The sequence below is a fragment of the Kitasatospora sp. Root107 genome, from assembly GCF_001424875.1.
GTDB lineage: Bacteria > Actinomycetota > Actinomycetes > Streptomycetales > Streptomycetaceae > Kitasatospora.
This window is the reverse complement of record NZ_LMCT01000034.1, coordinates 2,533-60,203: the sequence shown is the minus strand read 5'-3', so window position 1 is coordinate 60,203 and position 57,671 is coordinate 2,533. Positions and strand designations below refer to the sequence as shown.

Here is a 57,671-nt window from a genome sequence, read left to right as displayed (position 1 = left end):
GGGGCCGGTCTCCGACGACCAGTTCTTCTTCGCCTACATCTTCCCGCCCGCGCGGCTCTTCGACTTCCTGCTCGGTGTCCTGGTGGCCCGCGCCGTGCAGGCCGGACGCTGGCGGAACGCCGGGATGGCCTGGTCCGCCCTGCTGCTCGCGGCCGGCTACGCGCTCTCGTTCCAGGTGCCGTTCCTCTACGGCCAGCGCTTCGTGTGCATCATCCCGATCGCGATGCTGATCGCCGCCGCCGCGACCGCCGACGTCCAGGGCCGGGCGAGCCTGTTCCGCAGCCGGGCGATGGTCTGGCTGGGCAACATCTCGTTCGCCTTCTACCTGCTGCACTTCGTGGTGCTGGTGACGGTCCGCAAGGCGCTCGGCCATGAGCTGTACCCGACGCCCACCACCCTCGCCATCCTGGCTGCCGACCTGGTGATCTCGATCGCCGTCTCCGGGCTGGTGTACACCCTGGTCGAACGGCCGGTCGTGCGCCGCTGGTCGAGCCCGCGGCGCACTGCCGCCTGATCTCGCGTCAGTCGTCCAGCTGCTCCGGCAGCCCGAAGCGGCGGAAGAGTTCGGCGTCCTGGAACACCACGTTGTGGCTGACCAGACCGTCCGCGACGGTGAAGACCTGGACCGTGTGGGCCCGGTAGACGCCGTCCTCCTCCCGGACGTACGCGGCCACGCCCGGCTGGCTGTTCGCCTCGATCGGCAGCATCCGCCAGTCGGTGCCGCGCATCGCCAGGATCCGCGCGATGAACGCGCCGTAGTCGTCCCGGCCCCGGTACCAGTTGAGCACAGGCGGCATCTCCAGCACGGCCTTGTCGGTCAGCAGCAGCTTGAGCGCGTCGATGTCGGCCTTCTCGAAGGCCGCGATGTACGACTCGATCACCGCCCGGTCGTCCGGGTCGGCCGGCTCGGCGAGCTGCTCCTCGCTGACCCCGACCTCGGCCAGCCGGGCGCGTGCTCGCTGCAGACCACTGTTGACCGCCGCCGCACTGGTCTCCAGCGCCTCGGCGACCTCCACCGCCGACCACTGCAGCACCTCACGCAGGATCAGGATGGCGCGCTGACGCGGCGGCAGGTGCTGCATCGCGGCGACCAGCGCCAGCCGCATGCTGCCGCGCAGCAGCAGCACCTCGGCCGGGTCGGAGCGCTCGGCGCGCAGCGCCGCGTCCGGGAAGGGCTGCAGCCAGGGGGTCTCCAGCGCGCGCTGGAGCGGCTGCTCCGGGTCGTCGCTCGGCGCGCCGAGGCCGGACGGCAGCGGCCGGCGCCGGGAGCCCTCCAGCGCGTTCAGGCAGGCGTTGGTCGCGATCCGGTAGAGCCAGGTGCGGAGCGAGGCGCGGGTGGCGTCGTACTGCTCCCGGGCCCGCCAGGCGCGCAGCAGGGTCTCCTGGACGAGGTCCTCGGCGTCGTGCAGCGAGCCGAGCATGTGGTAGCAGTGCGCCAGCAGTTCGCCGCGGAAGGTCTCCGTCCGCTGCGTGAAGTCCGTGGTGGGCATCGTCATTCTCGGTGTGTCTCCCGTGACCGAGCGGAACCGGCTGCCAGGAACGCTACCGCACCTTTCCCGGCGACCGATGAATAGTGGCCGCCCCGCCGGTATGTATCCCCGACGACACGTGCTTGCGTGCTTGAACGGAGAACATCCCATGACCGGTACCGCTCCGGCGCCCGCCCCCGGCGAGGCCCCTCCCGACCAGAACGGCCGCCCCTGGCTGATGCTCGCGGTCCTGCTGCTGGGTCAGTTCATGGGCCTGGTGGACGTGTTGGTGGTCAACGTCGCGATGCCGGCCATCTCGGCCGACCTGCACGCCTCGGGCGCCGCCCTGCAGTTGGTGGTGGGCGGCTACACCGTGGCCTACGCGATGCTGCTGATCACCGGCGCCCGGCTGGGCCAGATGTACGGGCGCCGCCGGATGTACCAGCTCGGCGTCATCGGCTTCACGATCGCCTCGCTGGCCTGCGGGTTCGCCCCGAACACCGGCTCGCTGATCCTGTTCCGCTTCGTCCAGGGCGCGGCGGCCGCGGTGATGGTGCCGCAGATCATGAGCGTGATCCAGATGCGCTTCACCGGGCCGGCCCGCGCCAAGGCGCTGTCGGCGTACGGTGCGGTGCTGTCGATCGGCGCGGTGGTCGGCCTGGTGCTGGGCGGCGTGATCGTCAGCGCCGACCTGTTCGGCGCGACCTGGCGGCCGGTCTTCCTGGTCAACGTGCCGCTGGGCATCCTGCTGGTGCTGCTGGTGCCCCGCCTGGTGCCCGCCGACCAGCCGGGCGGCGCCCGTCGGCTGGACTTCGCCGGCCTCGCGGTGGCCGTCCCCGCCGTGGTGCTGGTCGTGCTGCCGCTGGTGCTCGGCCACGAGCTGGGCTGGCCGGTGTGGACGTACGTCTGCGTGGCGGCCGGCCTGGCGCTGGCCGCGTTCTTCCTCCCGCTGGAGCGGCGGATCGCCGACCGCGGCGGTGACCCGCTGCTGCACCCGGCGGTGCTCAGCACACCCGGTGTCACAGTCGGCATGGCCACCCTGTCCTGCGTCCAGATCGCGTACGGCGGCTTCCTGTTCGTCTTCACCCTGCACCTGCAGTCCGGGCTCGGCGACAGCGCGCTGCGGGCCGGTCTCACCTACATCCCGATGTCGGCCGGTTTCGGCCTGATGGGCTTCTACTGGCGGCGGCTGCCCGCCCGGCTGCACCCACTGATGGCGCCGCTCGGCCTCGGGGTCTGCGCGGTGGCGTACGCCGTGACGGCCCTGGGTGTCCGGGACGGAGCCGCGAACAGCCCGCTGATGTGGATCGGGCTGACGGTCGAGGGCCTCGGCCTAGGCATGGCGGTCAGCCCGCTGCTCACCCAGTCGCTGCTGCACGTGCCGATGACCCGGGTGGCGGACGCCTCCGGGCTGCTCACCACCACCGTCCAGCTCGGCCAGGTGCTGGGCGTGGCGGTGTTCGGCACCGTCTATCTGTCCCTGCGCGACGGCGGCGCGGCCGTCACCGCGCAGACCTCCGGCTCCGCGCTGGCCGGCACCGGAGTCTGGCTGGCCCTGCTGTCCGTCCTCGGGCTGATCCCGGCGGTCGCGGTGACCCGTGGCGTGCTGCGGGCCCGCCAGGACGTCCCCCAGTCGCAGCCGGCACCGGGCGCACCCGTGCCCGTACCCGGCCGCTGAACCTCGGCCCCCGTCGGGGGCCGGTTACCACCACCCTTACCGAGAAAGCGAGTTCCACCATGACCGAGACCACCATCGCCCCCGTCGCGGCCGTCCGGCAGCTGCTGCAGGAGGTCGTCGCGGCCTGGGCCGCCAACGACGCGGACGCGTTCGCGGACCTCTACACCGAGGACGCCGCGGTGATCCTCCCCGGCGGCGTGTACCACCGGGACCGCGAGCAGATCCGCGGCTTCATGCGGGCGGCTTTCGACGGCCCGTTCAAGGGCTCGAAGTCCGTCGACACCCAGGAGTCCGTCCGGCTGATCGGCGACGACGTCGCCGTGGTGGTCAGCCTGAGCGGGATCAGGCTGGCCGGCGAGGAGGAGGTGCCCGCCGAGCGGATGCGCCGGGCCAGCTGGGTGCTGGCCAGGAAGGCCGACGGCTGGCTGGTGGAGTCGTACCACAACTGCGCGCTCAACGCCTGACACGCCGAAATGGACGGGTCCGCCGGTGAATTCACCGGCGGACCCGTTCGCATCTGGTGAATCCCCGGCACGCTGGAAGAACTTCGCCGTCGACGGTCTCCGTAGAATCGGGCGGCAGCCTCGACGGAGGCCCCAATTCGGTTATTTATCAGGAGAATTGACGCCTATTCAGAGAGGGTCAGCAATGGACGACGGAGCGCTCCGGCCGAGCCTGCCACAGCGGCGGCCGACGACGGAGGAGCAGGAGTGGGTGGCCAGGGTCGAGAAGATCGCCCCGGTGATACTGGCCCACCGGGAACGTGCCGAGCAGGAGCGCGCCGCCCCGGTCGAGGTGTACGAGGCGCTGCGGGACACCGGGTTGACCCGGATGTGGGTGTCCAGGGAGTTCGGCGGCGAGCAGGCCGGGCTGCTCGCCGGACTGGCCGCGATCACCGCGCTGGCCCGGCTGGACGCCTCGGCGGCGTGGCTGATCGGCGTCCAGGGCGCGATCGGGCGGCTGTCCGACTACCTGCCGGAGGAGTCCGCCCGGCGGCTGTTCCAGCAGAACGACCGGCTGGTGATCGGCGGGGTCAAGCCTGCGGGCCGGGCCGAACAGGTGGACGGCGGCTTCCTGTTGGAGGGCGAGTGGTCGCTGGCCAGCGGCAGCGCCCACGCGGGCTGGCTGGTCTGCACCGCGTACGTCACCGAGAACGGCCGTCCGGTCGTCACCGGGACCGGGCCCGAGCTGCGCGCGCTGTTCATACCGCGTGAGCTGGCCGAGATCCGGGACACCTGGCACCCGGTCGGCCTGCGCGGCACCGGCAGCAACCACTACACCGTCGCCCAGACCTTCGTACCGACCGAACTCACCGTCAGCCGCGCGGTGATGGGCTCTCCCCCGCCCGACCGGGCGGCGCGTGCGTACGGGCTGAGCTACTACGACTTCGGCCCGTTCTCCACCGCACCGGTGGCCCTCGGACTGGCCGAGGCGGCGCTCGACGCCTTCAAGGAGCTGGCGCTCGAGAAGACCCCGACCAGCGCCCGGACCAGGCTGGGCGACAACCCGACCACCCAGGAGAAGCTGGCCAGGGCCGAAGTGCTGGTCCACTCCGCCCGGTTGCTCTTCGACGACGCGGCCCGGCAGGCGGTCGAGGCGGGCACCAGCGGCGACGAGACGCTGAGCGCGCTGATCCGGCTGACCGCCGCGACCCTCGCCGAGCACACGGTCGCCGCCGTCGACAGCGTCTTCACGCTGGCCGGGTCCAGCTCGGTGTACGCGACCAGCCGGCTGGAGCGCTGCTTCCGCGACATCCACGCCGCCACCAAACACATCTCGCTCTCCTCCTCGCACTTCGAGACGGTCGGGCAGTACTTGCTCGGCGGCGGGCTGCAGATGCGGCGCTGACCGCGCGCGGCAGGCCCCCCGTCCGGCTGGACGGGGGGCCGTGGTCGGACCGGTCCTAACGCAGGACGGCGGCGCCGCACCACATCGGCATCGGCCGCCCGGCCGGCGCGCCCGCCTCGGGCCGCCAGTCCGGCAGCTCGGTGACGCCGGGGGCGATAGGCTCCAGGCCGGTGAAGAACAGCCGGGCGGCCTCGGCACTGGTGCGGCGCACCACCGACTCGCCCCACTGCCGGTTCAGTTGCTCGAAGGTCTCGTCCATCGCGTCGTCGCCCTCGATCCGGGCGAAGTGCGAGAACCCGACGGCGCTGCCCGGGGCGAGTGCGTCCACCACGGCCTTCATCAGCGCCTCCGGCTGCTGCTCGTCCGGGACGAAGTGCAGCAGGCCGAACATGATCACGCCGATCGGCCGGTCGAAGTCCAGCACGGCGGCCGCGTCCTTCAGGATCCGGCCGGGATCGTGGATGTCACCGGAGATGAACGCGGTGGTCTCCGGCGGGCAGTCGCGCAGCAGCGCCCGGCCGTGGGCGATCACCAGCGGGTCCGGGTCGACGTAGACCACCTTGGCGTCCGGCGCGACGGACCGGGCGACCTGGTGGGTGTTGTCGGCGGTCGGCAGACCGGAGCCGATGTCCAGGAACTGACGGATGCCCAGGTCACCGGCCAGGTGGCGGACGATCCGGCCGAGCGCGGCACGCGCCGAGCAGATGTCCAGCCGGACGTCGCCGCCGGGCCAGGCCGCGAAGGCCTGCTCGGCCGCCGCCCGGTCGGCCGGGAAGTTGGCGTCGCCGCCGAGCAGGTAGTCCAGCACCCGGGCGACGTGCGGGATGTCGGGGTCGATCTCGGGGACGGCGACGCCGCCCACCTCAGCGGTCATGACGGGTTCTCCTTCGGGAGACAAGGACGGGGGTCAGGACGACCGCAGCCAGTCGGCGATCCGCTCGCCGATCACGATCGCGGTGAGGTTGGTGTTGGCCCGCACCATGGCCGGGATCACCGAGGCGTCCGCCACGTGCAGACCGGTCGTGCCGTGCACGGCGCCGAACTGGTCGACCACCGACTCGGGGTCCGTGGCGGCCCCCATCCGTGCGGTGCCGCCGGCGGTGTAGCTGCTGTCGACGCTGAGCCGGACGTAGTCGCGCAGCGCCTCCTCGTCGTCCAGGTCACGCTCGGTCAGGACCGCCACCTGCTTGCCATGCCGGCGGATGGCCGGTGCCTGGACCAGCTGCCAGCAGGCCCGTACGGCGTCGCAGAGCAGCTGCAGGTCGCGGGCGTCCGACAGGTAGTTGAGGTCGATCAGCGGCATCTCCCGCGGATCGGCCGAGGCCAGCGTGACCCGGCCGCGGGAGTGCGGCCTGCGCGCGACGGCCATCACGCCGAACACCTCGGTGACACTGGAGCGGTCGCGCAACTGCGGGAACTGCTGGGCGAGGGGGAAGTTGTTGACCATCGCGTAGTACATGTCGTTGCGCTCGGCCGAACCGGGCGCCTCGGTGCGCAGCACGATCTGCCCGGTCGAGAAGCCGTGGTTCTCGGCGCCCGGAACGGGCTCCAGGAAGACCCCGGTACGCGGCTGGTCGATCATGCCGGCGCCCACACCGGGGCGGTCGAGCCGTACGTCGATCCCCAGCCGCCGGAGGTCCTCGGCCGGCCCGATCCCCGAACGCAGCAGGATCGCGGGCGAGTTGACCGCCCCGGCCGCCAGGATCACCCGACGGGCGGTCACCCGCTCCGGCTGACCGTCCCCGCTGGACAGCTCGACACCGACCGCGCGGTCGCCCTCGAACAGCACCCGGTGGACGTGCGCGCCCGCCCTGATGGTGAGGTTCCCCCGGGAGCGCACCTCGGCGGTGAGGTAGCCCATCGCGGTGGAGGCCCGGATCCTGGTGTCCCGGCGGTTGGACGGGATCGGCCCGACGCCGGTGGCGTACGGATCGTTGTGGTCGGCCGCCTCGGCGAAGCCCGCCTCCAGGCAGCCGTCCCGGAAGTACCGCTGGACGGGCGACAGTTCGTCGTCCCGCCAGCGCCGGATCGGCGTCGGGCCGCTGTTGCCATGCAGCTTCTCGTCGGTGCCGAAGTCCAGGTCGTCCTCGATCGCCCGGAACCAGGGCAGCAGTTCGGACCAGGACCAGGCCGGGTTTCCCGCGGCGGCCCACTCGTCGTAGTCCTCGGGCAGCCCGCGCAGCGCGACGGTGTTACCGGTGGCGGACGAGCCGCCGGTGACCCGGCCCTGCGGAAAGCGGACCCGCCGGTCGCCCGACAACCGGGCGGTGAACCGCCAGTCGTGGTCGAACAGCGACATCCGGTTCCCGTCCAGCAGGTCCGCCGCAGTCACCCCGACGGTCGGGTAGTCCGGGCCCGCCTCCAGCAGCAGCACCCGGCGGCCCGGGTCCTCACTGAGCCGGGACGCGAGCGGCGCACCGGCACTGCCCCCGCCGACCACGATCTCGTCGAAATCCGCTCCGGGTGTGTTCAGCATGACCGCCGCCGCCGATCTGCGAGACCGTTCACCAATTCCGGGAAATACGACGGAATCCACCCTTGGGTCAATTCTGAATTGCACGCGATGTCGTCGGGCTCCTGCAGCATGGAACATCCTCGATGTCGTGGAATCGGATGTGTACGCTTCTGCCAGAGAGCTTCACAGGAGCCCGACGAGACTGTCTTCTTCGAACGTGCCTTTCGCCCACCTGCAGTTGGCACGATGAGAGAAGTGACCGACCGGCTCTTGATTAGGCCGGAGTCGGCCGGGAGAATTGGGCCGACCATATATCACGCTGTTATTTCGGGCGACAGCGACCGATCGGGCCGGGCCGGGCCGAAGAGCGGGCCCGGACGGGCGGCAGGGTCCGGGGAAGGCCTGCCACCCGTCCGGGAGTCGGTGGGTGTCGCGCCATCAGGAGCGACGCAGGGCCGGGCGGGCGGTGGACACGGGGGAGCCCACCGTCCACCCGGCTCATCTCCTTCAGCGCCCGAGCCGCCACCGGTGTCACACCGGTACCGGAATCTTTTTTCACGAGCAGTCCGATCGACACCGACGCCGCCTGCGTGCCGGTCACCGACTACGGTGTCCGAGCAGCTCGGCCCGGCCCGGCCCGGCGACCGCGCCGTCCGGCCTCGCCCGCACCTCCGTTGACTCCGAACCATGGACGACCTCGTGAACACCATCGACACCTCGGCCGCCGACCTGACGGGTCTTCGGGTCGCCATCACCGGCGCCTCCCGGGACTTCGGCCGGACCCTCGCCATCCACTTCGCCGAGCGAGGGGCCGAGGTCTTCCTCTCCGCCCGCTCACCGGCCGCCGCCGCCAAGGTCGCGGAGGAGATCCGCGGCCTGGGCCATCCCCAGGTCCACTCCTTTGCCTGCGACCTCTCCGCCCCGGCGTCGATCCGCGCCTTCGCGGCTGCCGTCGGCGAACTGACCGACCGGATCGACGTCCTGGTCAACAACGGGTCCCGCTGGCTGGAGGGCACCGACCTGCTCGCCTGCACCGACGAGGACGTGGCCGACACCATCGCGTCCGGGGCCACCGGCACCGTGCTGACCGTACGGGCGTTCCTCCCCCTGCTGCTCGCCTCGGACCGGCCCGACATCGTGAACATGGTCTCCACGGCCGGGGTGCCCGGGGTGCACCGTTCCGAGGCGCACGGCGCGTTCTACGCGGCCAAGAGCGCCCAGGCCGGATTCGCCGGTGTGCTGTCGAAGCGGCTTCGCCCGCAGGGCGTGCGGGTCATCTCGCTCTACCCGCCGGACTTCGCCAATCCCGACCCGCTGTCCCCGCAGTGGGAGACCACCCCGCGCGGCGCCGGTGACCAGCTCACCGCCCACTCCCTGGTCGAGTGCGTCATGTTCGCGATCCGGCAGCCCCGGGACTGCTTCATCAGCGCCTTCCACTTCGAACAGGCCCGCTGACCGGTCGCCCCCGGCCGGCCGACAGGTTCAGTAGTCGGCCGGCCGGGTGGCTGCGCAGCCAGCGCTGGTAGGCCGGGCGGCGGCGTGCCGATCACCCTGCGGTCAGTGGCCGACCGAGAAGGTGGCGTCGGCGCGCTCGGTGGCGGTGGAGATGGGGTCGATCCGCAGCTCGTAGGCGTAGTGCCTGATGTAGCGGGTCGGGTACTTGTAGGACCGGTAGGACGTCCAACTCGCGTCGGCCAGACCGGCAGTGGCGTAGAAAGTGGCGTCCTGGGCGAAGGCCGTGCTGCCGTCGTTGACCTGCAGGAGCAGCTGGTAGTTGTCCGGCCGCAGGTACCGGGTCGGGAAGTTGACGGACTGGAAGGAGACAGCTGCCGGGTCGGCGAGGCCGGGGACCAGCTTCCACTGCGAGTCGGTGTACGGGTCGAACGGGTACGGGTCGATCCGGCCGGCGTAGTTGGCGTGGCGGACGTATCGGTCGGGGAAGTTGTAGGACTTGAGCCGGTTCCAGCCGGGCCTGCCGTAGTGGGCGAGGAGGTTGTCGTACTCGGTGCCGGAGATCGCCGCGATGGTGCCGTGCTTGGAGTTCAGCGGCTGGGTGTAGGTACGTTGGTCGACCGGCGTCCAGGTTCCGGCGGCCAGGTCGGTGGTCTGCCAGGCGTAGAAGACACCGTTGGGGGTGTAGGTGTCACCCCACAGGTACCAGGTGTTCGAGCTCTGGGACTTGACCAGGATCGGGGCCTCGGTACCGCCGTGGGCGACGCCCGTGGTGAAGATGCCGAAACTGCCCGGGGTCAGCGAGGCGGACTTCGCACCCACCAGGGCCTGCTTCGAACTGTCCTTGTAGTAGAGGTAGTTCACTCCACCGACGCCCACGGCCAGGTCGCCGTCGATCACGTCGTAGCCAGGGTCGAAGAAGACCTGCGGCTCCGAGGCCGACCGGAAGTCGGTGGTGTAGTTCACCATCAGCACGTTGTGGCCGCTGCTGTTCACCGACGAGTAGAGCACCCCGTACTGGCCCCGGGCGGCGTCCCAGTACGCCTCGGGCGCCCAGCTGTGGGTGGCCATCGTGTGCAGCTTGAGCCGGTGGTAGTTGGTGAGGGAGCGCAGGTCGGTGGACTCCCAGATGTGGATGTACTGGCTCTGCTGGGTCCAGTCGGTGCCCTTGAGGTCGGTCGCCATCACGATGAAGGTGCCGTCCTGCTTGCGCAGGATGAAGGGGTCGCGCAGGCCGCCGGTGCCCTCCACCGGGGTGGCGACGGGGTTGTTCTGGTTGAGCGGCGTCCACTGCAGGCCGTTGGTGCTGACGGCCAGGTGCAGGCCGTAGTCCGAGCCCAGCCCCTGCGGGGATTCGGTGAAGTAGCCCATCACGTAGGCGGGTCCGGTCGCGGCACGGGCCGGCTGGATCGCGGCCGTGAGGGAGCAGGCCAGGGCCAACAGCAGCGCCATGGCCACGGTCAGCAGCGGGTGGATTCTGTGACGGATCATCGGGCCGGGTCCTTCGGTCGGCATCAGCGGATCTGCCAGACCTGGTTGGTGGCGCCGTTGCAGGACCACAGGTCCAGCGCCGTGCCGTTAGCCGTCGCGGCGGCCGCGACGTCGAGGCAGAGCCCGGAGTTCACGTTGGTGAGGGTGCCGTCGGCGTTCACGTTCCACTGCTGGTTGCTGCCGCCGTTGCAGTCCCAGACGACCACCTTGGTGCCGTTGGTCCTGCCGCCTTGGAACGCGTCCAGGCACTTGGTGCCGTAGAGCACGAACTCCTTGCGCGCGGTGTGCGTCCAGACCTGGTTGGCACCGGCGTTGCAGTCCCACAGCGCGGCCTGGGTGCCGTCAGCGATGGTGCTGTCGAAGACGTCGGCGCAGCGGCCGGACTGCTGCCCGACCAGCTCCTGGCCGTTGGCGCCGGGCAGGTCGCTCACCCGGACGGCGTCCAGGTCCGGTGCCCAGGCGGTGGAGTTGGCGAAGGTCAGCGTGTTGGCGGAGCCCTTGGCCAGCGTCACCTGGACCGAGACGGTACGGGGCGTGGTCCACGAACCGGTCGGCGGGAAGGAGACCGTGGTGGGGGTCTGCCCGTTGACCTGGAGCACGGCTGTCCGGGGCTTGCTGTCACCGTTGGTGTAGGCGATGTCGATCACCTTGACGCCTGCACTGCCCGCCGAAATGCCGTTGAACCGGAGGGTGTTGGCGGCGCCGTTGCCGATCTGGCCCACCTTGCCGGCGCCCGAACAGTTCGCGCAGGCCCCGTTGGCCGCCGCACCGCCCTTGGCGTTGCCGGCGGACTCCGCCTCGTAGTCGGCGCCCGCCGCCTCGGTGCCGCCGACGGTGAGCAGCACCGCGTCGTTGGCGGGGACGGTGGCGGTGTACCCGGTACCGAAGCTGCCGAGATCGTTGCCCGACCAGACGTTGCGGACGCTCGCGGAGCCGCCCGTCAGGCCAAGGTCGGACCAACGCGCGGTGATCGCCTGGGAGTTGGCAGTGCGGTTGAGCAGGAGGACGGCGCGCTTGCCGGTACCGGAGAGCACCTTCCCGTACACCTGGAGGCCGGTGGTGTCCTCGGCGACCTTGACGCCCTGGAGGCCGCGCGGGTCCTGGTCGATCGCGATGAGTTCGGGGTTCTTCAGGAGCGTGGCGGTCTCGGCGGTCATCGTGGTCAGGTCGTTGCCCGCCAGCAGGGGCGCGCCCGCGATCGCCCACAGGCTGAGGTGGCCGCGGTTCTGCGCGGCGGTGAAGCCGGGCATGCCGACCATCAGCATGTCCGGGTCGTTGTAGTAACCCGTGTGCTGGGCCGAGGGGTGCAGGGTCTGGTCGAAGTTGGCCAGCATGCTCGACCAGGACGGGGCGTTGCCGTAGAAGATGATGTCGGAACTGGTCCGCCAGAGCGGGGCCATGCCCGCGCCCCAGTTCCACGGGTTCTGCCTGCCCCAGTTGCAGAGCGACAGGGTCAGCGGGCGTCCGGTGGTGGCCGTCGCCTGGGTGACGGCGTCACTGATGGCCTGGTACGTGGTCTTGGCGTCGAGGCTCTCCACGTCGCCGCCGCACCAGTCGACCTTGACGAAGTCGAAGCCCCAGCGGGAGAACTGGAGCATGTCCTGCGCGTAGTGACCCTCGCTGCCGGAGTTCGGGGCGGCGGGACGGCCGGTCGGGTAGTAGTAGCCGCAGCCGTCCTTGCCCGCGTCGGTGTAGATCCCCGCCTTGAGGCCCTTGCTGTGGATGTAGTCCGCGATGGCGGCCATACCGCCGGGCCACTCGGCGGTGTCGACCGTGATGTTGCCCCCGCCGTCCCGCGAGCCCTGCCACCAGCCTTCGTCGATGTTGACGTACTGGTACCCGGCCGCCGGGAGGCCGGCCGCCACGAAGGCGTCGACCTGTGCCTTGATCACGTTGTAGTCGATCTTGGCAGCGAAGGTGTTCCAGGACGCCCAGCCCATCGGTGGCGGTGGCACCGCGGCCTGACTGGACGTCACCGCAGCCGGCTCCGTACGGCCGAGGTCGCCTGCCGGCGCGGTCTGCACGCCGAGCAGCGCGCCGACCGCGACCGTGGCGAGCACCACGACCCGGACCAGGGCGTTACGACACAGGCGCTTGGGGTTGGCGGTGCGAGGGTGGAGTCGCATGGGGGACCTTCCGAGCTGTCCGGCACTGGCGATGACCGATTGTTAGCGCTAACAATTCACTTCGCGACCACCGACGGATGCCATCGGGGAAGTGGCGCACGCAGCGAGCGGCGCAGTGGCCATCACTATGGAGTCAGCCGCCGGATCACGTCAAGGTTTCTGACACGTGACCGTCAGAGTTCACAGAAGGACCCACCGAGCGCCGGTCGGCCGGAGCCGACCGGCCCGGTCAGCAGCGGGTGAGGCGGACGGCGAGGCCGTGGTGGGTGTGCAGCGGCGTGGCCCGGTAGCCCTCCGCCTCGACCACCACGGCGGCGAACTCGCCACGGAGAGACCGGCTTTCGAGGACCGGCACCGTCCACTCGTCCCGCTCCGGGGCCCAACCGCCGAGCCGCAGGACGAGCGTGCTGCCGGTCTCCAGGACCGCCCGCCCGGCCACCCGCAGGGCCGGGTCACGGTCCTGACGGAGCGTCACCGAAAGCGTGCCGCCGGCCGCCTGCAGGTAGTCGCCCCGCACCCGCACCGAACCCCTCGCCTGGTCCAACCTCAGGGTGCCGCCGCGCAGTTGCATGTCACCCCGGCCGAGCGCGTCACGCGAGGCCGCCGTCAGCAGACCCTCCCGGACGACCGTCGCGCCCGTGTACCGGTTGGTGCCGGTGAGGGTGAGCGAGCCGGTGCCCAGCTTGGTCAGGCCGCCGGGGCCGTCGATGTCGTTGCGCCAGCTGTCGGCCGCCGCGAACCCGCCCTTGCCCGCGTCGAGTTGGACGCTCACATCGCTGTCGAAGGCACCGTAACCATCGGCGGCGGCGAACAGGTTCAGCCGCCCCCACGACTCGGGGCCGTCCAGCAGGACGTAGCCCGACGGCAGCGCCGTAGTGCGCAGCACCTCGCGGCGCTGGGCAGCGTCGAGATACGGCAGCCGGGTCTCCAACAGCACCTCGGCGCCCTTCGGCACGGTCATCGGCACCGCGCGTCCCCGGCGCGGCAGCACGTACGTGAGCCGGGACCGGACCGCCTCGCCGTTGGCCTCCCGGTCGGCGTACGGGTCGCGGTCAGGGGCGGCCGAGTGGGCGTAGGCGTACAGGGTGTCGGCGGTGCAGCCGGTCCGGGCCTGGAACCAGGCCGCCGCCTGGGCGCGGGCGGCCGTCTTGAGCGCGGCGTTGGCCGGATCGGCGAGCGCGGCGGCGGCCAGCGCGGTGGCCAGCACCCGGCCGCCGATCACGTCCACCGGGGAGTGCATGCCCGAGACGATCCGGGTGTGGCTCGACTCGAAGGCCCGGGTGACCAGCTCCTGGAAGCGCTCCGGCACCGCGTAGGCGAGCGCGAGCGCGGCCAGGTGGAGCGCGTTGGTGTGACCGCTCGGGTAGCCGCCGTCGTCCGTCGGCGAGAGGTTGCGCTGGCGGAGCAGCTGCGGGGCGACGATCACCTCGGAGCGGTACACGGGGAAGCCGAAGCCGTCCGTGGCACCCGTCTCCACGACGGCGCTGTCCTCGGTCATCCGCCAGGGGCGCGGGTACTGGTAGGCGTACTTGCCGGGGTTGCCCGAGGCGGATGGGCCGCGCACCGCGTTCACCAGCCGGACCACCTGGCCGAGTTCGGAGTCGACCGAGCCCGCGCCGAGTGCGGAACCGGGCGGTGCCCCGGCCGGGAGGGTGTCACTGACGGTGCCCGCCGGGGTCCCGTCGGGTGCTTCGGTGATGCCGGTGACGGCCTTGGCGCCGCTCCGGTACAACTCCGCGAGCGGGCCGAGCCCGGCGATGACGGAGTAGCTCTGGTGCTGACGGTCGATCAGGAACGCCTCGCGCGCCTGGGCGTCGGTACGCTCCGCGGTGACCCGGGCGCAGTACCGCAGGTTGGCCCGCAGCAGGTCGGGCATCAGCGGGGTGCCGGTGTTCCAGGCCTTCCCGGTCTGCCAGACCTGGCTCATCCCGCCGAGGATGCGGACGGCCGCGTTGCCGGACGGGGTGAGGTCGGCCATCGTGTTCGTCGTGTACGCGTCCACGAACGCGGGCGCCGTAGCGGCGGACGCCTTCTGCGGGTTGGCCAGCCAGCCGAAGGCGGTGGGAGCGGCGAGCAGGGCGGCGGAGGTGCCCGCCGAGGTGCGCAGGAAGCCGCGCCGGTCCATGGTGTTCAGATTCGTCATGGTCGTTTCTCGTGGTGTGGCAGGAAGTTGAGGGAGCGTCAGCGCTGGGTGTAGATCAGCCCGAGCTTGTCCACCTCGCCACCGGCCCGGCCGGTGAATCCGGCGATCTGCCAGCCGGCGGGTGCCGTACGGGTGACACAGTCGGAGGTCGAGCTCCCTGAGGCGAGCGTCCGGCCCAGGTTGGTGGTGAACTTCGCGCGGAAGATCCGGGTGTGCCCGCTGTACGAGCCCTGGCAGAACTCGACGGAGCTCAGGAACTCACCGCTGCCGAGGGTGAGTTCAGTACCCGTACCCCCGGTACCGCCGTGCGTGAGCGTGCTGCCGCCGACGAGCGTGAGGCCGACCTGGTCAAGGCGGGAGCCGCCACGCAGGCGGAGGGTGCTGACCCGGGCGGCGGGCGCGATGCTCACCACGTCGTTGAAGTAGTCGCCGTGCGGGCCGCCGAACTGCTCGGAGCCGCGGTAGTCCGGGTTCTCGCTCCAGCTCAGGCCAACCGCGATCGGGAAGTGGTCGGAGAGCATCGCGCCCTCGGCGTTCACGAAGTCGGCGTGCTTGTTGGTGTACGAGGTCGCGGCGAGCGAGACCTGCCTGCTGCCCCGGTAGAGCACCTTGTCGACCACCTCGCAGGTGTCGGTGACCGCCTTCTCGTCGCACAGCAGCGCCGGGGCGCCGGGTGCGGGAGCGATCCCGCCACGCTCCAACTGGACCCAGGAATCGGTGAGTTGATTCTCTGCGACGAAGGCGCCGATGGTGTCGTCGGCCCGGGTGTATCGGGTGTTGGTGTCGCCCATCACCAGGACGGCGTTCCCGGCCGAGTGACTCCGCACGAAGGAGGAGAGTTGGGCCAGGTTGGCGGCCCGGGCGGCGAGGTCGCCGCTGTCGGTACCGGCGTCGGTGTGCAGGTTGTAGACGTCCAGGTAGGCACCCTCGGCAAGGCGGGCCCGGAGGAAGCTGAAGCCCTTGGGGGTGAGGCAGTCGCCTGAGCCGATGTAGCAGTTGTCCCACTTCACCCGCTCGAAGTCATCGGTGTCATACGGGAGTTGGGATAGCGTGTTGAGGCCGCTGCCGATGCCCGCCCCGCCGCTGGTCGGGGTCCGGTAGGGGTGGCTGGTGTCGGCGGCGTACAGCGCGGCGTGGTAGTTGAAGTCCTCCTGCACGTTCACGATCGCGTACGGGCCGAGGCGTTGGCCGATCGCGGTGGTGCTGCCGGCCCGGTCACTGGACGCACTGGACAGCACCTCGGGCAGCCCGGCGACGTTGTAGGTCAGCACCGAGAAGGACCCGGAGGCAGGAGCGGGAGCGGTCTCGGCACGTGCGGCCGGGGCGGCGGCGAGGCCGAGTGTGGCAGCGAGCAGGGTGCAGGCGAGCGTGCGGCGGGGCGATGACATCGGTGCTCCGATCGGAGGCGCGGGGCGGGCGGGGAACCGGCCACCGGGAGGCTATGGGCGCCAACTGAGCACGTCAACACCGCCCTTGAGCTGCCATCAGGCCTCTGACCTGCGCATTCATCGTCGATCGCGAGCCGATCGGGCAAAGATTATGTGAGCGTTAACAGAGTGTTCTCCTACCCAACGGAGCGAGCAGGCGGCTCGGCCCGGTGGCTGCGCAGCCAGCGCTGGTAGGCCGGGCTGCGGGCGGCGGCGGTCCGCTGGGCCTCGGCGACGTGGTGAATCAGCTCCGGGCCCAGATGGGCCAGCGGGCCGGCTGAGTGCCAGGCGAGCAGGTGCCGGTACCAGAGCGGGTCACCGGCGATGGGGCGGACCGCGATGCCCGGCAGTTCCTCGAAGGTGGCCTGACACAGGCTCACCGCGTGGCCGCCGCGGACCAGTTCGAGCAGCAGCCGCCCCTCCACCTCGTGGACGGTGCGCATCCGGTGCCCGGTCGCCAGCAGGGTGGTGGACCAGTACTCACGGATCCGGTCGTCGTCGGGGCGCGGGGAGGCCCAGTCCTCGTCGGAGAGCTCGCCCAGTGTGACCTCCGCCTGCTCGGCCAGCCGGTGGTCGGCGGGCAGGGCGACGAAGAGCGGCTCGGTGGCGATCGGGTGGAGGTTGACGGCGGAGCAGGGGGCCAGTTCGTAGCCAGGGCTGTCGCCGACCACGGCGGCATCGAGGCGGCCGTTGGCGATGTCGTCGACCAGCGGCGGGGACGAGCCGTGGCCCCGGGAGACGATCCGGGCGGCGGGGTGATGGATCTTCAGGGCGGTGATCAGCCCGCCCAGCAGCGGGGCATTGACGGAGCCGAGCCTGAGCTGCGGCACGGGCGCGCCGGCACGGGCGGCGAGCGCGGAGGCGCTGACCAGGTCGTCGATGGTGGGCAGCACAGCGCGAGCCCGGGCCAGTACCACCTCGCCGAAGGCCGTCGGCACGGCCCCCGAGGGCCGGCGGTCGAAGAGCGGGCCGCCGAGCATGGTCTCGATCCGGCGCAGCTGGGCGCTGAGCCCCGGCTGGCTGAGGCGCAGGGCGGCGGCGGCCCGGCTGAGACTCCCGGACTCGGCGATGGCGCAGATGATCCGCAGGTGGCGTAGTTCGAGCTCCATAACGAGATGTTATGGAGCGGTGAGAGCTCCCGGAAGGGTCTGCCAGCCCCCAATCTTGTCCCACATGTGAAATGTCATATGACATAGGAGTGGCGACAATGAGAACAAAAAGGGCTCGCCTGGCCTTGGGTGCGGCACTCGGGCTGCTGTCGACGGCGGCCTGTACGGCCTCGAACGGCACCGGCCCCGCCGGGGATACCGCAGCGGTGCGCGGCGGCACGCTGCACGTGCTGTCGAGCATCGACCTGGAGCACCTCGACCCGGCCCGCGCGTACGTGACGTCCAGTCAGGACGTCGGCCGGCTGATCTACCGGACGCTGACGACCTTCGCGCCCGCCCCCGGCCAGGCCGGCGGCAAGATCGTGCCGGACCTGGCGACCGACACCGGCCGCCCCAGCGACGGGGCGAAGACCTGGACCTTCACCCTCAAGGAGGGTGTGAAGTACGAGGACGGACGGCCCGTCACCAGCAAGGACGTCAAGTACGGGGTCGAGCGGACCTTCGCCGCCGAGCTGCCCGAGGGCCCGCCGTACGCCCGGCTCTGGCTGGCCGGCGGCGAGGCGTACAAGGGCCCGTACCAGAACCCGGCCGGGCTGGCCTCGATCGAGGCGCCGGACGACCGGACCATTGTCTTCAAGCTCAACCGCCCGGTGTCCGACTTCGGTTCGGCCGTGTCGCTGCCGATGTTCGCCCCGGTACCGCAGGACAAGGACACCGGCGTCGGCTACGACAACCGCCCGTTCTCCTCCGGCCCGTACAAGATCGACAAGTTCGAACCCAAGAAGCAGCTCACCCTGGTCCGCAACACCTCCTGGGATCCGGCCACCGACACCGTCCGCAAGGGCCTGCCCGACCAGGTGGTGATCGACCTCAACCTCGACCCGGCCGTGCTGGACCAGCGGCTGATCGCCGGTCAGGGCCCGGACGCGGACGCGGTCGGGCTGGAGCCGATCGGTCCGGCCTCGGTCGGCCGGGTGCTGAACGACCCTCAGCTCAAGCAGCGGCTGGTCACCGGGGAGTCGATCAACACCCGGTTCCTCAGCATGAACACCAAGCACCAGCCGCTGGACGACCTCCGGGTCCGGCAGGCCATCGCGTACGCGCTGGACAGGGACGCCCTGCGCACCACCCGGGGTGGCCCGATCGCGGGCGACCTGGCCACCACCCTGCTGCCGCCCAACCTGCCCGGTCACGCCGCCGAGGACCCGTACCCGAGCCAGGACGGCAAGGGCGATCCGGCGAAGGCCAAGGCACTGCTGGCCGAGGCCGGGCACGCCTCCGGAGTGGTGCTCACCCTCGACACCCCGGCCACGGCGGGCGGCAAGGCGCAGGGCGAGGCGGTGCAGGCCTCGCTGGCCCGGGCCGGGATCACCGTGAAGATCAACGAGATCAGCTCCTCGGCGTTCTACTCCACCGTGGGCAGCCCGGCCCGCCAGCACGACCTGGTGATCGACGGCTGGACCCCGGACTGGCCGGGTGCCTCGACCTACCTGCCGATCCTGTTCGACGGCCGGCAGATCACCAGTGAGGGCAACAACAACCGCGCCCAGTACGACTCCGCCGAGGTCAACAAGCGCCTGGACGAGATCAGCGCGATGGGCGACCCCGCCGCCGCGCAGGCGGCGTACGGCGAACTGGCCAAGCGGATCATGAAGGACGCACCCGTGGTGCCCTTCCTCTGGGACAAGGCCGCCATCCTGATCGGGCCGAACGTCACCGGGGCGTACGGGCACACCGCCTTCGTCGGCCGGCTCGACCTGGTCTCCTTGGGGTTGCGCAAGTGACCGTCCTGCGAAGGCTGTTGGCCCAGCGCTCGGCGGCGCTCGCGCTGGCCGTGGTGGCCCTGCTGGTGCTGGCCGCACTCGCCGCCCCGCTGGTCGGCTGGCTCACCGGCAACTCACCCACCGAGTTCCACGGCGAGGCGGTGGACTCCGCGCTCGGCGGCCTGCCGCGCGGCGCGGCGGGCGGGATCAGCGCCGAGCACTGGCTCGGCGTGGAGCCGGTGAACGGCCGGGACGTGCTCACCCGGGTGGTGTACGGCGCGCGGGTCTCGCTGCTGATCGCCGTACTCGCCACCGCGCTGTCGGTGCTGCTGGGGACCACGCTCGGCCTGCTGGCCGGCTTCCTCGGCGGCTGGGCCGACACCGTGATCGGCCGTCTGATGGACCTGCTGATGTCCTTCCCCGGCCTGATCTTCATGATCGCGCTGATCTCGGCCGCGCCCGGCGCGGACCGCCGGTTGCTGCTGGTGGTGGTGCTCGGGTTCTTCGGCTGGCCGTACGTCGGCCGGATCGTGCGCGGGCAGGCGATGGTGCTCGCCCGGGGCGAGTTCGTGGCGGCGGCCCGGGTGCTCGGCGCCTCCCGGCAGGCCCTGCTGCTGCGCGAGGTGCTGCCCAACCTGACCGGCCCGGTGCTGGTGGTGGCGACCATGTCGATCCCGGCCTGCGTCGCCACCGAGGCCGGACTGTCCTTCCTCGGCGTGGGCGTGCAACCGCCGACGCCGAGTTGGGGGCAGATGATCGCCGCCGCCGTGCCCTGGTACGCCGCCGACCCCGTCTACTTCCTCATCCCCGGCGCCTTCCTGTTCGCCACCGTGCTCGCCTTCAACGTGCTGGGCGACGCGGTGCGCGATGCGCTCGACCCCCGGAGCCAGCGACGATGATCCTCTACCTGCTGCGCAGACTGGCCGTCACCGCGGCCATCCTGGTGGTGATCTGCGCCATCACCTTCTCGATCTTCTACCTGATGCCCGCCGATCCGGCCCAGGGCGCCTGCGGCAAGGCGTGCAGCCCGGAGCGGATCGCCGAGATCCGCACCACCCTGGGGCTGGACCGCTCCCCGCCGGTCCAGTTCTGGGACTACCTGGGCGGCATCGTCTCCGGCCGGACGTACGGCACGGGCGAGCACGCCGTGCAGTGCCCGTTTCCCTGTCTGGGGTTCAGCTTCCAGACCAGTCAGCCGGTCTGGCACCTGCTCACCAACCGACTGCCCGTCAGCATCTCGATCGCGCTCGGCGCGGCCGTGCTCTGGCTGGCGGTCGGCGTGGCGGCAGGCGTGGTGTCCGCGCTGCGGCGCGGTAGCGTGTGGGACCGCGCCGCGATGACCGCCGCACTCGGCGGGATCTCGCTGCCGATCTACTTCACCGCCCTGGTGCTGCAGTACCTGCTGGTCGTCCAACTCCGGCTGCTGCCCTACCCCCAGGCGGTCCCGTTCACCGAGGACCCGGCCGGCTGGGCGCAGTCCATGGTGATGCCCTGGATCACCCTGGCGATGCTCTATGCCGGGGTGTACGCCCGCATCACCCGGGGCGAGATGCTCGACAGCCTCGGCCAGAACTACGTGCGCACCGCCCGGGCCAAGGGGCTGCCGGAGCGCACCGTGGTGCGCAGGCACGCGCTGCGGCCCGCGCTGATGCCGATCGTGACGATCTTCGGCATGGACCTCGGCGCGCTGCTCGGCGGCGCCCTGATCACCGAGTCGGTGTTCGGTCTGCCCGGCGTCGGCAAGCTCGCGGCCGACGCCATCGCCGGCGCGGACCAGCCGGTGATCCTCGGCGTGACGCTGTTCGCCGCCGCCTTCGTGGTGCTCGCCAACCTGGCCGTCGACCTGGTCTACGCCGTGCTCGACCCGAGAGTGAGGGCGGTGGGATGAGCCTGCTGACCGTACGTGACCTGACGGTGGACTTCCGCTCCGGCGCCCACGCAAGTGTCCGCGCTGTCGACGGACTCGACCTGGAGCTGAGTGCCGGTCAGGTGCTCGGCGTGGTGGGCGAGTCCGGCAGCGGCAAGTCCGTCACCAGCCTGGCCGTGCTCGGGCTGCTCCAGGGTGCCACCGTGAGCGGTGAAATCCGTTTCGACGGCCAGGAGTTGACCACCCTCGACCAGCGCTCACTGCGCCGGCTGCGCGGCGACCGGATCGCGATGGTCTTCCAGGACCCGCTGTCCTGCCTCAACCCCTACTACTCGGTCGCCTTCCAGATCGCCGAGGCCTATCGGGCGCACCACCGGGCCGGACGGCGGGAGGCCCACAAGGTCGCCGTCCGGATGCTGGAGCGGGTCGGCATCCCCGAGCCCGAACGGCGGGCCCGGGCCTATCCGCACGAGTTCTCGGGCGGGATGCGGCAGCGCGTGATGATCGCGATGGCGCTCTGCCTGGAGCCCGACCTGCTGATCGCCGACGAGCCGACCACCGCGCTCGACGTCACCGTCCAGGCGCAGATCCTGGACCTGCTGCGCGAGCTGCGCCGGGAGGCCGGCACCGCGATCATGCTGATCACCCACGACATGGGCGTGGTCGCCGGGCTGGCCGACCAGGTGGTGGTGATGCACCAGGGGCGGGCGGTCGAACGCGGCACCGTCCGCGAGGTCTTCCACCGGCCGCAGCAGGCGTACACCCGTGGCCTGCTCGCCTGCGTGCCGCGCATCGACGGGCCGCTCCCCCACCGGCTGCCCACCCTGGAGGCGACGGTATGACCGCCCTGCTCGAAACGCGCGACCTGGTCAAGCGTTTCCCGGTACGGCACGGCCTCACCCGGCGGCTCGCCGGGCACGTCACCGCCGTCGACGGCGTCTCGCTGCGGGTCGACCCTGGCGAGACCCTCGGCCTGGTCGGCGAGTCCGGCTGCGGCAAGTCCACGGTGGCCCGGCTGCTCACCGGTCTTGAGCGGCCCAGCTCGGGCACCGTCCGGTTCGCCGGGCGGGACCTGGAGGCACCGGACGACCCGGCGCTGCGCCGCGAACTCCAACTGGTGTTCCAGGACCCGTTCTCCTCGCTCAACCCCCGGCAGACCGTCCGTCAGATCCTCGCCTCGCCGTTCCGGTACCAGGGGCTGACACCCGACGAGCCGGTGGAACGGCTGCTGGAACGGGTCGGCCTGCGACCCGAACATGCCGACCGCCACCCGCACGAGTTCTCCGGCGGGCAGGCCCAACGCATAGGCATCGCCCGGGCGTTGGCGCTCCGGCCGAAGCTGGTGGTGTGCGACGAACCGGTCTCCGCGCTCGACGTCTCGGTGCAGGCCCAGATCCTCAACCTGCTCAAGGACCTCCAGGACGAGTACGGCCTCGCCTACCTGTTCATCGCGCACGACCTCGGCGCCGTACGGCAGATCAGCACCCGGATCGCGGTGATGTACCTGGGCTCGGTGGTCGAGACCGCCGACCGCGACACCCTCTTCGCCACCCCCGCCCACCCGTACACCCGCGCCCTGTTGTCGGCGGTGCCGCTGCCCGATCCGGACACCGAGCGGACCCGCGAACGGATCGTGCTCCGCGGCGACCTGCCCAGCCCGCTCGACCCGCCCAGCGGCTGCCGTTTCCGTACCCGCTGCCCGAAGGCGGCCGACCGCTGCGCGGCCGAGCGGCCGGTGCTGCGGGTGCTCCGCCCCGGGCACGAAGTTGCCTGCCACTTCCCCGAGTGGAACGAGGGGAACGACCAGCACAGACCGGAGTTCGTCCAGTGATCCTGAACAGCCTGCCCGGCCTCGCCGTGACCGACCGCGTCTTCACCGTGCCGCTCGACCACGCCGACCCCGGCGGAGCGACGATCGACGTCTTCGCCCGGGCGCTCGCCGACCCGGCCCGGGCGGCGGACCACCTGCCCTGGCTGCTCTACCTCCAGGGCGGCCCCGGCGGGAAGTCGCCGCGCCCGCTGAACGCCACCGGCGGCTGGCTCGGCCACGCCCTGAAAACCCACCGGGTGCTGCTGCTCGACCAGCGCGGCACCGGCCGCTCCACCCCCGTCACGGCCCGCACGGCGGCCCGCTTCCGCACCCCCCGGCGGCTGGCCGACCACCTCGCCCTGTTCCGGGCCGACTCGATCGTCGCCGACGCGGAGCTGATCAGGCGTCAGCTCTGCGGCGACGAACCCTGGGAGACGCTCGGTCAGAGCTACGGCGGCTTCGTCACCCTCAGCTATCTCTCCCACGCGCCCGAGGGCCTGCGCGCCTGCTACGTCACCGGCGGCCTGCCCGGTCTCGGCACCACCGCCGACGACGTGTACGCCGCCACCTACCCCCGGGTGCGCGACAAGGTCGCCGCCCACTACGCCCGCCACCCCGGCGACCGCGAGCTGATCCGGCGGATCGCCGACCTGCTGGGCCGCCACCCGGTCCACCTCCCCGACGGCGACCGGCTGACCGTCCGCCGGCTGCGTACCCTCGGCCTGCTACTCGGTATGGGCGACGGCTCCGCCCGCCTGCACTGGCTGCTGGACGAGGCCCTCGACGCCGACGGCGAGCCCTCCGCCACCTTCCTGCACCAGGTGGCCCAGCTGACCGGGTTCACCGACAACCCGCTGTTCGCCGCCCTCCAGGAGTCGATCTACGGCCGGCCCGGCAGCGCCACCGGCTGGGCCGCCATCCGGGCCCTGAGCGCCCACCCCGAGTTCGCCGAGGAGGCCGACCCGCTGCTGCTCACCGGCGAAATGATCTACCCCTGGATGTTCCGCGACATCACCAACCTGCGCCCGTTCGCCGAAGCGGTCGAGCTGCTCGCCCAGCGCACCGACTGGCCCGACCTCTACGACCCGGCCCGGCTCGCCGCCAACCGGGTACCGGTGGCCGCCGCCGTCTACCACGACGACATGTACGTGGACGCCGAGTTGTCGCTGCGCACCGCCCGCTCGGTCGGCTCACTCCGGGCCTGGGTCACCAACGAGTGGGAGCACGACGGCGTGACCGCCTCCGGCGACCGTGTCCTCACCCGCCTGATGGACCTCGCCGCCGACCGGCTCTGACGCCCCCTCACCGTCAAGGAGACCCCATGCGACTCCGCTCCCTCACCGCCGCCCTCGCCCTGGCCCTCCCGTTGGCAACGGCCGTCCCGGCCGCTGCCACTCCCTCCCCCTCCTCCGCCGCCTGCGCCCTGCCCGGGCGGACCGGCTGGACCGACGAGGGCCACGACACCGACCGCACGCAGTTCCAGCAGGCGGTCGGCACCAAGCGCGTACTGATGCTCCACGTCGACTTCCCCGACGCCCCGGCCACCGGCGAGTTCGCCGACTACTACCACCAACTCGCCCCGGCAGCCGACTGGTTGAAGGAGGCCTCGTACGGCCGGACCCGCCTCGAGATCACCCCGCTGAACCAGTGGCTGCACATGCCGCAGGACTCCACCTCCTACGGCTTCGACCGCGGCATCACCTTCGAGCAGCACGAGCTGTACGTCCGCCAGGCGGTGGAGGCCGCCGCCCCGTACACCGATCTCGCCCGGTACGACATGGTCTACGTCGTCCCGACCAGGTCGGCCTCCGCGATCAGCTTCTCGCCCACCTACCTGTACGACCCGGCCGCCGCCGGCATCGTGGTGGGCGGCAAGCGGCTCAAGTGGGCGGTGACGTTCGGTCAGGACATGTACCGCTGGGGCCCCAAGGTCGCCGCGCACGAGACCGGACACACCTTCGGGCTGCCCGACCTGTACGCCTTCACCGGCGCCGACTACCACCGCTACGTCGGCGGCTGGGACCTGATGGGCCTGATCTCGGGCCCGGCGCCGCAGCAGCTGGGCTGGGAGCGCTGGAAGTTGGGCTGGATCGACGACCACCAGGTGGCCTGTCTGCCGACGGCGGGCAGCCGCACCGTCCGCCTGCACGCCGTCGAACGCCCCAGCGGCACCAAGATCGCGGTGATCCGCACCGGCGAGACCACCGCGTATGTCGCCGAGTCCCGCCGCGCCGTCGGCGGCGACGCCGGCGCCTGCTCCACCGGCGTGCTGATCTACAAGGTCGACACCTCCGTCCAGACCGGCTACGGCCCGGTGCAGGTCGTCAACGGCAACCCGACCGCCACCCCGCCGGCCGGCTGCACGCCGCTCGACCTGGCCGCCCTCGGGCCCGGGCAGTCCTTCACCGACCCCGCCACCGGGGTCCGGATCGACGTCCGGAGCCGGGGACCGCTGGGCGACACCGGGCTTCCCCACGGCTGAGCGGTGCCCCGACGCGAACCCGTATCCCACCCTCTCCCCCAGGAGGTACACCCATGCGATCCCCCACCAGAGCCGCCCGTCCGCTCGCCGCCCTGCTGGCCCTGGCCGGCCTGCTCATCCTGCTCGTCGCCCCCGCCGACCGTGCGGCCGCCGCCACCACCCAGGCGTCGTCCTGCGCCCTGTCCGGCACCACCGGCTGGACCGACGAAGGCCACTACACCGACCGCACCCAGTTCCAGCAACCACTGGGCACCAAGCGCGTGTTGACCCTCTTCGTCGACTTCGCCGACGCCCCCGCCGACGGCCCCACCTCCACGTACTCCGCCCAGCTCGCCCCCGCGGCCGACTGGCTGTGGAACGCCTCCTACGGCCGCACCTGGCTGGCCGTCACCCCGCTCAACCGCTGGCTCCGGATGCCCCAGCAGTCCACCTTCTACGGTTTCCAACGCGGCATCAGCTTCGAGCAGCACGAGGTGTACGTCCGAGACGCCGTTGCGGCCGCCGACCCGTACACGGACTTCTCCCAGTACGACATGGTCTACATCGTCCCGCCCAAGTCCGCGTCGGCGATCAGCTTCACCCCGACCTACCTCTACGACCCCACCACCGCGGGCGTCACCGCCGACGGCACCCGGATCAAGTGGGCGGTGACGTTCGGTCAGGACATGTGGTACTGGGGCCCGAAGATCGCCGCCCACGAGACCGGACACACCTTCGGCCTGCCCGACCTGTACGCCTTCACCGGCACCGACCAGCACGCCTACGTCGGCGGCTGGGACGTGATGGGCAAGATCGGCGGCCCGGCCCCGCAGTACCTCGGCTGGGAGGGCTGGAAGCTGGGCTGGATCGACGACAGCCAGGTCGCCTGCCTGCCCGGCACCGGCTGGGCCAACGTCGACCTGAACGCGGTGGAGTACGTCGGCGGGACCAAGATCGCCGTGATCCGCACGAGTGCCACCACCGCGTACGTCGCCGAATCCCGCCGCGCCGCCTACACCGACTCGAACCCCTGCTCCACCGGCGTGCTGATCTACAAGGTCGACACCTCCGTGCAGACCGGCTACGGCCCGGTCCGGGTGATCAACGGCAACCCGACCGCCACCCCGCCGAGCGGCTGCACCTCACTCGACCTGGCCGCCCACCGCCCGGGCCAGAGCTTCACCGACTGGACCGCCCGGGTCCAGATCTCGGTCCGCAGCGGTGGCCAGTACGGCGACAGCATCCAGATCAGCCGCTGGTGACAGGCCCCTCCGTCGGCGTCAGACCAGGTCGGCGAGCAGGAGGTGCAGGGCGGACTCCTCGTGCAGGGCGGTGCCGAGAGCCGTCATGGCGGGCCTGAGCGCTGCGTCCCAGGCCGCCTCCACCGGGGTTCCCGAGAGCGGGAGGGGCGGGCTGCCCTGGGCCCGGGTGTGGGTGGCGAGTTGTTCGTAGTCCTCGGCCGCCATCCGCCAGGCCCGGGCCCGGTATCGCCGTACGAGCCGGTTGGCCAGGGCGATGCCGGGCCAGTCGAAGTCGCCGTGGTAGGCGAACTCGCATCCGGCGGCGGCGAGTTCGTCGAGCAGAAGCAGCACGACAGTGGCGGCGCTGCCCGAGGTGCAGACCAGCGCGGCTCGGCAGCCCGAGGCGGCCGCTGCCTCGACGACGTGCGGGTTCTCGCAGATGTGCACCCGGGTGCGGGTCTGTCCGGCAAGGTCGAGGGATCGCAGGTCCCGCAGGGTCAGGTGGGTCTCCGCGTGCTGGTCCGCGCGTTCGCGCAGGGCCCGTTCGCGCCAGCCTTCGCCGACCGGCCGGAGGCCGTACGTCAGGACGGTGCTCGACACCTCGTCAGGGGCGACGGCGGCGAGCCGCCACAGGGCTCGCCGCCCGGCGGCGTCGCTCGGCGGCGGTTCGCCGTGGGCAAGGGCGATGCCGCGCAGGACGAGCCGGGAGAGCAGGGTGTCGTCGTCCAGGCCGTGCGCGGTGCCGGTGACCAGCGTGGCGAGTTCGCCCCGGCCCCTGGGGACCGCCTGCTGTTCGGTGGGCCGGAGGAGAGCGAGCAGCTGGATCGCCTGCTGGAGCAGGTTCTTGGCTGCTTCGGGCTGCAGGCGACCGGGCGTGCCGGTCCGGCGGACCTCGGTCAGCCACTGATCGGCCCAGTCCGCCTCCGCCAGTGGTGAGGCGGCCAGCGCCGCGGCCGCCGAGGTCCAGAGGTCGGTGCGTCGGGCCTGGGCGGCCGACCGCGCCGCGGGCCGGTCGGTGAGCGGACCGCCGAGCAGCCGGACCGTGTCCGTCAGGCCGCAGGCGGCCGCGCCGGTCCGGAGGCGGGTGTCCAGCTCGGCCAGCGGGACGGCGGTGTCGGGGCGGCCGATCCGGCGGCCGAGGAGCAGCGAGAGCGCCTCTCGTTCGGGTGCGTCGAGGCCGGTGAGCCGGACGCTGCCGCCGACCTGCAGACCGTTGCGCTCCAGACGGGCCCGCACCGCCCCCCACAGCTTGGCGAGCTCCGGTTGCCCCAGCCAGTCCAGGGCTGCCGACGGTACCGGGTTCATCCGCTCACCAGGCGGCGGTTGCGGCCGTTCCAGGTGTAGTGGAGTGTTGCGACGCCCCGGTGGTTCGGGTCGCGCAGGCACTCGTAGATGTGGAGTGACGGGACGTCGGGCCAGTTCCCCATCAGCCGCTCGCTGGTGAGGACGAAGTCCAGGTCGAGGTCGACCAGGATCCGGCCGAGCCTGGCGTGGGTCGGTTCGTCGACCTTGGCGAAGGCGTCGTCGAGCAGGATCAGTCTGGGCACCTGCGGGGCCGACTCCGCAAGGGTGGTGAAGTGGGCGGCAGCGGCGGCGAAGAGCACCAGGTAGGAGAGCACGCGCTGCTCCCCCTGGCTCAGGCCGGTACGGCCGGAGAACTTGCGGCGCCGTACGGCTGCGGCTTCGTCGATGACCCAGGGCTGAAAGGTGAACCAGGTGCGGTAGTCGAGCGCGGTCCGCAGGTGGGCCGTGTAGCCGGCCCCGGGTTCGGCCCTGCGGGCGTCCTCGATCCGCCGTTGCAGGACCTCCCTGAGCTGTTCGGACTGCTCGCGGGTGCGCAGGCCGGACGGGCTGCGCAGGAGTTCCACGGCGGCCCGGACATCGGCGTCCGCGGTGTCGGCGAGCCGCCAGTCGAGTTCGACGCCGAGGCCGTGCGAGGTGCGTACGGAGCGCAGGGTCTCGTTGAGCGCCGCCACCAGGGCGCCTGCGGCGAGGACTTGACGGGACAGGTTGTCGCCGAGTTCGCCGGTGAGGAAGCGCTGGAAGACATCGCGTTCGCGTTCGGTGAGACGGGAACGGGCTTCGGCGGCCTGACCGGCGATCCGCTCGCCGACCAGGGCGACGTCGTGCTGGCCGGTGTCGTCCACCAGGCGGCAGACCATGATGCCGTCGAGTTCTTCCAGGGCTGCGTCGTAGCCGCCGGCCAGCTGGTCGCGCAGCTCGTTGAAACGGTTCAGCAGGGTGGTGCCGGAGACGTCCCGGCGTTCGGCGTCGAGGGCGGCTCGGCAGACCTCCGTCAGCGCCTGCAGGGCCCTGAGCCGAGCCCGTACGTCCTCGTGCGCCGGGTCGGCGGCGGCCAGTTCGGCGGCCCGGTCGGCCAGGCCCGCGCCCCGTAGCACCTCGGGAGTGGCGAGCGCGGTCCGCAGGGCGCGGCCGGAGTCGATCACTTCGGCCTCCTGGGTGCCGAGCGCTGAACGGCTGACCTCCGCACCCTGTTCGGCGCGTACCCGCCGGTCGTGGAGCTGCGCCAACTCCCGCTCGGATTCCGGCAGTTCGGCGGAGACAGCGGCGAGGTGACGGCTGATCCGCTCCTCCTGTTCGAGGAGCTGCTGCTCCGAGGTGCCGACGGCCTCCTCCAGGGTGCGGAGCGCCCGCCGGGCGGAGGTCAGCTCGCCGCGCTGCCGCTGATACCCGCCCTGCGCATCGAGCAGGCGCGCCCCGGCCCGCTCGTAGCCTCGGCGCTCCTCCCCGTGGGCGACGGCCGTATCCTCGGCGGAGCGGACGTCCTCACGGAGCCGGGTCAGGCCCGTGGCCAGGTCACGCAGGACGTCGCGGACGGCGTCTAGGGCCTCCGGGTCGGCCGGCAGGGCGTGGGCGGTGGCCACTGCCTCGGCCTGCCTGCGGGCCTCCGAACTCACCGCCCTGGCCTGGTTCTGGTTCCCCGCCGCGTCCGCCGTGGCCCGGCCGAGAGCGGATTGCGCTCGCTCGGCGGCGGTCAGGTGGGCCCAGGCGTTGGTCAGGCCCTGGGCTCTGGGCCGGCCCCGGAGGGCTGCGGTCAGCTTGCCGAGACGGTCCGTCAGTTCTCGCAGCCGGGTCTCGGCCCGGCTGAGCCGATCCTGCTCGGCCCGGACCTGTTCGGCGAGTTCGGCGATCCGCCGCCGCCGGGTCTCGGCCCGGACCTCGGTGCCGACGTACTCGGCCTGCGATTTGGCGTACGCACCCTGGGCCGCACCGAGCCGCCACCGACCGTCCGGGCTCACCGCACTCGACCCGGCCGGGTCGAACGGTGTGCCCGGCGGAGCCAGGGCGATCGATCGGAGCAGTTCCGCCACCTGGCGGTCCGTCACCGGACCGCCAGGTGCAGTGACGGGACGCAGCACGGTGGCGAGCGTGGGGCCGAAGACCGCTGCCCCGCCGGGGGCCAGCACGGTGTCGTGGGTCAGCGGGTCGACGGCCGATCCTTCGGCGGTCACCCAGGCGTCGAGCAGGCCGGCGGCTTCGAGCGCCGCTTCGAGGCCCGCCTGGTCGGCGGCCGGTATGCCGTCCGCGAAGTCGACCAGCCGGTACAGCGGTGCGCCGGTGGCCGGAGTCCGCTCGGCATCCCGGAAGCGGGAGCGGGGCGGCTCAGGGTCCGCGCGCCGCTCCCACTCGCCCTTCTCCCGTGCCAGGGAGGCGATGGCTGCGGAGAGGTCGTGGACCTGGAGTCGCGCGCTGTCGCGCTCCTCCGACAGCTGCTCGACCGCGACGGTGAGGGCCTGGTCGGCTGCGGTCTCCACCTCCTCCGGGATCTCGGCCGGGAGAGCCCGTTCGGCGAACACGGTCTCCGCCGCCCCGTCCCGGGCCACCACTGCGCGAACGGCCGCCAGTGCAACCCCGGCCAGGCTCTCCAGGCGGTCCGTCCAGGCGGACACCTCGGCGACGTACAAGTCACCTTCGGTCAGGACCAGCCGGCGCTGCCGCTCGGTCTCGACAGCGGCATCCTCGGCCTGGCCTTCGAGGCGCTCCCGCTCGCGATCCGCCTCGCGCGCTGCCTCGGCGGCCTCCCGGGATCGGACCAGCAGCCCGCCGAGTTCACCGACCGCCCGCCGACGGGTCCTCACCACGGGTTCTGCTGCGGCCAGTTGGCCGCCCCAGCTGCGGAGGGCCTCGACCACGGCTGTAGACCACCGCCGTCCGGATCGGTGACCTCCGTCTCGGCGGCGCCCGCCAGCACGGTGTCCGGGGCTGCCGCCGCCTCACCCAGGTGGGCCCGGCCGATCCCGGCGCGGTCGGCGGATTCGCCCAACTCCTTGTGCTGAGCGCCGAGTCGGCGCAGCGCACTGCCGACCCGGTCGGCTCCGAGCGACACCGTGCCGCCGGCAGCCTCCGCAGCGTCATGAGCGAGCTGCCAGGCGGCGAAGGCGGAGTGGGCCGCTGTCCGCAGCGCCGCCACCGTACTCCGGCGCTCGCCCAGCTCCTGCAGGCTGCGGTAGCCGGCGCTCAGGCGCAGCGCCTCCAGCTCCGCCTTGGCATCCTCGTACTCCTGGTGCAGCCGGTCGCACTGCTCCGCCGCGACCGCCTCACCCTCCGTCAGCTCGCCGACCAGCTTCGCGGCGTCACCCGCCGCCTTGCGCCGCTCGCCCAGCCGCCCCAGCTCGTCCCCGACCCGGGCGGTCCTGCGGCGCAACACGCCGTGCAGGTAACCCCGGTAGCCGCCGAGGAACTGGCCGAGTGCGGCGTCGGTCTTCTCCAGTCGGCCGAGGTCGTCCCGGACGTTGTCGAGGTCGTCCAGGTTGCGTGCGACCTTGTCGACCACCTCTTCGTCCAGCCCGGGCAGGGTCTCTCCCAGCACCGCGACCAGGCCACCCGACTCGATCCGGTCGCCGATGGTGGGGCGGCGGAGCCGGTGCAGCAGCTGGGTCAGGTTGCGGTACCGGGAGCTGTCGGTGATGCCGAACAACTCCCGGGCCACCCGCACCCGGTGGTCGGCGGCTCGGTCCTGCACCTGGTCGGCGCCGACAATCGCCCGCAGCCGGTCCAGCGGCAGCGGCTGTCCGCCTTCCGCCAGTTGCAGGTCGTGGCCGATCCGCAGGGTGGTGGTGAAGAAGTACGGCTTGGCGGTGTTGGCGGACTTCGAAGCGCGGATCGCGGCGCCGAGGGTCAGGAACCGTTCGCCCTCGCCGTCGATGCGGCGGAACTCCACCCACAGGTAGCCCAGTCGGTTGTTCTGCTCGAACCCGTCGAGCATCAGCCAGGTGAGCGTGGTCCGGCCGGTCCCGGTGGCGTCGAGTGCTCGGGCGTCGCCGTCCAGGAGGTAGGGCAGCAGCAGTTCCAGGGCCTTCGACTTGCCGGCGCCGTTCTTGCCGCGCAGCAGCAACCGCCCGTCGCCGAACGCGAACTCCTGTTCGTCGTACTGCCAGACGTTGCGGATGCCGGCCCGGTGCAGCCGGTACCGGCCGGAGCCGTGCGGTGCTCCAGCGGTCCCGAGTTCACGGCTCACGGTGTCGGTTCTCCCTGCGGGCTGGTGTCGGACGACGGCCGGGCGGCCTTCCGGACGGTGACGGTGGTGGCGTACCTGGCGGCGGCGGCAAGCAGCACCCAGCCACCGCCAGGGTGGCCCCGGGCCGCCCGCACCTCGGTGACCGGCCGACCGTCCGGCGCATCGGCCTCGTACCCCTCGGGTACGCCGCGGCCGTCCGCCCGGACCGGACCGGCCGGGGCGGCCAGCCGCATTCTGGCCAGCAGGTCGAGCACGTCCGTACGCAGCGCCGCCGGGTCCTCGACGTAGCCGCGCTGCCAGTTGCCCCGGCGGCCGTACTCCTCGACCAGGTCGGCCAGGATCTCGTCCACCAGACCGGGTGGGATCGGCACCCCGATCACCAGCCGGCCACCGGTCGCCGGGTGGCCCGCGTCATCCGGGCGGAGCTGCCGGACCAGCCGCTCCACCAAGAGCAGGGCGGCCTGGGCGACCGTCCCCGTGCCGGGGAAGTGCAGGTCGGTCAGCTCGTCCTCCGGGTCGACCAGGGCAATCCCCTCGGCCCGGATCTCCGCCTCCAGGCCGAGCAGTTCGGCGAACGCCAGGGCCTCCCGACGCTGGCGGGTGCGCAGCCACTCACGCTCACCGGCCGTGAGGTCGTCGAGGTGGACCACCGGGGTCTCCGCCAGTCTCCGCCGCACATAGGTCCGGATGCCGCCGAAGCCCGGGTCGGCCGCCCGGCTGATCAGCTCGGCGCCGTCCCGGCTCTGGGCCAGCGGGCCCGCGGTGATCGAGCGGGCGATCTCCCGATCGACCGTCAGCAGTGCCTCCCCGCCCGCCTCCTCGGTCACCGAGCCGACACTGCCTTCGACCTCCGTCAGCACCCGCCACTCGACCAGCTGCCGGAACACGGCCGCCAGCGTCCGCTTCTCCGCCTGGCGGCCGGTGTCGGCGAGCTCCAGACCCGCGTCGACCGCCGCCGCTCGCACATCCGCCACCAGCTGCGACAGCAGGATCTGCTCAGGGGCGGTCACCAGGGCCGAGAGGGCCAGCGCGAGGCAGGCGTAGGTACGCGGGGTGAAGGGTGTGCCCGTGGCACGCACCAGCCGGTGCCCGGCCGCAGGACCGAGACCCGCCTTGAACAGCCTGGCGAACGTGGACTCCACCAGCAGCCGGTAGCCCAGCACCTGCTGGAACCGCGGCCCGAGCCAGTCGGCATGACGGCGGATCAACAGGAACGTCTCGCCATCCGGCCCGTCCGCGTGCACCAGCGGACGCGCGAGCAGCAGTCGGGCCGCCGCGCGCCGCTCGGCGGCCAGCGCGACGTCATGGGTGGAGGGAAGCGCCATCAGGCACGCTCCGCTGCGGAGCCGTCCGAGTGCCCTGGGCCTGCGTAGCGACTGAGGGTCAGGCCCAGGTCGTCCACCAGCAGGTCACCGTCCACGGAGTGCAGCACGGAGCCGCTGCCGACGGCCCGACGGGCCGTCAGCCTGATATCCAACTCGGCGTCACCTGCGGAGATGTCGTCCAGGGCGAAATCGCTCCCCCGGGCGGATCTGCGGAGCTGGGCGTTGCCGAGCGCAGAGGCGAGCAGCTCCAGCAGCAATGCCATCGCGGCGGAGGTCAGCCGGACCTGCCCGAACCGGCCCGAGGCACTGCGCAGTTCGTCCGCTGCCGCCTGCCGGGCCGCTGCCTGCGCCCGTGCTTCGTCCAGCAGGCGCAGCTTCTGGGTGGAGTGGTCCTCGACCGCGGCGTTCCGGCCGCGCTGGGCGCGGTCCCCGCGCTCCCGCAGCGCCACCGGCACCTCGACCACGGGGCCGCTCCACCAACTCACGTAGGCCGGCACCGTCCCGTTCGGATCGGGTGCGACCCCCAAGTGGCGTGCACCGTACAGGCCGTAGGCGGCCACCGCCAGGTCGTGCGCAGTCTCGGGATCGGCAGCATCGAACCACGCCGCGAGCCGGAGCAGGTCCCTGCGGCGGGACATCTCGCCCGTTGCCGAGCGCAGCATCCGCTTGGCGTTGGCCAGCAGGGACTGGAGCGCCCGCAGTGTGGCGCCCCGCAGTTGGTCCACCTGGCTGCCCTGGCCGTCAGTGTCGACGAACCAGCCGCGCAGCCCCTCCCAGTCCGACAGCTCCCGCCCCCGGCTGCGCTGCACCCTCGTCTCCACCGCCGTCGCCATCGTCCCGAGGCCGACCGCATGCTCGTCGATCCGCTTGAGCAGACCCGGCAGGTCCGGCCACAGCGCCGCGAGACTCGCCGCGATCCTCGGCGATCGGAAGGAGACGTCCTCGGTGATCGCCTCGACATAGTCCAGCAGTAGCTCCTTGAATCCCTGGTACTCGCCGCCGTCCAGGTCGTAGCGCGACAGCACCTGGCCCAGATAGGCGTAGAAGTCCCGGACCGAGTCGGCGAATTCGGCGAACTGCACAAACAGTGTGCTGATCTTCTCCAGCGCCTCCTGGGCATCCGCCCCGCCGGGCCGGGCCACCGCCACCAGCAGCTCGCGCAGCCCGCGGTCCACCAGGGCGAGCAGTTCGCTGCTCACCTCCCGGGCCGCATCCGCTCCCGCCAACACCTCGTCCGCGTCCCGCTGCACCCGCTCGCCGAGCTTCGACAGCTGGTAACGCGCCCGCGAACGCTGGTACTCCGCGATGCTGGCCGCCTTGACCGTGTGCGTGCTGCGCAGCAGGTTGCCCCACTTCACCAGCTGCTCGAGCCGGGCGGTGACGGTCTCGGCATCGGGCTGCCGCGACCAGCCCCCGCTCTCGGCCAACTTCACCAGGATGTCCGGCACCGCCAGGTCGGCGAGCAGGGTCGCGCAGAACACCCGCATCAGCGCGACGTACTCCAACCGCTCCGGCGCACTGAGGTAGGTGTACGCGGTGAGCCGCTGCCACAGCTGCTCCTCCGGCCCCGGCCCAGCAGCCTCCGCGCCCGCCGGCCGGCCGGTCTCCTGCACCACCCCGCCACACCCCCCAGCAATTGGTCGAATGACCCTCCGATGGGTCAATCTTCACACTGTCGCGTGCGAAGTACTCGCCCTACCCGCCACTTTCATTTCCCCGGCCGGCCTCACGATCGGCCGTCAGTTCGGTCCCGACGGCGCTGAGGACGAGGTGCTCGCCGACAGCGACCACGTCGACCAGGAGGGTGCTGTCGTCCGGGAAGCGCAGGGTGAAGACCGGATCGACGAGCATCAGGAAGTCGAAGCCTTCCCGGGCCCGCTCCGACCTGCCGCTGTCCGGGACCGCGACGCCCCTCCAGTCGCCGCCGGCCACCGTGACGGCGAGAGTCACCCGGTAACTGCCCAGGCAGGAGAGCGGGTTGGCCCACCACTCGAGCGTCGCGGTGCCGTGGTAACCGTCCATCAGGGGTGTTGGCCGCCCGCCGCGGTCGGGCCGCCGTTGTGGCGCGGTTCGACCCGGAAGTCGAACGCGACCGTGCCCGGGTCGAGTGCGGTCATGCCGCCGTCGACCGTCAGTACGGCGCCGTTGACCAGGCTCGCGGCCGGCGAGAGCAGCCAGCTGATCGCCTCGGCGACCTCGTGCGGCTCGCCGGCCCGCTGGGCCGGGTTGAGACGGGTGGCCTCCTTATAGGCCGCTTCGACACCGTCCAACCCGGCCCGTTCGGCCAGCCGGGTCATCGGCCGGTCGGCCATCTCGGTCCGGACCCAGCTCGGGCAGACCACGTTGGCGCGCAGCCCCCGGTGGCCGTAGTCGACGGCGAGCGAGCGGCAGAGCTGGAGCAGCGCGGCCTTCGACGTCGCGTACGCGGCGTTGCCGAACCCGTTGCGCAGCGCGGAGACCGAGGCGACCGCGACGACTGAACCGGCGGAGCTCTCCAACAGGTGTGGCAGCGCCGCCCGCAGCAGCAGGAACGGCCCGGTGACGTTGGTCCGCATGACGTCCTCCCAGTCCGCCGGCGAGAGGTCGCCGACCGCGCCGGGCCGTCCGATCCCGGCGTTGACCACCAGGCCGTCGAGCCGTCCGAACCGGGACACCGCCACGTCCACCAGGGCCTCGACCGCACCCGGGTCGGTGGTGTCCGAGGGGTACGCCACGGCTCCGGTCTGCTCGGCGACCCGGTGCAGCGGTTCGGGCCGCCGTCCGGAGACGACCACCTGGTGGCCGGAGGCGCGCAGCAGTCGGGCGGTGGCCTCGCCGATTCCGCTGCCGCCGCCGGTGACAATGACAACTCGCTGGTCGGCCATGGGTGTTCCCTCTCCGGTGCCGGGGCTGGGTGGGCCGGGTGATCATATGCGAACGCCGACTACTCCTCGTCGACGGCGAGCTGCAGGGCGAGCGCCTGGAGGATCAGTTCCGTCGAGACCTCCGGACCGCTCTCCTCGTAGACGTCCGCCACCGCCTCGAAGGCCAGCACGAATCCGGTGATCAAGGCGCTCAGCGGCTTCGACAACTGCCCCAGGACGGCACGGCCGATCTCGTTGGCATCGGCGTCGGCGGGCACCATGAAGTAGTCCGGGATCACCTCGCCGAGCAGGTCAGAGGCGTAATCCGTCCCGACTCCGCCGCGCAGGGCGGTGAGCGCGGCGATGGCCTTGAGCTTGATCTCGTTCTCGGTCATGCAGCGAGGGTAGGAGACACCCCGTCAATGACCGCCCCAGGCGCACCCGTTACAAGAAATCCATAGCTCATCCGGGTCTTCCCCCGTTGATCGCGACCTGTCAGCATGGGCGCGTTTTGCAGCTACAGAGGAGGATCCCTTGGTACGCATACGCATATCGACCATCGCAGTGGCGTTCACCAGCGCGCTCGTGATGCTCGCCGGCACCACCGCCACGGCGTCCGCAGCGCCGGCGGAGAGCACCGCCGAGAAGGTCGCGCCGGTCACCTGGACCCCGTGCAACCCGGACCCGTCCAAGCCGGACCCGAAGATCTACGACTGCGCCGTCTACCCCGTCCCGCTGGACTACGCGAAGCCGGACGGCGAGAAGGTCGGCATCGCGATGATGCGGCGCCGGGCAAGTGACCCGGCCAAGCGGATCGGCTCGCTGTTCCTCAACCCCGGTGGCCCCGGTGGCAGTGGGTACCTGTGGGCGACCACCACCCGGTTCGAGCCCCGGGTGACGGCCAGCTTCGACCTGGTCGGCTTCGACCCGCGCGGTGTCGCCAGGAGCAACCCGCTCAAGTGCTTCACCACCGACGAGGAGGCCACCGCGGTCTTCGACCGGATGACCGGAGTCCCCGTCACCTCGGCGGAGGTCACCGGCACGCTGGCCGCCACCAAGGACTACACGGACGCCTGCGGCCGCAACGCGGGCGAGCTGATCAAGCACATGTCCACCATGAACGTGGTGCGCGACCTGGACCGGATGCGCCAGGCCGTCGGTGACAGCAAGCTCACCTACGCCGGGTTCTCGTACGGCACCCTGATCGGCGCCACCTACGCCAACATGTACCCGAGCAAGGTGCGCGCGCTGATCATCGACGGCAACGTCGACCCCCAGCTGCGCCTGGCCAACGGCCTGGAGTACGACCGGCAGCGCGCCGACGGCTTCGAGCTGGCGCTGGACGCCTTCCTGTCGCGCTGTCACACCGCGGGCGCCCCCCGCTGCGCCTTCGCCGAGGGTGACACCCGGGCGAAGTTCGACGCGATCCGCGACCACCTGCGCACCGACCCGGTCACCCTCCCGGACGGCTCGACGGTCACCCTGAGCACCTTCACCAGCCAGGTCGCCAACGCCCTGTACGCGCAGAGCCGGCAGGCCCCGCTGGCGCGGTCGCTGCAGGCGCTCGACCAGGCGATCAACGCCCAGCCCTCGATCGCCGCTCGGTCCGCCCAGGCCGTCGAGCCGAGCGAGGCGAGCGCCCTGGCCGTGCTCGCGCCCAACGCGCTCCGGGAGGCCCCGGCGGAGACCCCCTACACCAGCGACGACTCGTACTACGGCGTGAACTGCCAGGACAAGCCGTACCCGTCGAACCCGAAGCTGTTCCCGCTCATCGCGCGGGCCTGGGAGCTGGGCTCGCCGACCTTCGGCCGCTACCAGGCCTTCGACGGCCCCGCCTGCTCGACCTGGCCGGCCCCGGCCCGCCAGGTGGAGCGCTACACCGGGCCGTGGAACAAGCGGACCGCGAACCCGGTCATGGTGATCGGCAACCTCTACGACCCGGCCACCCAGTACAAGTTCGCCCAGAACATGCAGCGCGAACTCAGCAACGCCGTACTGGTCAGCGTCGACGTGGTCGAGCACTGCGCGGTCGGCCGGAGCAAGGCGCTCAGCGCGCTGGTCACCTCGTACCTGGTCGACCAGGTCGCGCCCCAGCCGGGCCAGCTGCTCAAGCCCGACGCCGACGCGTTCCCGATGCCCGTCTGACCCAGCAGCACTGAACCCCGAGGAGCTGTCGGTCAGTACGACTACGGTTTGGTCATCCGATCATTCTTGTGGGCGAGGAGACGACCGTGCGGCGCTGGGAGTACGTGGGGGAGGGCTCGGCGAAGTTCTGGGAGGCGGCGGCCGAGGGCTGCGCCGTGACGGTCCGCTTCGGGCGGAACGGGACCGCCGGGCGGGAGCAGGTGAAGGAGTTCGCCTCGGCGGAGGCCGCGCTTGCCCACCTGGCCAAGGTGGTCGCGGAGAAGGAGCGCAAGGGGTACCGGGAGACCGGTGCGGCCGAGGCCCTCCCGCAGCAGGCCCCGGCCGCCCACGCCGCGCCAGTCGCACCAGTGGCACCGGTGACGCCGCCTCAGCTGACCCCCGAGCGCCCGGACGAGGACACCTTCGTCATGCCGGCGAACTGGCTCCGCGCCCTGCACCCCCGCCGTGGCGGCGCCCCCCGCTCGGTCACCCCGCCCGCCAAGGACGCCGTGCAGAAGCTGCAGCAGCGCTTCGCGGACGGCGCCGAGTGGATCGAGCGGTCGCTGTCGAACGACCAAAGCCAGCAGGCCCTGGTCGCCGCCGCCCGGGGGCACCAGGCCGGCGAGGCCAACCCGCTCGGAGCGGCGGTCCTCGCCGCACTCACCGACAACGCGGACACCAACCACCGGGTGACCGCCGACGCCTGGGTTCTCGCGCACGGGCTGACCTTCGCCGCCCTGGCCACCGTCGAGTTCCTCGGGATGGACGGCCACGGCCCGACCCAGCGGTACCGGACCAGCAAGCCGGTGGTCCGACGGTCCCCGCCGGACAGCGCGCCGGGGCTGGAGGAGCGCAGGCCGGCAGCCGACCGGATCCGGGCGCTGCTCGCGGTCGCCGACGAGGACACCTATCTGGCCACGGTCGCCGCGCTGGCCGGGGTCCGCGACAACGCGCGGCGCCGGATCGTGGTCTCCTACCTGGTGCCGAGCGAGACCGGCTGGGTGGCGGAGTGCTGCGAGAAGCTCGGCATCGGGCTCAGGCACATCCCCTCGCTCCGCTCGATGCTGTTCGGCTCGATCAACTCGACCGAGCAGGTCGCGCAGCTCGGCGGCCGGGCCGACCTGTCCTGGCACGGCTGGTCGGTGGCCACGGTCGGCACCATCGCCGACGGCCTCGGCGCGGCCACGGCTCCGCTGCTGATCGAGGAGTTGCAGAAGTCGTACTTCGACTCCGACACCCTCAAGTCACTGGCGAACGCGCTGGCCGAGCTGCCCTCCGACGAGGCGTTCGGCGCCCTGCTGGAGCGGCTGGAGGACCGGAACGTGCGCGCCGCCACCCTGACCGCCGCGCGCCGGTTCCCGCTCCGGGCGCTGCGCATGCTGGCCGAGGCGTCCACCGGCACCACGCCCGCCGCAGCGGAGGCCCGCCGGCTGCTGCCCGTCCACGTCGCCGCCCATCAGGAGCTGGTGCTCCAGGTGCTGCCCGAACTCGACCCGGCCGTGGCCGAGTTGGTGGCACCACTGGCGAAGCAGGCGGAGCGGATACCGGACGCGTCGGCCGAGGCGCTGCCCGCACTGCTCACCAGCCCGCCGTGGACGCGCAAGCGGTCCGGCGGCAAGCCGCCCGTGGTCACCGGGCTGGCCCTCGACGCCGGAGCCGAGCTGCGCTGGCGGGACGGGGAGCAGGAGGCCTGGGCGGGCACCACGTCCGGGTTCTCCGACTGGCAGCCGGACGAGCGCACCGACTGGCGCAACCTGGCCGGCCAGCAGCGTCAGGGCAGGCTCGGCGCCTACCAGGAGATCGGCCTGTTCGTCCGGGGGCCGGTGGAGCTGGTGGAGCCACTGCTCGCCGCCTGGGCGGGCCCGGAGTACCTCTGGGACGGCGTGAACGCGCTCAAGCCCGTGGTGGCCCGGCACGGCCTGGCCGCGCTGCCGATGGCGCAGCGGATGGCCGCCGCCCAGCCCGGCACGATGGCTCCGCTGCTGTTCCCGTTCCTGAGCGCCGAGGTCGCCCGGCTGATGGCGGACTGGCTGGTCCGGCTCAAATCGGCTGCGGCCCCTGCCCGTTCGTGGTTCACCCGGCACGGAGTGGCTGCGGCGGCGCTGCTGATCCCGGACGCGCTGGGCGCGCCGGGGGCGGCCCGGCGCAGTGCGGAGGGGGCGCTGCGGCTGATCGTCGCGGTGCACGGCCTGGACGCGGTTCGGGGCGCGGCGGCCGGCTTCGGAGCAGAGGCGGCGCAGGCCGTCGAGGTCCTGCTGACGGCCGATCCGCTGGAGGCCGCGCTGCCGACCCGGCTGCCGGTGGTCGGCGACTGGGCGGATGTGCAGCTGCTGCCGCAGATCGAGCTGCGCTCCGGTGGCGCACTGCCGTCGGAGTCGGTCCGGCACCTGGTCACCATGCTGGCGATCTCCCGGCCGGGTGCGGTGTACCCGGGGGTGGCCGAGGTGCGCGGGCACTGCACCGGCGAGTCGCTGGCCGGGTTCGGCTGGGCGCTGTTCGAGCAGTGGCGGCTGGCCGGGATGCCGGCCAAGGACTCCTGGGTGGTGCGGGCCCTCGGCTGGCTCGGCGACGACGAGACGGTACGCCGGCTGACGCCGGTGGTCCGCAACTGGCCGGGCGAGGGCGCCCACCAGCGGGCGGTGGAGGGTCTGGAGGTGCTGGCCGACATCGGCAGCGATGTCGCGCTGCTGCACCTGCACGGGATCGCCCAGCGGGTGAAGTTCAAGGCGCTGAAGACCCGGGCCCAGGAGAAGATCGCCGAGGTGGCGGCCGGACTCGGCCTGTCCGCCGAGCAGTTGGCCGACCGGCTGGTGCCGGACTTCGGCCTGGACGCCCAGGGCAGCACCGTGATCGACTACGGTCCGCGCCGGTTCACCGTCGGCTTCGACGAGCAGCTGAAGCCGTACGTGCTGGACGAGGACGGCAAGCGCCGCAAGGACCTGCCGGCCCCCGGGGCCCGGGACGACGCGGAGCTGGCACCCGCCGAGCGCAAGCGCTTCGCTGCTCTGAAGAAGGACGTCCGTACGGTGGCGGCCGACCAGGTGCGCCGGCTGGAGGCGGCGATGGTCGAGCAGCGCTCCTGGACGGCGCTGGAGTTCGGCCAACTCTTCGTCGATCACCCGCTGTTGTGGCACCTGGTGCGCCGTCTGGTCTGGCTCTCGGACGCCGACGGCCGCACCGTCGCCTTCCGGGTGGCCGAGGACCGCAGCTTCGCCGGTGTCGAGGACGAGACCCTGACCCTGCCCGGGGACGCGGTGGTGCGGCTCGCCCATCCACTGCACCTGGGCGAGGAGCTGGCGGCTTGGTCGGAGCTGTTCGCGGACTACGAGATCCTCCAGCCGTTCCCGCAACTCGGGCGCGCGGTCCACGCCTTGAGCGATGAGGAGGCCGACGGCGCCCGGCTGCACCGGTTCGAGGGCATCAAGGTGCCGACCGTCAAGCTGCTCGGCCTGCAGCGGCGCGGCTGGGATCGCGGCGAGCCCCAGGACGCCGGAGTGGAGCGGTGGATCTCCCGCCGGCTCGGGCCCGGCAAGTACCTGGTGCTCGCACCGGAGGAGGGCATCGCGGTCGGAGCCATCGACCTCATCCCCGAGAACATGATCGAGACGGTCTGGCTCGACACCAGCCCCTGCGACCACTGGTCGAGCCGCACGTACGAGCTGCGCTTCGGCGACCTCGACCCGGTGATCGCCTCCGAGCTGCTCGCCGACCTCACCGAGCTCACCGGCAACTGACCAGCCGCCCAACCAAGTTGACCACACGAAGGACCGCCTCGCCATGACCCCTCCCACGCCGGACCGGATCCAGCGCCCGCCCGCCGAGGTCCGGTACGCCGAGGAGCTCGCCGCGCTCCGGGCGGACGACCGCGACCCCCGGCCGCCCGGCTGGCAGCTCAGCCTGCGCGCCGCCCGCCGTTTCGTCATCGGCGACGAAGCGGCGGGAGTCAGCCGCAAGTTCGTCGGCGACACCGGCCTGGTCGACCGCGCGCTGGTCACTCTCGCCACCGACCGGGGTCTGATGCTGGTCGGCGAGCCGGGCACCGCCAAGTCCCTGCTCTCCGAGCTGATCGCGGCGGCGGTCAGCGGCTCCTCCACCCTGACCGTGCAGGGCGGGGCGGCCACCACCGAGGACCAGATCAAGTACTCCTGGAACTACGCGCTGCTGGTCTCCGAAGGGCCGTCCACCCGCTCACTGGTGCCCGCGCCGATGCTGCGCGGCATGGCCGAGGGCCGGATCGTCCGGTTCGAGGAGATCACCCGCTGCCCGCTCGAGGTGCAGGACTCCCTGCTCTCGCTGCTCTCCGAACGGGTGCTGGCGGTACCGGAGTTGGACGGCATCGACGGCATGGTCTTCGCCCGCCAGGGCTTCAACGTGATCGCCACCGCGAACACCAGGGACCGGGGGGTGAACGAGATGAGTGCGGCCCTCAAACGCCGCTTCAACTTCGAGACGGTCTTCCCGATCGCCGACCTGGACACCGAACTCGCCCTGGTGGAGGCCGAGTCGGCAGCTCTGCTGCGTCGCTCGGGTGTCGAGGCACCGCCGGACCGGGACGTCCTGGAGGTGCTGGTCACCACCTTCCGGGAGCTGCGCTCCGGCGCCACCCGGGAGGGCGCCTCGATGGACCGGCTGGCCGCCGTGATGAGCACGGCGGAAGCGGTCTCGGTCGCGCACGCAATGGGCGTCCGGGCCTGGTTCCTGCGCGGCGAGCCGGGCGACGCGTCCGACCTGGTCTCCTGCCTGGCGGGCACCGCCGCGAAGGACAGCCCCGAGGACCTCGCCCGGCTCCGCCGCTACCTCGAGCAGCGGGTGTCCCGCCGCAAGGGTCCGCACTGGCAGGCCCTGCACGCGGCCCGCCATCTGCTGGCCGGCTGATGACTGCGGAGTTCCTGGGGGTGCGTCACCACTCCCCCGCCTGCGCCCGGTTGGTCGCGCACGCGATCGAGACGCTGCGCCCGGCGTACGTCCTGGTGGAGGGCCCGGCGGACATGAACGACCGGCTGGACGAGCTGCTGCTCGGCCACCGGCTGCCGATCGCCGTGTTCAGCCACCACCGGGACGACCGGCGGGCCGCCACCTCCTGGACGCCGCTGTGCGAGTACTCCCCCGAGTGGGTCGCGCTGACGGCGGGTCGGGCGGCCGGCGCCGAGCTGCGGTTCATCGACCTGCCCGCCTGGCACCCGGCCTTCGAGGAGCGCACCAACCGGTACGCCGACGCCGAGGCCCGGTACACCGAGGCGACCGGGCGGCTGTGCGAGCGGTTCGCCGTCGACTCGGTGGACGCGCTCTGGGACGAGCTGTTCGAGGCCCCCACGCCGGATCTCGCCGGGCTGGCCGAGCGGCTGGACACGTACTTCGACGTGGTCCGGGGCGACACCGAGGCCGCGCCGGGCGACCGGGCCAGGGAGGATTACATGGCCGCCTGGGTCCGGGCCGCGCTGGCCGAGGCGGGCGAACGGCCCGTCCTGGTGGTGACCGGTGGCTTCCACCGCCCGGCGTTGCGCACCCTGGTGGCCTCGGGCGGCCCCGCCGACGGCAGCCCCACCGACGGCTGGCCGGCCGTCCCGGTCCCGCCCGAGGGCGCGGTCGGCGGCAGCTTCCTGGTGCCGTACTCGTTCCGGCAGTTGGACGCGTTCGTCGGCTACCAGTCCGGCATGCCCTCGCCCGGGTACTACCAGCGGGTCTGGGAAGACGGCCACCAGGCCGCCGCCGACGGGCTGTTCCGCTCGGTGGCCGAGCGCCTGCGGGCCCGTCGGCACCCGGTCTCCACGGCCGACCTGATCGCGGCCCGTGGGCTGACCGCCGGGCTGGCCACCCTGCGCGGGCATGCCGCGCCGTCCCGGCTCGACGTGCTGGACGGCCTGGCGGGCACCTTGGTGAACGACGACCTCGACCAGCCGCTGCCGTGGGCCCGCCGGGGCCCGCTCACCCCGGGCACCCACCCCGTGGTGGTCGAGCTGGTGCGGGCCTGCGGCGGCGACCGGGTCGGGGCCCTGCACCCCGACACCCCGCTGCCGCCGCTGGTGCACGACGTCGCCGCCCGGCTGGCCGGGCTCGGCCTGGCCGACGGCCGGCCGCTGACCCTGCGCCTCACCGACCCCGCCGACCTGGAGCGCTCACGCGTCCTGCACCGGCTCCGGGTGCTCGGCGTACCCGGCCTGGTACGGACCGAGGGGCCCACGCACGGCGCCGACCCGGTGCTCACCGAACGCTGGGAGCCCGCACCGGCTGCGGGCCGGGAGGCGGCACTGATCGAGGCAGGCGGGTACGGCGCGAGTCTGGCCGAGGCCGCCACCGCCGCCCTCGGGCTGCGGCTGGGCGCCGACGGCCCCGGGCCCGCCGGTCTGCTCTTCGACGCCGTCCTGTGCGGGGCCACCGGCCTCGCCGAGCAGGTGGTCGCCGCACTCGCCGCCGGGGTCCGCTCGGAGCGCGAACTCGGGCCGCTCGGCGAGGCGTTGGGGGCCGCCCTGGGCCTGTGGCGGCACGACCGGGTGTACGGCGTCGCCCGCAGCCCGCTGCTCGCCGAGGTGATCGACGGCGCCGTGGGCAGAGTGCTCTGGCTGGCGGAGGGCCTGCACGGCCCCGCCGGGCCGCAGCTCGACCGGCTGCGCGCCCTGGTCGGGGTGCGGGACGCGCTGCTGCACGCCGAGGAGTTGCTCACCGTCACCCGGGAGACGGCGGGCCGGGTCTGTGGCCGGATCAGCGAGGACGGGCGAGCACCGGACGACCTGCGCGGCGCCGCATTCGGCCTGCGCTGTGCGCTGGGCCAGGCCGCCGACCGGGCCGCCGCCGTCCGCGCGGCGGGTGCCCCGGAGCGGCTGGGCGACTGGCTGGGCGGGCTGTTCGTGCTGGCCCGGGGCGAGTTGACCGCACCGGGGGCCTCACCCGAGGCCGACGCAGAGGCGCTGCTCCCCGTCCTGGACGGCCTGGTCAGCGCCATGACGGACCGCGAGTTCCTGGTCGCGCTGCCCTCGCTGCGCCAGGCCTTCGCCTGGTTCCCGCCGCGCGAGCGCGAGCAGGTCGCCCGCAGCCTGATCGAACGGCGCGGGCTGCGCGGCTCCGCCCGTTCCCTGCTCCGCACCACCGCCGACCCGCTGCTGATCGCACGGGCCCAGCACCTGGAGGACTCCGTGCGGCACCGGATCGACCGGCACGGCCTGCGGGCCGCGCGATGACCGCCCCCGACGCCGGCCTGGAGCGCTGGCGGCTGATCCTCGGCGCACCGGCCGAGCGGCACACCGGCCCGCTGGGCGCCGAGGCCGGCGCCCGTGACGCGGCACTTGAGTGGCTCTACGGCCGGGACGAGGAGCAGCTGCGGCGCGGCGTGCGCCGGGGCACCGACACCCGCGAGGGCGGTGACGGACCGTCGGCGGTCACCGCCGTGGACTGGCTGGACGACGTCCACCGGCTGTTCCCGAAGGAGACCGTCGAGCGGCTGGAGCGGGACGCGGTCGAACGCTACGAGATCCACGAGATCGTCACCGACCCGACCGTGCTGGAGCGGGTCGAGCCGAACCCCACCCTGCTGCGCGCGGTGCTGCGCACCCGGCACCTGATGAACCCGGAGGTGCTCGGCCTGGCCCGGCGGATCGTCGAGGCCGTGGTGCGGCAGCTGCTGGAGCGGCTCACGCCCGAGGTCCGCCGGTCCTTCACCGGCAGCCGGTCCGCCCGCCCCAGCCGGGTGCCGCTCGCCCGGGACTTCGACTTCCGGGCCACCGTGCGGGCGAATCTGAAGCACTATCAGCCCGCCGAGCGGCGGCTGCTGATCGAGCAGCCGCGCTTCCACTCCAGGACCAGTCGGCACCTGGAGCAGTGGCAACTGGTGCTGCTGGTCGACCAGTCGGGATCCATGGTCGACTCGGTCATCCACTCGGCGGTCACCGCCGCCTGCCTGTGGAGCCTGCCGGGGCTGCGGACTCATCTGGTGGCCTTCGACACCAGCGTGGTGGACCTGACCGCCGACGTCACCGACCCGGTCGAGCTGCTGATGCGGGTCCAGCTGGGCGGCGGCACCGACATCGCCCGGGCGGTCGACTACGGCGCCGGTCTGATCGACCGGCCGCGCCGCGCCATCGTCGCGCTGATCAGCGACTTCTACGAGGGCGGCGACCAGCACCGCCTGGTCCGGAGCGTCCGCGACCTGGTCGAGCAGGGCACCACGGTGCTCGCGCTGGCCGCCCTGGACGAGCAGGCCGACCCGGTCTACGACCGGGAGCTGGCCCAGCAGCTGGCGGACGTCGGTGCCCAGGTGGGCGCCATGACGCCGGGTCAGCTGGCCGCCTTCGTCGCCGAACGGCTCGGCCGATGAGCCGCACCGACCTGCTCGCCCTGGACCTCGACACGCTCGCCGCGCTCACCAACCGGGGCCTGGTCAAACGCGCCGCCCGCGAGCTGGACGCGGGCCAGGGCCCGACGGTCTCGGTCGGTGCCGACGGGACGCTGCACGCCCGCTTCCCCGACGGTACCGAGACGGTGCTGCCACCGGGGACGGGCCCGGCCGACGGCGGCTGCGGCTGCGGCGCGGCCGGAGCCTGCCGCCACCTGGTCGGCCTGGTCCTGGCCCACCAGCGCGAGGCCATCACCTCGAGCCCAGCCGCCCCCGGGAGCCCGGACGCCACCCCGCCCGACTGGTCCCCCGGCGCCACCGACGACCAGGCCCTGGCCGTCGCGGTCGGCCAACGCTCGCTGGCCACCGCCCGGCGCAGCTTCGACCGGGGCTACCCCGTCCGGCTGTACCGGGCCACCCCCGCCGAGCCGGTCCCCCGGGCCGAACTCCCCACCTGCACCGTCCGGTTCCCCGTCCCGGGCGAGCTCGGCTACGCCCTCACCGAGGCTTCGGCGGACCGCCGGGGCGAGGCGGTGGCGCTGGCCGTCTGGGCGTTCCGCGCGGCGGACGAGCGCGGACTGACCGGCTCGTACGTGGAGTTGGACGTCGGTGGCCGCCCTTCGCCCACCGGTGCGGCGGGGCTCGGCCCGGCGCTGGACCTCGCGGACGAACTGCTGCTGGAGGGGGTGGTCAACACCGGACCGGTGTTCGTCGGTGCGCTGCGGCGCTGCGCCGAGGACCTCGTGGCGGAGGGCCTGCACTGGCCGGCCGGTGCCGTTGCCGAGCTGGCCGGACAGGTGGACGACCATGCCGGGCGGAGCGCCCGTTACCGGCCCGAACGCCACGCCCTGCTGCTCGCCGAACTGCACGCCAGGCACCGCGCCGCCCAGAGCGACACCACCGCCGCCGCCAGGGTGCTCGGCTCCCACGAGTCGGGCGAGACGCCGCTGCGCCGGGTCCGGCTGGTCGCCCTCGGCTGCCGGATCGGCGGGACGGAGCGGGAGCGGGTCGCCGAGGTGTTCTTCGCACCCGCCGACGCCGGGACGGTCCTGGTCCTGGGCCGACGCTGGGAACTGACCGATGGTCAGCAGGGTGACGGGCCCGAACTGACGCGCCGTCGGCTGCTCGGCAGCACGCTCGGCGCGCTCGCAAGCGCCAACCTGGTCAGCGAGAACGCCACCCGTACGGCGAGCCGGGCGGTCACCGTCGCCCGGGGCCGGGTCGGGGCGAACAGCGTGACCCCGGTCGGCACCTCCTGGACGGGGCTCGCCGAGCCGGTGCTGATCCGGGACTTCGCGGCCCACGCGGCCCGGCTCGACCGGCTGCCGCCCCGGCTGATCCGGCCCCGGGTCGAGGCCGAGGACGTGCACCTGGTCGAGGTCGCCGGGGTCGAGGACATCGGCTACGACCCGGCCGAGCAGACCCTGCACGCCACCGTCCTGGACCCGAACGGCGCCCGGGCCACCGTGCTGGCTGCGCACAACCCCTTCGCGCCCGGCGCACTGGACGCGCTGGCCCGGGCGTTGCGGGGCGAGGTCCACCGGATCGCCGCGGTGGTGCGTCGCTCCGGCGGCGGGCTGCTGCTCGACCCGATCGCGGTGCTGACCGCCGACGGGGTGACCGTGCCCGACCTCTCCCCCGGCTCCGGCAGCACCGCACTCGGGGTGGTCCCGGAGCGGCCGGCCGACCCGATCCTGGACGCGCTGACGGCGGGTCTTGCCACCCTCGCCGCACTCGCCCACCAGGGGCTCCGGCACCTCGACCGGTCACTGCTCGACGGCCTGGCCGACACCGCCACCCGGCTGGACCGGGTCGGGCTGCGGGACGGCGCAGGACTGCTGCGCGCCGTCCTGACCACATGTCAGGAACCGGGCCCGGCGGCGACCCCGGCCGCCTGGACGGAGGCTCAGCTGTATCTGGCGATCGCCGCCGAACTGCACGCCGAAGGCACGTCCGACTGACCGCCTCCCGATGGTGGTCCCCCGCTCGCCCGGCGTTCACTCGCCGGGGTAGGGGTGGGTCCGGTGGGATCCGGGTCTACGGAGGAGTGGCTGATGGACGGCATCCGACGGCGGGACGTGCTGCGGGCGGGCGCGGTGGCGGGCGCGCTGGCGGGGGTGGCCCTGGGCGCCGGGGTCGCGCAGGCGGCGGGCGGTGAGCGGACGGTGGTGCTGACCGGGCGGCTGGAGACCGGGGCGGCGGACTTCGTGTATCTGCCGGTCGAGGTCCCGCCGGGCGTACGGGAGTTGGCGGTCAGGTACGAGTACGACCGGCCGCCGGTACCGGCCGGCACGCCGGGGAACTCCTGCGACATCGGCATCTTCGACGAGCGCGGCACCGAGCTCGGCGGCCCCGGCTTCCGGGGCTGGTCGGGCGGGTTCAGGACCGAGTTCGCGATCAGCCGGGAGCGGGCCACCCCGGGGTATCTGCCGGGCCCGGTCCGGCCGGGGCGCTGGCACGTCGTCCTGGGCCCGTACCAGGTGGCGCCACAGGGGCTGGCGTACCGGGTGGAGGTGACGTTCCGGCTCGGCGAGCCGGGGCCGGCCTTCGTACCGGCCTACCCGGCGGAGCGGGCGCGCGGGCGCGGCCGGGCCTGGTACCGGGGGGACTGCCACCTGCACACCGTGCACTCGGACGGCCGCCGGCTGCCGGAGGAGGTCGCGGCGGGCGCCCGGGCGGCGGGCCTGGACTTCATCGTCTCCACCGAGCACAACACCTCCTCCGCACACGCCCACTGGGGCCAGCTGGCCGGCCAGGACCTGCTGGTGATCCCGGGCGAGGAGGTCACCACCCGCAACGGTCACTGGCTGGCGCTCGGGGTCCGGCCCGGCCAGTGGGTGGACTGGCGGTACCGGGCCAGGGACGAGGTGCACCAGCGGTTCACCCGTCAGGTCCGCGCCCACGGCGGCCTGGTGGTGCCCGCGCACCCGTACTGCCCTTACGTCGCCTGCCAGTGGAAGTTCGGCTACGAGGAGGCCGACGCGGTGGAGGTGTGGAACGGCCCCTGGACGTACGACGACGAGTCCGCCCTCGACACCTGGGACGCCCGGCTGGCCGAGGCGGTCCGGCACGGCCGGCGCTGGCTGCCCGCGATCGGCAACAGCGACGCGCACAGCAGCCCGCAGCCGATCGGCGCCCCGCAGACGGTGGTGCTGGCCGAGGACCTGACCCGGGATCACATCCTGGACGGCCTGCGGGCCGGCCGCAGCTGGATCGCCGGCTCCCCCGCCGTCCGGCTGGAGCTCACCGCCACCGGCCACGGACGGCAGGCCGGGATCGGCGAGCGGCTCACCGTCCCCGCCGACGCCCCCGTGGACATCCGGCTGACCGTCGCCGGCGTGCCGAACGGAACCGTCCGCCTGCTCACCGATGAGGGCCAGCTCCGCCAGGAGCCCCTGCCCGCCTCCGGCGAGGCCACCGTCAGCTGGCGGACCACCGCCTCGCTGGCCGCCTACGTCCGGGCCGAGGTCCGCCACCCGAAGGCCGACGGCACGCCCGGCAAGGGCAACAGCATGGGGCCCGACCTCCCCTGGGGACCGATGGCCGCGCTCACCAACCCGGTTTTCCTCGAGCGGAGTTGACGCCCGGCCAAAGCATCAGAGCAGCCCGTCCCAGAGCTGCTCGACAATGACGGCCCACCAGTTCTCCGGGTCCTCGAAGACCGTGCCGTCCAAAGCGGCGAGGTCACGCTGCAGAGCCTCGACCACCGTGGCCGCGTCCTGCGGGGACAGTCCGCCCAGGGTCGGGCGCCGCTCGGCGAACAGCGCCAGGCAGCGCAGGTACGCGGAGAGGTCGGCGTTCAGGTAGCGGCCGCTGCCGTTGTCCGGGTCGACCGCCCAGAGCCGGCCCACCCCGAGGCCGGTGCCCGTGCCGCCGTCGCCGCACTGCACGGCGACCAGCGCGTGGCCGTCGGTGCCCAGCAGCACGTACTCGCCGAGCACCGCCCGGGTCCGCTCGGGAACCCTGGGGCCCCGGCCGGTGGCGGCGAGGTGGGCGGCGACGTCCGGCAGGCCGGGGAGCAGCTCGAAGAAGCCGTCCACCCGGGTCGGCAGTCCGGCCCACACCAGGGTGCCCCGGGCCGCCTCGGGCAGCGGGCTGGCGGCGGTGTCGTCGGCGTCGAAGCGGTGCACGCCCTCGGCGCCGAACTGGTCCGCCAGCCGACGGCCGAGCGCGGCGTCCCGCTCGGGCTCGGCGGCGGGGACTGCGCGCGGGAACGGTACCCGGTTGGGGCGCGGCGGCACCGGGCGACCGGCTGAACGGAACGTGTTCTCGGTGGCGTCGGTCAGCGCCCGCACGGCGGCGGCCCGACGGTCGTAGCGAGGGCTGTAGTCGTGCCCGTAGGAGAAGGACGCCACCGGGAGCTCGGCCAGCAGCACGGCCGCGCAGTAGCCGCCGGGCAGTTCGCACGGCCGCAGGTCGGTGTAGACCGCCAGCACGTCCTCGGGACTCACGCCCTGCTGCTGGAGGCTGCGCCAGGCCCGCACCTCGGGGTGTCCGTGGCCGGGCGCGGAGATCTGGAACAGGCTCTGCTCCTCGCCCTGCGCATCCCGGTAGGTCAGCACGGCCGTCGCGCCGGGACCGACCACCGGCGGGCGGGCCGGATCGTACGAACCGGCGCCGAGCTTGTCACGGTAGAGCTGCACGACCTCCTCCACCGGCACCGACGGCCAGTGGGTCAGCTCGCCGGTCTCCCGGTCGACCACCGCGCACGCGCTGCCGATCTCGGTGGGGGCGCGCCGCTCCCCGACCGCCGCCTGCTCCGCCACGGCGGGCTGCTCGGGCCACAGCACCCAGCCCAGGTCGAACTCGTGCACGCCGATCCGGTGCCACTGCTCCTCGGGCCGGGCACCGTTGATCCACTGGTGGGCCGCCTCGATCGCCTGCTCACGGGTCGTCACGCGGTCGTTCTCCTTCTGCGCCGTTCGGAATGGTCAAAGGTAGTGGACGGGCTGATCAGGCCGGGGCAGTCACCGGGGCCGGGACCGCCAACCGCAGCACGCTCACCCCGGTCGCGTCCGCCAGCAGCAGCAGGCCGTCGGGTGTCAGGTCGGCCCCGCCGAGCGGCCCGGCCGACAGGAACACCGCCACCGGATCACCGGTCACGCCGCCCTCCCCCACCGCCCACACCCGCAGGTAGTCCCCGCCGGTGCTGAGCGCCAGGCCGGCCGCCGCCCGCTGCTCCTCGGACGGCCGGGCCAGGGCCTCCGGATCGAAATCCAGCTGCTCCCCGGTGAGCGCGTCGTACGCCGTCAGACCCGGTATCCCCTCGGTCTCGGCCTCCGCGCCCGTGCCCGGCTCCGGCCGGTAGGCGACCAGCGCCGACCGTCCGTCCGGGCCCACCGACGCCGTCACCGCCCGCACCCCGGGCAGCGGCCGCGCCCACAGCGTGCGCCAGGGCAGCCCGACGCCCAACCCTGGGACCTCCACTCCGTCCTGACGGGCTCCGTGCTCCAACAGTCCCGCCCGCAGCTCCGGCCGCAGGCCCTGTCGGGTGAACAGCGGCGCCAACCGCAGCCAGGTCCGCGCCAGCGACGGCAACTCGCCACCCGCCGAAGCGAATTGATCGACCGCCGCGCGCAGCCGCAGCTGCTCGGCGTGCAGCAGGAAGCCGGCGTCGTCCAGCAGACCGGCCAACAGCCCTCCCTCCAGCGCATGCCCCGCCAGCTGCTCCCGCACGTACAGCGCGGCGTCCCGCCAACGCTCTGGGCCCTCGCCCTCCAGGGTGGCAAGCAACGCGGTGGCGATCCGCCGCTGCACCTCGCGGACGGCGCCGCCGAAGCGGTCGCGCAGCTCGTCGGCGACCGCCGGGTGGACGATCCGCACCTCGGGGTGCTGGTCGTCCCCGGTCAGCTCGAAGAACGGCAGCAACAACTGCTGCCCGGCGGCCAGTACAGGACCGAGGTCCTTGCCCGCCACCGAGGAGGCCAGCGGTGCCCACAGCTCCAGCGGCAGCGCGGCCTCGGGCCCGGCCAGCGCGAGCGGCGCCAGCAAGCGACGCAGCGTCAGCTCGTCCATCCCGCACCGCTCCGCGTGCAGATCGATGGCGTCGCCCACCCCGCCGGGCAGACCGAGCGGGACCCCTGGCACGGCCCGGGCCGACCAGGTGGCCAGCCGCACCACCAGTGCGCTCTCCGCCGTCTGCGCCACCTGGCGGGCGGTGCCCTGCTGTTCGATGGTGTGCTCAGCCTGGAGCAGCAGAGCCGCTGGGTCCCGCCAGGGGTCCTGGTCGAGATCGATGACCAACAGCTGATCGCCCGGCACCTCCTTCGCCAGCCGCTCGGCCTCCGCGCGCGGTACCTCGGCCAGCAGCCGCACCCCCGGCGCGAGCGCCAGCGGCAGCAGCACCTCGGTCGTCACCTGCGTGACCTCCCCCGGGCCCGGCAGGACGCCCGCTCGGTCGCAGTCGGCGATCACCACCGGCACCGCCATCGGTTCGGCCTCGGCCAGCCGCCGGTACACCTCCTCGACCCGGTCCGCCCCCGGCACCAGCTCGTCCGCGACCAGCCAGAGCAGCTGAGCCGCCGTCAGCCCGGCCGCGCCGAAGACCTGCGGAGCCGCCAACCCCTCCGGCGGCACCGTCACCGGGTCGAGCGCGGCCAGCTCGATCCGCTCGCGGTACCCCGGCTCACAGAGCATCAGGAACCCGGTCAGCAACCGTGACCGCCCACTGCCCGCGCCACCCGTGACCAGCACCGCACGCGGCCCGGTCCCCGCCCGCCAGGCGGCCAGCGCACGCAGCGCCACCGCCCGGCCGCCGATGAACGGGTGCGGCTGGTGAGCGGTCATGGTCGGGTCGGTCGGAACGGTCACTTCTGCTCTCCGGACTGGACGAATCGGTGCGGACACATGCGGACTACTTCTCCTCGCCCCAGAGGCCGGGGTCAAGGTCGTGCTGCTCGTGCAGCAGGACGTGCCAGGAGCCCTCGACGGCCTCGGCGTCCACGGTGCGCAGCCAGCGGTCGACCTGCTCGGCCGCGTACCGGCGGTTGACCTGCCGGATCACCCGCCCGGGGTCGCAGAACAGTCGGAGCATGACGAAGAACGCAGTCAGCGAGGTGGCGGCGTGCTCGGTGTCCCCGTCGTAGTCCTCGAGCAACACCTCGCCGCGCGCGCCGTCGAGCAACAGGTCACCACCGAGCCACTGGCCGAGACGGTAGAGATGGCGGGTGCCGCCGTCCTCGTCGGACTCCTGGTCCCACTCCGCCAGGCCCTCCTCCGGCAGCTGCGAGGTCCACAGGGTGCCCCGCCCGGCCGCCAGTGGCACGCCGATCCGGCTCAGAAACTCCCGTGCGCCGGGGTCGACCAGCCCTTCGGGCAGTTCGTCGGCGGAGGGCTGCCAACTGCCGGTGAACGGTCCGGCCAGCCACTCCGCAGTGGGCGCGGACGCCTCCGGGGGCAGCGCGCGTGGCGCTTCGAAGGCGAGCGGCTCGACCAGCGGCTCGCTCGCCCAGGCTGGACCGTCCGGGTCGACCGGGGCGAGCAGCTCGATCCGGAACAGGCCGTTGGTGCCGGCCAGCAGCAGGTCGTCGCCACTGCGCACACCGCCGGTCACCTCGAACGGGAAGCGCGGCGCACAGGCCACCCCGCCCGCCCGCAGCCGGCCCTGACTCCAGCTCAGCCGCTCCCAGCCGTCCTCGGCCTGGACGGCGGGTGCGGTGGCCTGGTGAGCGGTGCGACGGTGCGGTCCGGAGAGCAACTCGCCCGTCGCGCGGTCCCAGACGTACGAGGTCCGGGCCGGCACGATGCCCGCGTCCACGTCCTCGTCCGGAATATCGAGATCTTGGCTCACCACCACCTGCCGCCCGTCGAGCAGGCCGGGCTCGGCCGTCTCGACCGGCCCCGGGACGGCCCGCACCAAGCCCGAACGGCCGGTTGGGAACCAACGGCTCCAGACGGTGCGCCAGGGGAGGTCGGCCGCGGCCGCCAGTTCGGCCGCCAGCTGCACGGCCGACTCGCCGGCCGGAGAGTCGGTGCCCTGCGACAGCAGCCGGTGGTGCAACGCCGCCAGCCACTCGCCGCGCTGCGCCGGGTCCGGTCGCACTCCGAGCACGTCCAGGTAGAACACGTCCGCGGCAAGCGAGTTGTGCGGAACCCCGCCCGGCCAGGCCAGCGGCAGGGCGTCCAGCAACTCCGCCCGGTCGACGCTCACCAGGAACCCGGCCTGCCCGATCAACTCCGGCAGGTCCTGCGGATCGAAGCTGCGCTCGGCGCGCGGATCGTCGGCGACCGGCGGCAACCCGGGCCCCGACGGCAGGGCCACCGCCGTGGCTTCGGCCCAGTCGACCCGTGCGGCCGGGTCGGCTTCGACGGCCACCCACCCGGCCGGGCCGGACCGTCCGACCAGGACCAGNNNNGCCGGACCGTCCGACCAGGTGGCGCACCACGCCGTCGAGCAGGGCCTGCGGTGCCGCCGAGCCGCGGTAGCTGCCGGCCAGTTGACCGTTCAGCAGCACCACTCCAGTGACCGGGGCCGCCTTCGCCACCAGTTCACGGAACGTCCCGCGCGCCGTCTCCGGACCGTCCACGCCGAGCGCGCGCAGCACCGACGCGGCGACCGCCTCCACCTCCTGCGCCGCACAGTCGACAAGGACCACCCCAGGCGACGAGCCGAGCGTGTCCCGCAGCACCGTGGTCCGGCCGGAGCCGCGCGCGCCGCCGAGCAGCAGCACCCGACGGCCCGTGCCGGCTGCCGCCCAGTCCCGTACGGTCCTGGCCGCCGCCTCGCGGTCTGTGGCCTGCGTCCAATCGCCTGTCGTCACAGCCGTCTTCCTTGCTGGTCGTCGTCTCGGGGGTGCGTGCTACAGCTGACCGGCCTGCGCCATGCGGGCCCAGATCGTCCCCAGACGGTTCAGGTCCGCCTGAGCGTCCCGAGTCATGTTGGACTGGCTGTCGGCGTGCGTCCCGTCACCGGTCTGCACCCCCTTCCGGTACCCCACACCGTAGTCGATGGCCACTCCGGGCATCCGCTCCGCGATGTACCCCGAGCAGCCCGCATGGCCTGGCTTGTTGCCGCACGGTTCGCGCTCGGTGTAAAGGCTGACGACCTTGTAGTCGCCTGCCTGCTGGTTCTCGTTGAGCCGGTCGATCCAGCGGCCCAGGTGCGGCTCGGAGTGCTCGGGCCGTCGGCCGACCGAGTTGCGTGGGATCGAACTGTCCACCACGTAGCGGCTGTTGCCGTCGGAGTCGACCACCTCGATCACCGCGAAGTTCTTGCCGGAGAAGTCCGGCCGGTGATCCCCGCGCCCCGGCCCCGAGGCGAGGTCGTAAACCCCCTCCCGGCCACCGAACCGGGGGTCCGCCACCAGATGCTCGCGGACCAGGTGGGCAGGTGCCGGCGCGGCGCCGCCGGACGGCGGACCGGCCGTCCGGAAGTCCTGGCTCGCGTGATAGACCACGCCGCGCGAGGTGTCGTCGGTCGACGCCGCGGCGTCGTTCACGTGCTTCTTCTGCTCCTTCGGCGACATCGTCTCGGACCGGTCGATGTTGGGATCGTTCTCGTAGGGCCTGGCGGCGTGCTCCGGGCTGGCACCCACGGCGTGGGCCTCGTGGAAGCCCAGGCTGAGCCGGCCCATGGCCGCCACGACAGCACCCTGCTCACCGCGTGAGAGGTCATTGAAGCCGGGCAGCTTGGCTCCCAACTCCTTTTTGTCGAACCCGAGTTGGGGTGGAGTCCCATGGGCCCGCTGGGCCGCCTCGTCCAGCACCTTGGCGAGCTGGCCATTGTCGATGTGGCCTTCGAGGAACTGGTGCGCGGACTCGGTGTTGGTCTGCGCGACCTCGTTCGTCCCGCGTGTGTGCTGCTGGGTGGCGTCCGGCTCCATCCCGTAGTGCTTCTGGTCCTTGTCCTGCCGCTGGTCGTACTCGGCCGAGCCCTTCGACTCACGCTCGGGGTTGCCCGCCGGGTCCTCGGGACGACGCTCGGTGCCGTCGCCCGGGCGGTCCGGGGAACCGTCCCGGGTGTCGCCGTCCGCCGGCAGCGGGCGGCGGTCCGGGTCGAGGGCGACGGCGAAGACGCCGTTGTCGCCGTTGTGCAGGGGCTTGTCGCTGCGCTGACCGGTCTGGTTGTCGAGGTAGGTGATCTTGCCGTCGTGGTTGACCACGTTCCACGCGTGCGCCCGGCCGTTGGCGTCCTGCGTGACGATCACCGCCTGCGAACCGTGACCGGACTCGCGGAGCTGGTCCTCGATCCGCCGGAACGCCTGGTCACCGTCGCCCATGTCCCGGAACGGCGCACCGAGCTGACGCTCCGCCCGGTCGCGGCCGCCCTGCTCCCCGTCCGGGCCGGTGTCGTTGCGCGGCGCGGCGGCGGTCGGGTTGCCGCTGTAGGTGTCCGCGGTGGAGAGCGCCACGTCCAGGCAGTTGTTGTCCCGGCCGGGGGCGCGGTGCCCATCACCGTTGACCGCCCCGGGCCAGTCGCCGTTCGGGTCGGGGTGCCGCTGCGGGGTGCCGTCCGGGTTCCTCGGGACCCGGCTCTCCAGGTCCTGCTGGTGCTGCGGATCGGTCCGGTCGAGGCCACCGGGCGTGTCGTACGGGCGGCTCTCGGACAGTGGCCGACCCGAGTCGGGCGTGCTCTCGGTGGGGTGGTCGGCCGAGTGGTCGGCGTCCTGGCCGGTGGGGTCCAGGCGGGAGCCGATGTCGGGCTTCGTGTTGTCCGGCGGTGCCGTGTCGGGGCGGGTGGCGTTCGAGTCGGTGGGGTCCAGACGTGACGGGATGTCAGGACGGGTGCCGCCGGGGCGGGTCGCATCGGGACGCACGCTGTCCGGGCCCGGGCAGGCCGCCAGGCGCGGGCTCTCGGTGGGGTCGGGCTCGGTCGGTCTCCGCCGTTGCTTCGAGACCGGGACGAAGCTGCGCGGGTCCAGYCGTGAACCGAYGTCGGGMCGGGTGGTGGCCGGACGGGCCGCATCAGGGCGGGTGTTCGAGCTGGTGGGGTCGAGACGTGACGGGATGTCAGGGCGAGCGCTGTCCGGCCGGGCTGCCTCGGGGCGCGGGGTGGGGTTGAGGCGCGACGGGATGTCGGGGCGGTTGGTGGCGGGGCCGCGGTCGGCGGCGGGGCGTGGGGTGAGAGTGGGGCCGTCGTGGTCGGGGCGGCGTTGCGGCTGGACGGCCGGTGCTGCTGTCGGGGTGGGCGGCGCGGTGGGCCTGCCTGCCCCTGGCGTGGTCGGGTTGGCGGCCGCCGGGTTGCCCGCGTGCGGCACACCGCCGGGCACGCCACCCGGGGTGGCGGCCGGGGCCGG

At 72.8% G+C, this 57,671-nt stretch carries 40 protein-coding genes (1 of these 40 running past the window's edge); 20 read left to right on the top strand and 20 right to left on the bottom strand.

The features are described from left to right. Positions 1-514, top strand: partial view of an acyltransferase gene (locus ASC99_RS25740; protein WP_057236331.1) — the end only. It extends 656 nt beyond the left edge of the window; only the last 514 of its 1,170 coding nucleotides appear in the window; its start codon lies beyond the left edge, outside the window; its stop codon occupies positions 512-514. A 7-nt stretch (positions 515-521) separates the two neighbouring features. Here the strand turns inward: ASC99_RS25740 and ASC99_RS25735 are convergent, their stop codons facing one another. Beyond that, the gene (locus ASC99_RS25735; protein WP_063857190.1) at positions 522-1,496 is read right to left on the bottom strand and encodes a sigma-70 family RNA polymerase sigma factor; all 975 of its coding nucleotides are present in this window, start codon (positions 1,494-1,496) and stop codon (positions 522-524) included. Positions 1,497-1,638: 142 nt separating this feature from the next. Here ASC99_RS25735 and ASC99_RS25730 point away from each other — a divergent pair, with 142 nt between their 5' ends. From ASC99_RS25730 to ASC99_RS25720, 3 genes are all read left to right on the top strand, one after another. Then, entirely contained in the window at positions 1,639-3,147 is a 1,509-nt protein-coding gene (locus ASC99_RS25730; RefSeq protein ID WP_063857189.1) for an MFS transporter, read from the top strand. A gap of 59 nt (positions 3,148-3,206) precedes the next feature. Next, positions 3,207-3,611 (top strand): SgcJ/EcaC family oxidoreductase, encoded by a 405-nt coding sequence (locus ASC99_RS25725; RefSeq protein ID WP_057236328.1) that lies wholly within the window; start codon positions 3,207-3,209, stop codon positions 3,609-3,611. A 184-nt stretch (positions 3,612-3,795) separates the two neighbouring features. Further along, on the top strand, positions 3,796-4,995 hold the full coding sequence (locus tag ASC99_RS25720; protein WP_057236326.1) for an acyl-CoA dehydrogenase family protein: 1,200 nt from the start codon (positions 3,796-3,798) through the stop codon (positions 4,993-4,995). 55 nt (positions 4,996-5,050) lie between these two features. Here the strand turns inward: ASC99_RS25720 and ASC99_RS25715 are convergent, their stop codons facing one another. Together ASC99_RS25715 and ASC99_RS25710 are read right to left on the bottom strand one after the other, a co-directional pair. Beyond that, on the bottom strand, positions 5,051-5,869 hold the full coding sequence (locus tag ASC99_RS25715; RefSeq protein ID WP_057236322.1) for an SAM-dependent methyltransferase: 819 nt from the start codon (positions 5,867-5,869) through the stop codon (positions 5,051-5,053). Between the two features lie 33 nt (positions 5,870-5,902). Beyond that, positions 5,903-7,471, bottom strand: a complete 1,569-nt coding sequence (locus ASC99_RS25710; RefSeq protein ID WP_057236320.1) for a GMC family oxidoreductase — start codon at positions 7,469-7,471, stop codon at positions 5,903-5,905. A gap of 666 nt (positions 7,472-8,137) precedes the next feature. Here ASC99_RS25710 and ASC99_RS25705 point away from each other — a divergent pair. Continuing rightward, positions 8,138-8,905 (top strand): SDR family oxidoreductase, encoded by a 768-nt coding sequence (locus ASC99_RS25705; RefSeq protein WP_057236317.1) that lies wholly within the window; start codon positions 8,138-8,140, stop codon positions 8,903-8,905. A 102-nt stretch (positions 8,906-9,007) separates the two neighbouring features. On the opposite strand, the gene ASC99_RS25700 is transcribed toward ASC99_RS25705, so the two are convergent. The 5 genes from ASC99_RS25700 to ASC99_RS25680 form a co-directional block, all read right to left on the bottom strand. Next, positions 9,008-10,393 carry a glycoside hydrolase family 43 protein gene (locus ASC99_RS25700; RefSeq protein ID WP_157531745.1) on the bottom strand — a complete coding sequence of 462 codons (1,386 nt, stop codon included), beginning with the start codon at positions 10,391-10,393 and terminating at the stop codon, positions 9,008-9,010. Between the two features lie 23 nt (positions 10,394-10,416). Further along, positions 10,417-12,519: a ricin-type beta-trefoil lectin domain protein gene (locus tag ASC99_RS25695; RefSeq protein ID WP_200948425.1), complete on the bottom strand. Its 2,103-nt coding sequence runs from the start codon at positions 12,517-12,519 to the stop codon at positions 10,417-10,419. Positions 12,520-12,748: 229 nt separating this feature from the next. Continuing rightward, positions 12,749-14,662: a phosphatase PAP2 family protein gene (locus ASC99_RS25690; RefSeq protein WP_057236314.1), complete on the bottom strand. Its 1,914-nt coding sequence runs from the start codon at positions 14,660-14,662 to the stop codon at positions 12,749-12,751. 38 nt (positions 14,663-14,700) lie between these two features. Further along, a complete protein-coding gene (locus ASC99_RS25685; protein ID WP_057236311.1) occupies positions 14,701-16,050 on the bottom strand; it encodes a jacalin-like lectin in 1,350 nt (449 codons plus the stop codon). 176 nt (positions 16,051-16,226) lie between these two features. After that, on the bottom strand, positions 16,227-17,198 hold the full coding sequence (locus ASC99_RS25680) for a LysR family transcriptional regulator (RefSeq protein WP_057236307.1): 972 nt from the start codon (positions 17,196-17,198) through the stop codon (positions 16,227-16,229). 98 nt (positions 17,199-17,296) lie between these two features. On the opposite strand from ASC99_RS25680, the gene ASC99_RS25675 reads away from it, so the two are divergent. The 8 genes from ASC99_RS25675 to ASC99_RS25640 are packed head-to-tail and all read left to right on the top strand — an operon-like array spanning position 17,297 to position 26,361. Then, positions 17,297-18,982, top strand: a complete 1,686-nt coding sequence (locus ASC99_RS25675) for an ABC transporter substrate-binding protein (protein WP_063857188.1) — start codon at positions 17,297-17,299, stop codon at positions 18,980-18,982. After that, positions 18,979-19,860 (top strand): ABC transporter permease, encoded by an 882-nt coding sequence (locus tag ASC99_RS25670; RefSeq protein ID WP_057236301.1) that lies wholly within the window; start codon positions 18,979-18,981, stop codon positions 19,858-19,860. The genes ASC99_RS25675 and ASC99_RS25670 overlap by 4 nt, the downstream gene beginning before the upstream one ends. Continuing rightward, positions 19,857-20,849, top strand: coding sequence for an ABC transporter permease (locus ASC99_RS25665; protein WP_057236299.1), 993 nt, complete (start codon positions 19,857-19,859; stop codon positions 20,847-20,849). Before ASC99_RS25670 ends, ASC99_RS25665 begins: the two co-directional genes overlap by 4 nt. Then, complete coding sequence (locus tag ASC99_RS25660; protein WP_057236296.1) at positions 20,846-21,670, top strand: ABC transporter ATP-binding protein; 825 nt, start codon at positions 20,846-20,848, stop codon at positions 21,668-21,670. The genes ASC99_RS25665 and ASC99_RS25660 overlap by 4 nt, the downstream gene beginning before the upstream one ends. Continuing rightward, complete coding sequence (locus ASC99_RS25655; protein ID WP_057236292.1) at positions 21,667-22,659, top strand: ABC transporter ATP-binding protein; 993 nt, start codon at positions 21,667-21,669, stop codon at positions 22,657-22,659. The genes ASC99_RS25660 and ASC99_RS25655 overlap by 4 nt, the downstream gene beginning before the upstream one ends. Further along, positions 22,656-23,933, top strand: coding sequence for an alpha/beta fold hydrolase (locus ASC99_RS25650; protein WP_200948424.1), 1,278 nt, complete (start codon positions 22,656-22,658; stop codon positions 23,931-23,933). The genes ASC99_RS25655 and ASC99_RS25650 overlap by 4 nt, the downstream gene beginning before the upstream one ends. Before the next feature lie 26 nt (positions 23,934-23,959). Further along, a complete protein-coding gene (locus tag ASC99_RS25645) occupies positions 23,960-25,120 on the top strand; it encodes a M6 family metalloprotease domain-containing protein (protein ID WP_057236289.1) in 1,161 nt (386 codons plus the stop codon). Between the two features lie 53 nt (positions 25,121-25,173). After that, positions 25,174-26,361, top strand: coding sequence for a M6 family metalloprotease domain-containing protein (locus ASC99_RS25640; RefSeq protein ID WP_057236286.1), 1,188 nt, complete (start codon positions 25,174-25,176; stop codon positions 26,359-26,361). Between the two features lie 18 nt (positions 26,362-26,379). Here the strand turns inward: ASC99_RS25640 and ASC99_RS25635 are convergent, their stop codons facing one another. The 8 genes from ASC99_RS25635 to ASC99_RS25605 form a co-directional block, all read right to left on the bottom strand. Further along, positions 26,380-27,645 (bottom strand): TIGR02679 family protein, encoded by a 1,266-nt coding sequence (locus ASC99_RS25635; RefSeq protein ID WP_057236284.1) that lies wholly within the window; start codon positions 27,643-27,645, stop codon positions 26,380-26,382. Beyond that, positions 27,642-30,494: a TIGR02680 family protein gene (locus tag ASC99_RS25630; RefSeq protein WP_235583140.1), complete on the bottom strand. Its 2,853-nt coding sequence runs from the start codon at positions 30,492-30,494 to the stop codon at positions 27,642-27,644. The genes ASC99_RS25635 and ASC99_RS25630 overlap by 4 nt, the downstream gene beginning before the upstream one ends. Next, positions 30,437-31,819 carry a hypothetical protein gene (locus tag ASC99_RS41160; protein WP_235583139.1) on the bottom strand — a complete coding sequence of 461 codons (1,383 nt, stop codon included), beginning with the start codon at positions 31,817-31,819 and terminating at the stop codon, positions 30,437-30,439. Before ASC99_RS41160 ends, ASC99_RS25630 begins: the two co-directional genes overlap by 58 nt. Beyond that, on the bottom strand, positions 31,816-33,144 hold the full coding sequence (locus ASC99_RS25625) for a TIGR02678 family protein (protein WP_057236281.1): 1,329 nt from the start codon (positions 33,142-33,144) through the stop codon (positions 31,816-31,818). Before ASC99_RS25625 ends, ASC99_RS41160 begins: the two co-directional genes overlap by 4 nt. Further along, positions 33,144-34,760, bottom strand: a complete 1,617-nt coding sequence (locus ASC99_RS25620) for a TIGR02677 family protein (RefSeq protein ID WP_057236278.1) — start codon at positions 34,758-34,760, stop codon at positions 33,144-33,146. Before ASC99_RS25620 ends, ASC99_RS25625 begins: the two co-directional genes overlap by 1 nt. Positions 34,761-34,839: 79 nt before the next feature. Beyond that, complete coding sequence (locus ASC99_RS25615; protein WP_057236275.1) at positions 34,840-35,166, bottom strand: hypothetical protein; 327 nt, start codon at positions 35,164-35,166, stop codon at positions 34,840-34,842. Beyond that, entirely contained in the window at positions 35,166-36,008 is an 843-nt protein-coding gene (locus tag ASC99_RS25610) for an SDR family NAD(P)-dependent oxidoreductase (protein ID WP_057236273.1), read from the bottom strand. Before ASC99_RS25610 ends, ASC99_RS25615 begins: the two co-directional genes overlap by 1 nt. Positions 36,009-36,067: 59 nt before the next feature. Beyond that, positions 36,068-36,382, bottom strand: coding sequence for a hypothetical protein (locus ASC99_RS25605; RefSeq protein WP_057236271.1), 315 nt, complete (start codon positions 36,380-36,382; stop codon positions 36,068-36,070). A gap of 139 nt (positions 36,383-36,521) precedes the next feature. Here ASC99_RS25605 and ASC99_RS25600 point away from each other — a divergent pair, with 139 nt between their 5' ends. From ASC99_RS25600 to ASC99_RS25570, 7 genes are all read left to right on the top strand, one after another. After that, on the top strand, positions 36,522-38,132 hold the full coding sequence (locus tag ASC99_RS25600; protein WP_200948423.1) for an alpha/beta fold hydrolase: 1,611 nt from the start codon (positions 36,522-36,524) through the stop codon (positions 38,130-38,132). A gap of 86 nt (positions 38,133-38,218) precedes the next feature. Then, complete coding sequence (locus ASC99_RS25595) at positions 38,219-41,845, top strand: DUF4132 domain-containing protein (protein ID WP_063857187.1); 3,627 nt, start codon at positions 38,219-38,221, stop codon at positions 41,843-41,845. Between the two features lie 43 nt (positions 41,846-41,888). Next, positions 41,889-42,986 (top strand): AAA family ATPase, encoded by a 1,098-nt coding sequence (locus tag ASC99_RS25590; protein WP_057236268.1) that lies wholly within the window; start codon positions 41,889-41,891, stop codon positions 42,984-42,986. Further along, the gene (locus tag ASC99_RS25585) at positions 42,986-45,286 is read left to right on the top strand and encodes a DUF5682 family protein (protein WP_057236265.1); all 2,301 of its coding nucleotides are present in this window, start codon (positions 42,986-42,988) and stop codon (positions 45,284-45,286) included. The genes ASC99_RS25590 and ASC99_RS25585 overlap by 1 nt, the downstream gene beginning before the upstream one ends. Then, a complete protein-coding gene (locus tag ASC99_RS25580; RefSeq protein ID WP_057236263.1) occupies positions 45,283-46,419 on the top strand; it encodes a VWA domain-containing protein in 1,137 nt (378 codons plus the stop codon). Before ASC99_RS25585 ends, ASC99_RS25580 begins: the two co-directional genes overlap by 4 nt. After that, entirely contained in the window at positions 46,416-48,398 is a 1,983-nt protein-coding gene (locus ASC99_RS25575) for a hypothetical protein (RefSeq protein WP_057236260.1), read from the top strand. Before ASC99_RS25580 ends, ASC99_RS25575 begins: the two co-directional genes overlap by 4 nt. Positions 48,399-48,491: 93 nt before the next feature. Next, positions 48,492-50,018, top strand: a complete 1,527-nt coding sequence (locus ASC99_RS25570; protein WP_057236257.1) for a CehA/McbA family metallohydrolase — start codon at positions 48,492-48,494, stop codon at positions 50,016-50,018. Between the two features lie 15 nt (positions 50,019-50,033). Here the strand turns inward: ASC99_RS25570 and ASC99_RS25565 are convergent, their stop codons facing one another. The 4 genes from ASC99_RS25565 to ASC99_RS42260 form a co-directional block, all read right to left on the bottom strand. After that, positions 50,034-51,335 carry an SUKH-4 family immunity protein gene (locus ASC99_RS25565; RefSeq protein ID WP_057236254.1) on the bottom strand — a complete coding sequence of 434 codons (1,302 nt, stop codon included), beginning with the start codon at positions 51,333-51,335 and terminating at the stop codon, positions 50,034-50,036. A gap of 55 nt (positions 51,336-51,390) precedes the next feature. Then, on the bottom strand, positions 51,391-53,247 hold the full coding sequence (locus ASC99_RS25560) for a hypothetical protein (protein WP_082598621.1): 1,857 nt from the start codon (positions 53,245-53,247) through the stop codon (positions 51,391-51,393). A 1,544-nt stretch (positions 53,248-54,791) separates the two neighbouring features. Then, positions 54,792-55,196: hypothetical protein (locus ASC99_RS41155; protein ID WP_235583138.1), on the bottom strand; the 405-nt coding region annotated here is incomplete at its 3' end. Between the two features lie 39 nt (positions 55,197-55,235). Next, a complete protein-coding gene (locus ASC99_RS42260) occupies positions 55,236-57,191 on the bottom strand; it encodes a toxin glutamine deamidase domain-containing protein (RefSeq protein WP_369825173.1) in 1,956 nt (651 codons plus the stop codon). Positions 57,192-57,671: the final 480 nt, after the last annotated feature.

What these genes read in the sequence shown, in the direction of transcription:
- ASC99_RS25575 (WP_057236260.1), top strand. Translation starts at nt 46,416, where the DNA reads ATGAGCCGCACCGACCTGCTCGCCCTGGACCTCGACACGCTCGCCGCG.
- ASC99_RS25660 (WP_057236296.1), top strand. Translation starts at nt 20,846, where the DNA reads ATGAGCCTGCTGACCGTACGTGACCTGACGGTGGACTTCCGCTCCGGC.
- ASC99_RS25715 (WP_057236322.1), bottom strand. Translation starts at nt 5,869, where the DNA reads ATGACCGCTGAGGTGGGCGGCGTCGCCGTCCCCGAGATCGACCCCGAC.
- ASC99_RS25705 (WP_057236317.1), top strand. Translation starts at nt 8,138, where the DNA reads ATGGACGACCTCGTGAACACCATCGACACCTCGGCCGCCGACCTGACG.
- ASC99_RS25680 (WP_057236307.1), bottom strand. Translation starts at nt 17,198, where the DNA reads ATGGAGCTCGAACTACGCCACCTGCGGATCATCTGCGCCATCGCCGAG.
- ASC99_RS25615 (WP_057236275.1), bottom strand. Translation starts at nt 35,166, where the DNA reads ATGGACGGTTACCACGGCACCGCGACGCTCGAGTGGTGGGCCAACCCG.
- ASC99_RS25635 (WP_057236284.1), bottom strand. Translation starts at nt 27,645, where the DNA reads ATGAACCCGGTACCGTCGGCAGCCCTGGACTGGCTGGGGCAACCGGAG.
- ASC99_RS25645 (WP_057236289.1), top strand. Translation starts at nt 23,960, where the DNA reads ATGCGACTCCGCTCCCTCACCGCCGCCCTCGCCCTGGCCCTCCCGTTG.
- ASC99_RS25725 (WP_057236328.1), top strand. Translation starts at nt 3,207, where the DNA reads ATGACCGAGACCACCATCGCCCCCGTCGCGGCCGTCCGGCAGCTGCTG.
- ASC99_RS25720 (WP_057236326.1), top strand. Translation starts at nt 3,796, where the DNA reads ATGGACGACGGAGCGCTCCGGCCGAGCCTGCCACAGCGGCGGCCGACG.
- ASC99_RS25710 (WP_057236320.1), bottom strand. Translation starts at nt 7,471, where the DNA reads ATGCTGAACACACCCGGAGCGGATTTCGACGAGATCGTGGTCGGCGGG.
- ASC99_RS25730 (WP_063857189.1), top strand. Translation starts at nt 1,639, where the DNA reads ATGACCGGTACCGCTCCGGCGCCCGCCCCCGGCGAGGCCCCTCCCGAC.
- ASC99_RS25590 (WP_057236268.1), top strand. Translation starts at nt 41,889, where the DNA reads ATGACCCCTCCCACGCCGGACCGGATCCAGCGCCCGCCCGCCGAGGTC.
- ASC99_RS25685 (WP_057236311.1), bottom strand. Translation starts at nt 16,050, where the DNA reads ATGTCATCGCCCCGCCGCACGCTCGCCTGCACCCTGCTCGCTGCCACA.
- ASC99_RS25700 (WP_157531745.1), bottom strand. Translation starts at nt 10,393, where the DNA reads ATGATCCGTCACAGAATCCACCCGCTGCTGACCGTGGCCATGGCGCTG.
- ASC99_RS25625 (WP_057236281.1), bottom strand. Translation starts at nt 33,144, where the DNA reads ATGGCGCTTCCCTCCACCCATGACGTCGCGCTGGCCGCCGAGCGGCGC.
- ASC99_RS25570 (WP_057236257.1), top strand. Translation starts at nt 48,492, where the DNA reads ATGGACGGCATCCGACGGCGGGACGTGCTGCGGGCGGGCGCGGTGGCG.
- ASC99_RS25675 (WP_063857188.1), top strand. Translation starts at nt 17,297, where the DNA reads ATGAGAACAAAAAGGGCTCGCCTGGCCTTGGGTGCGGCACTCGGGCTG.
- ASC99_RS25690 (WP_057236314.1), bottom strand. Translation starts at nt 14,662, where the DNA reads ATGACGAATCTGAACACCATGGACCGGCGCGGCTTCCTGCGCACCTCG.
- ASC99_RS25640 (WP_057236286.1), top strand. Translation starts at nt 25,174, where the DNA reads ATGCGATCCCCCACCAGAGCCGCCCGTCCGCTCGCCGCCCTGCTGGCC.
- ASC99_RS25610 (WP_057236273.1), bottom strand. Translation starts at nt 36,008, where the DNA reads ATGGCCGACCAGCGAGTTGTCATTGTCACCGGCGGCGGCAGCGGAATC.
- ASC99_RS25695 (WP_200948425.1), bottom strand. Translation starts at nt 12,519, where the DNA reads ATGCGACTCCACCCTCGCACCGCCAACCCCAAGCGCCTGTGTCGTAAC.
- ASC99_RS25665 (WP_057236299.1), top strand. Translation starts at nt 19,857, where the DNA reads ATGATCCTCTACCTGCTGCGCAGACTGGCCGTCACCGCGGCCATCCTG.
- ASC99_RS25585 (WP_057236265.1), top strand. Translation starts at nt 42,986, where the DNA reads ATGACTGCGGAGTTCCTGGGGGTGCGTCACCACTCCCCCGCCTGCGCC.
- ASC99_RS25605 (WP_057236271.1), bottom strand. Translation starts at nt 36,382, where the DNA reads ATGACCGAGAACGAGATCAAGCTCAAGGCCATCGCCGCGCTCACCGCC.
- ASC99_RS25655 (WP_057236292.1), top strand. Translation starts at nt 21,667, where the DNA reads ATGACCGCCCTGCTCGAAACGCGCGACCTGGTCAAGCGTTTCCCGGTA.
- ASC99_RS25580 (WP_057236263.1), top strand. Translation starts at nt 45,283, where the DNA reads ATGACCGCCCCCGACGCCGGCCTGGAGCGCTGGCGGCTGATCCTCGGC.
- ASC99_RS25735 (WP_063857190.1), bottom strand. Translation starts at nt 1,496, where the DNA reads ATGACGATGCCCACCACGGACTTCACGCAGCGGACGGAGACCTTCCGC.